General features: G+C 60.8%; 41 protein-coding genes and 10 pseudogenes (1 of these 51 only partly in view). 25 read left to right on the top strand and 26 right to left on the bottom strand.

Annotated elements, in window-relative coordinates; all coding sequences use genetic code 11:
- Window positions 1–56 precede the first annotated feature (56 nt).
- Together OKW40_RS08400 and OKW40_RS08395 are read left to right on the top strand one after the other, a co-directional pair.
- Window positions 57–1,187 (top strand): IS110 family transposase, encoded by a 1,131-nt coding sequence (locus tag OKW40_RS08400; protein WP_429489194.1) that lies wholly within the window; start codon window positions 57–59, stop codon window positions 1,185–1,187.
- A gap of 285 nt (window positions 1,188–1,472) precedes the next feature.
- Window positions 1,473–1,895: pseudogene (locus OKW40_RS08395) on the top strand (IS6 family transposase); the annotation flags it as partial.
- A 239-nt stretch (window positions 1,896–2,134) separates the two neighbouring features.
- Here OKW40_RS08395 and OKW40_RS08390 read toward each other — a convergent pair.
- Complete coding sequence (locus tag OKW40_RS08390) at window positions 2,135–3,778, bottom strand: acyl-CoA synthetase (protein WP_429489192.1); 1,644 nt, start codon at window positions 3,776–3,778, stop codon at window positions 2,135–2,137.
- A 132-nt stretch (window positions 3,779–3,910) separates the two neighbouring features.
- Here OKW40_RS08390 and OKW40_RS08385 point away from each other — a divergent pair, with 132 nt between their 5' ends.
- A complete protein-coding gene (locus OKW40_RS08385; protein WP_429489190.1) occupies window positions 3,911–4,465 on the top strand; it encodes a tautomerase family protein in 555 nt (184 codons plus the stop codon).
- 71 nt (window positions 4,466–4,536) lie between these two features.
- Here the strand turns inward: OKW40_RS08385 and OKW40_RS08380 are convergent, their stop codons facing one another.
- From OKW40_RS08380 to OKW40_RS08355, 6 genes are all read right to left on the bottom strand, one after another.
- On the bottom strand, window positions 4,537–5,454 hold the full coding sequence (locus OKW40_RS08380; RefSeq protein ID WP_429489189.1) for a LysR family transcriptional regulator: 918 nt from the start codon (window positions 5,452–5,454) through the stop codon (window positions 4,537–4,539).
- Between the two features lie 98 nt (window positions 5,455–5,552).
- Entirely contained in the window at window positions 5,553–6,215 is a 663-nt protein-coding gene (locus tag OKW40_RS08375; protein WP_429489187.1) for an OmpW/AlkL family protein, read from the bottom strand.
- Window positions 6,216–6,285: 70 nt separating this feature from the next.
- Window positions 6,286–7,614 (bottom strand): fumarylacetoacetase, encoded by a 1,329-nt coding sequence (gene fahA, locus OKW40_RS08370; RefSeq protein WP_429491933.1) that lies wholly within the window; start codon window positions 7,612–7,614, stop codon window positions 6,286–6,288.
- 31 nt (window positions 7,615–7,645) lie between these two features.
- Window positions 7,646–8,875 (bottom strand): CaiB/BaiF CoA transferase family protein, encoded by a 1,230-nt coding sequence (locus OKW40_RS08365; RefSeq protein WP_429489185.1) that lies wholly within the window; start codon window positions 8,873–8,875, stop codon window positions 7,646–7,648.
- A 2-nt stretch (window positions 8,876–8,877) separates the two neighbouring features.
- Entirely contained in the window at window positions 8,878–9,648 is a 771-nt protein-coding gene (locus OKW40_RS08360) for an enoyl-CoA hydratase/isomerase family protein (protein ID WP_429489184.1), read from the bottom strand.
- Between the two features lie 226 nt (window positions 9,649–9,874).
- Complete coding sequence (locus tag OKW40_RS08355) at window positions 9,875–10,678, bottom strand: SDR family NAD(P)-dependent oxidoreductase (protein WP_429489182.1); 804 nt, start codon at window positions 10,676–10,678, stop codon at window positions 9,875–9,877.
- 126 nt (window positions 10,679–10,804) lie between these two features.
- On the opposite strand from OKW40_RS08355, the gene OKW40_RS08350 reads away from it, so the two are divergent.
- Window positions 10,805–11,416: a TetR/AcrR family transcriptional regulator gene (locus OKW40_RS08350; RefSeq protein WP_429489180.1), complete on the top strand. Its 612-nt coding sequence runs from the start codon at window positions 10,805–10,807 to the stop codon at window positions 11,414–11,416.
- A 4-nt stretch (window positions 11,417–11,420) separates the two neighbouring features.
- Here OKW40_RS08350 and OKW40_RS08345 read toward each other — a convergent pair whose 3' ends face one another.
- Window positions 11,421–12,458 carry an AraC family transcriptional regulator gene (locus OKW40_RS08345; protein WP_429489178.1) on the bottom strand — a complete coding sequence of 346 codons (1,038 nt, stop codon included), beginning with the start codon at window positions 12,456–12,458 and terminating at the stop codon, window positions 11,421–11,423.
- 211 nt (window positions 12,459–12,669) lie between these two features.
- On the opposite strand from OKW40_RS08345, the gene OKW40_RS08340 reads away from it, so the two are divergent.
- Both OKW40_RS08340 and OKW40_RS08335 read left to right on the top strand, forming a co-directional pair.
- On the top strand, window positions 12,670–14,076 hold the full coding sequence (locus tag OKW40_RS08340) for an NAD-dependent succinate-semialdehyde dehydrogenase (RefSeq protein WP_429354519.1): 1,407 nt from the start codon (window positions 12,670–12,672) through the stop codon (window positions 14,074–14,076).
- Window positions 14,077–14,117: 41 nt separating this feature from the next.
- On the top strand, window positions 14,118–14,315 hold the full coding sequence (locus tag OKW40_RS08335; RefSeq protein WP_429489176.1) for a hypothetical protein: 198 nt from the start codon (window positions 14,118–14,120) through the stop codon (window positions 14,313–14,315).
- Between the two features lie 825 nt (window positions 14,316–15,140).
- Here OKW40_RS08335 and OKW40_RS08330 read toward each other — a convergent pair.
- The 7 genes and pseudogenes from OKW40_RS08330 to OKW40_RS08300 form a co-directional block, all read right to left on the bottom strand.
- Window positions 15,141–15,386, bottom strand: a pseudogene (locus OKW40_RS08330) (transposase); the annotation flags it as partial.
- Between the two features lie 297 nt (window positions 15,387–15,683).
- Window positions 15,684–16,814 carry an IS110 family transposase gene (locus OKW40_RS08325; protein WP_429489174.1) on the bottom strand — a complete coding sequence of 377 codons (1,131 nt, stop codon included), beginning with the start codon at window positions 16,812–16,814 and terminating at the stop codon, window positions 15,684–15,686.
- A 499-nt stretch (window positions 16,815–17,313) separates the two neighbouring features.
- Window positions 17,314–18,339 (bottom strand): annotated as a pseudogene (locus tag OKW40_RS08320) (IS110 family transposase).
- A 266-nt stretch (window positions 18,340–18,605) separates the two neighbouring features.
- Window positions 18,606–19,793, bottom strand: coding sequence for a thiolase family protein (locus OKW40_RS08315; protein ID WP_429489172.1), 1,188 nt, complete (start codon window positions 19,791–19,793; stop codon window positions 18,606–18,608).
- Window positions 19,794–19,894: 101 nt separating this feature from the next.
- Window positions 19,895–20,119: a ketopantoate reductase C-terminal domain-containing protein gene (locus OKW40_RS08310; RefSeq protein WP_429489170.1), complete on the bottom strand. Its 225-nt coding sequence runs from the start codon at window positions 20,117–20,119 to the stop codon at window positions 19,895–19,897.
- Window positions 20,079–20,822, bottom strand: coding sequence for a 2-dehydropantoate 2-reductase (locus OKW40_RS08305; RefSeq protein ID WP_429489168.1), 744 nt, complete (start codon window positions 20,820–20,822; stop codon window positions 20,079–20,081). Before OKW40_RS08305 ends, OKW40_RS08310 begins: the two co-directional genes overlap by 41 nt.
- Before the next feature lie 397 nt (window positions 20,823–21,219).
- On the bottom strand, window positions 21,220–21,555 hold the full coding sequence (locus OKW40_RS08300; protein WP_429489166.1) for a hypothetical protein: 336 nt from the start codon (window positions 21,553–21,555) through the stop codon (window positions 21,220–21,222).
- A gap of 280 nt (window positions 21,556–21,835) precedes the next feature.
- Here OKW40_RS08300 and OKW40_RS08295 point away from each other — a divergent pair, with 280 nt between their 5' ends.
- Entirely contained in the window at window positions 21,836–22,423 is a 588-nt protein-coding gene (locus OKW40_RS08295) for a TetR/AcrR family transcriptional regulator (RefSeq protein WP_429489164.1), read from the top strand.
- 264 nt (window positions 22,424–22,687) lie between these two features.
- Here OKW40_RS08295 and OKW40_RS08290 read toward each other — a convergent pair.
- Together OKW40_RS08290 and OKW40_RS08285 are read right to left on the bottom strand one after the other, a co-directional pair.
- Window positions 22,688–23,417, bottom strand: a pseudogene (locus tag OKW40_RS08290) (IS6 family transposase).
- 49 nt (window positions 23,418–23,466) lie between these two features.
- Complete coding sequence (locus OKW40_RS08285) at window positions 23,467–24,288, bottom strand: alpha/beta hydrolase (protein WP_429489162.1); 822 nt, start codon at window positions 24,286–24,288, stop codon at window positions 23,467–23,469.
- 186 nt (window positions 24,289–24,474) lie between these two features.
- Between OKW40_RS08285 and OKW40_RS08280 the strand changes: the two genes are divergently transcribed.
- Window positions 24,475–25,503 carry a LysR family transcriptional regulator gene (locus tag OKW40_RS08280; protein ID WP_429489161.1) on the top strand — a complete coding sequence of 343 codons (1,029 nt, stop codon included), beginning with the start codon at window positions 24,475–24,477 and terminating at the stop codon, window positions 25,501–25,503.
- A gap of 156 nt (window positions 25,504–25,659) precedes the next feature.
- Here OKW40_RS08280 and OKW40_RS08275 read toward each other — a convergent pair.
- Window positions 25,660–25,886: pseudogene (locus OKW40_RS08275) on the bottom strand (HU family DNA-binding protein); the annotation flags it as partial.
- 212 nt (window positions 25,887–26,098) lie between these two features.
- Between OKW40_RS08275 and OKW40_RS08270 the strand changes: the two are divergent.
- Window positions 26,099–26,828: pseudogene (locus OKW40_RS08270) on the top strand (IS6 family transposase).
- A 254-nt stretch (window positions 26,829–27,082) separates the two neighbouring features.
- Window positions 27,083–27,550, top strand: coding sequence for an Rrf2 family transcriptional regulator (locus OKW40_RS08265; protein ID WP_429489159.1), 468 nt, complete (start codon window positions 27,083–27,085; stop codon window positions 27,548–27,550).
- Between the two features lie 231 nt (window positions 27,551–27,781).
- Here the strand turns inward: OKW40_RS08265 and OKW40_RS08260 are convergent.
- Window positions 27,782–28,460 (bottom strand): annotated as a pseudogene (locus OKW40_RS08260) (UTP--glucose-1-phosphate uridylyltransferase); the annotation flags it as partial.
- Between the two features lie 583 nt (window positions 28,461–29,043).
- Between OKW40_RS08260 and OKW40_RS08255 the strand changes: the two are divergent.
- A pseudogene (locus OKW40_RS08255) lies at window positions 29,044–29,178 on the top strand (SDR family NAD(P)-dependent oxidoreductase); the annotation flags it as partial.
- A 683-nt stretch (window positions 29,179–29,861) separates the two neighbouring features.
- A complete protein-coding gene (locus OKW40_RS08250) occupies window positions 29,862–30,389 on the top strand; it encodes a DUF3331 domain-containing protein (protein WP_429491931.1) in 528 nt (175 codons plus the stop codon).
- A 258-nt stretch (window positions 30,390–30,647) separates the two neighbouring features.
- Here OKW40_RS08250 and OKW40_RS08245 read toward each other — a convergent pair.
- A protein-coding gene (locus OKW40_RS08245) for an IS5 family transposase (protein ID WP_429489157.1) occupies window positions 30,648–31,639 on the bottom strand; the annotation gives its coding sequence in 2 pieces (ribosomal slippage) (window positions 30,648–31,582 and window positions 31,582–31,639; 993 coding nt in all).
- A gap of 127 nt (window positions 31,640–31,766) precedes the next feature.
- On the opposite strand from OKW40_RS08245, the gene OKW40_RS08240 reads away from it, so the two are divergent.
- The gene (locus OKW40_RS08240) at window positions 31,767–32,651 is read left to right on the top strand and encodes a LysR substrate-binding domain-containing protein (protein ID WP_429354527.1); all 885 of its coding nucleotides are present in this window, start codon (window positions 31,767–31,769) and stop codon (window positions 32,649–32,651) included.
- A 184-nt stretch (window positions 32,652–32,835) separates the two neighbouring features.
- Here OKW40_RS08240 and OKW40_RS08235 read toward each other — a convergent pair.
- A pseudogene (locus OKW40_RS08235) lies at window positions 32,836–34,295 on the bottom strand (efflux transporter outer membrane subunit).
- Between the two features lie 77 nt (window positions 34,296–34,372).
- On the opposite strand from OKW40_RS08235, the gene OKW40_RS08230 reads away from it, so the two are divergent.
- Complete coding sequence (locus OKW40_RS08230) at window positions 34,373–34,990, top strand: TetR/AcrR family transcriptional regulator (protein WP_429489155.1); 618 nt, start codon at window positions 34,373–34,375, stop codon at window positions 34,988–34,990.
- 598 nt (window positions 34,991–35,588) lie between these two features.
- On the opposite strand, the pseudogene OKW40_RS08225 reads toward OKW40_RS08230, so the two are convergent.
- Window positions 35,589–36,362: pseudogene (locus OKW40_RS08225) on the bottom strand (HisA/HisF-related TIM barrel protein).
- Between the two features lie 117 nt (window positions 36,363–36,479).
- Here OKW40_RS08225 and OKW40_RS08220 point away from each other — a divergent pair.
- From OKW40_RS08220 to OKW40_RS08205, 4 genes are all read left to right on the top strand, one after another.
- The gene (locus tag OKW40_RS08220) at window positions 36,480–37,595 is read left to right on the top strand and encodes an efflux RND transporter periplasmic adaptor subunit (protein WP_429491929.1); all 1,116 of its coding nucleotides are present in this window, start codon (window positions 36,480–36,482) and stop codon (window positions 37,593–37,595) included.
- Window positions 37,592–40,732 (top strand): efflux RND transporter permease subunit, encoded by a 3,141-nt coding sequence (locus tag OKW40_RS08215; protein ID WP_429489153.1) that lies wholly within the window; start codon window positions 37,592–37,594, stop codon window positions 40,730–40,732. The genes OKW40_RS08220 and OKW40_RS08215 overlap by 4 nt, the downstream gene beginning before the upstream one ends.
- Before the next feature lie 36 nt (window positions 40,733–40,768).
- A complete protein-coding gene (locus OKW40_RS08210) occupies window positions 40,769–41,575 on the top strand; it encodes an oxidoreductase (protein WP_429489151.1) in 807 nt (268 codons plus the stop codon).
- A gap of 246 nt (window positions 41,576–41,821) precedes the next feature.
- Window positions 41,822–42,343 carry a MarR family winged helix-turn-helix transcriptional regulator gene (locus OKW40_RS08205; RefSeq protein ID WP_429489149.1) on the top strand — a complete coding sequence of 174 codons (522 nt, stop codon included), beginning with the start codon at window positions 41,822–41,824 and terminating at the stop codon, window positions 42,341–42,343.
- Between the two features lie 369 nt (window positions 42,344–42,712).
- Here the strand turns inward: OKW40_RS08205 and OKW40_RS08200 are convergent, their stop codons facing one another.
- Genes OKW40_RS08200 through OKW40_RS08190 form a run of 3 tightly spaced genes read right to left on the bottom strand, consistent with a single transcriptional unit; the run spans window position 42,713 to window position 47,699 of the window.
- Window positions 42,713–43,897 (bottom strand): porin, encoded by a 1,185-nt coding sequence (locus OKW40_RS08200; RefSeq protein ID WP_429489147.1) that lies wholly within the window; start codon window positions 43,895–43,897, stop codon window positions 42,713–42,715.
- Window positions 43,898–43,957: 60 nt separating this feature from the next.
- Entirely contained in the window at window positions 43,958–46,393 is a 2,436-nt protein-coding gene (locus OKW40_RS08195) for a TIM-barrel domain-containing protein (RefSeq protein WP_429489145.1), read from the bottom strand.
- Window positions 46,394–46,412: 19 nt separating this feature from the next.
- A complete protein-coding gene (locus OKW40_RS08190) occupies window positions 46,413–47,699 on the bottom strand; it encodes an MFS transporter (RefSeq protein WP_429489144.1) in 1,287 nt (428 codons plus the stop codon).
- A gap of 465 nt (window positions 47,700–48,164) precedes the next feature.
- Here OKW40_RS08190 and OKW40_RS08185 point away from each other — a divergent pair, with 465 nt between their 5' ends.
- The 6 genes from OKW40_RS08185 to OKW40_RS08160 all read left to right on the top strand — a co-directional run bounded on the left by OKW40_RS08185 (window position 48,165) and on the right by OKW40_RS08160 (window position 55,244).
- Complete coding sequence (locus OKW40_RS08185) at window positions 48,165–48,512, top strand: hypothetical protein (RefSeq protein WP_429489142.1); 348 nt, start codon at window positions 48,165–48,167, stop codon at window positions 48,510–48,512.
- A gap of 192 nt (window positions 48,513–48,704) precedes the next feature.
- Complete coding sequence (locus tag OKW40_RS08180; RefSeq protein ID WP_429489141.1) at window positions 48,705–50,621, top strand: extracellular solute-binding protein; 1,917 nt, start codon at window positions 48,705–48,707, stop codon at window positions 50,619–50,621.
- Between the two features lie 49 nt (window positions 50,622–50,670).
- Window positions 50,671–51,708 (top strand): microcin C ABC transporter permease YejB, encoded by a 1,038-nt coding sequence (locus OKW40_RS08175; protein ID WP_090800650.1) that lies wholly within the window; start codon window positions 50,671–50,673, stop codon window positions 51,706–51,708.
- Window positions 51,708–52,814, top strand: a complete 1,107-nt coding sequence (locus tag OKW40_RS08170; RefSeq protein WP_184056969.1) for an ABC transporter permease — start codon at window positions 51,708–51,710, stop codon at window positions 52,812–52,814. The genes OKW40_RS08175 and OKW40_RS08170 overlap by 1 nt, the downstream gene beginning before the upstream one ends.
- Entirely contained in the window at window positions 52,811–54,442 is a 1,632-nt protein-coding gene (locus OKW40_RS08165; protein ID WP_429489139.1) for an ABC transporter ATP-binding protein, read from the top strand. Before OKW40_RS08170 ends, OKW40_RS08165 begins: the two co-directional genes overlap by 4 nt.
- 136 nt (window positions 54,443–54,578) lie before the next feature.
- Window positions 54,579–55,244, top strand: coding sequence for a C40 family peptidase (locus OKW40_RS08160; protein WP_090800645.1), 666 nt, complete (start codon window positions 54,579–54,581; stop codon window positions 55,242–55,244).
- Window positions 55,245–55,357: 113 nt separating this feature from the next.
- Here the strand turns inward: OKW40_RS08160 and OKW40_RS08155 are convergent, their stop codons facing one another.
- Window positions 55,358–56,305, bottom strand: coding sequence for a patatin-like phospholipase family protein (locus OKW40_RS08155; protein ID WP_090805355.1), 948 nt, complete (start codon window positions 56,303–56,305; stop codon window positions 55,358–55,360).
- 488 nt (window positions 56,306–56,793) lie between these two features.
- Here OKW40_RS08155 and gltX point away from each other — a divergent pair, with 488 nt between their 5' ends.
- A protein-coding gene (gene gltX / locus OKW40_RS08150; RefSeq protein ID WP_429360764.1) for a glutamate--tRNA ligase crosses the window boundary here: on the top strand, window positions 56,794–57,671 show its 5' portion. It continues 532 nt past the right edge of the window; 878 of the gene's 1,410 nt are visible here — the first part of the coding sequence; the start codon lies at window positions 56,794–56,796; its stop codon lies beyond the right edge, outside the window.

Raw genomic sequence — 57,671 nt, 5'->3', positions numbered from 1 at the left:
AGAGCCGCACGGTGTGGACAGGGCCACACCCGGCGATTTCCGGCACGGAGGCCAGCATGGAACACAATAGCACGGTGTACGTTGGACTCGATGTTCACAAGGAATCGATCACGGTCGCCTATTCGATCGATGCCGGCGAAGTCGAGTTGCTCGGCAAGATAGGAACGACCCCGGCAGAGATTGATCGGCTGTGCAAGCGGCTGCAATCGAAGGCACGGCGCGTGTGCGTGGTGTATGAGGCAGGTCCCTGTGGCTATGGTCTGTACCGGCGACTGGTCGAGCAGGGTTTCGAGTGCATGGTCTGTGCGCCGTCACTGATTCCAAGGAAGCCGGGTGAGCGCGTGAAGACCGACCGGCGCGACGCAATCAAGCTGGTGCGCGCGCTACGTGCGGGTGACCTCTCGGCCGTGTACGTGCCTGGCGTTGAAGATGAAGCGTTTCGGGATCTGGCTCGCGCGTGGGCATGCGCGCGGGATGACCTCAGACAGGCACGGCATCGACTGAAGTCCTTCCTGCTCGCGCACGGCGTGCGCTATACCGGCAACGCCAACTGGGGCCCCGCCCATCGACGCTGGCTGAGTGAGCATACGTTTGACAGCGAGTGGCAACAACTGGCGTTTAACGAACACCGGCGCACGATCGAGGACCGGCTTGCGCAATGCGAGCGTCTCGAGACCGCCTTGCGCGAGGCGGTGATCAACTGGCGGTTCTATCCGGCCGTACTCGGGTTGCAGGCGATGCGCGGTGTGCAATTCGTCACGGCCGTCGGAATGCTCTCGGAACTTGGTGACCTATCACGATTTGAACATCCCCGTCAGTTGATGGCATGGCTAGGAGTGACACCGTCGGAATATTCCTCGGGCGGCAAGCGGCGTCAGGGCAGCATTACCAAGACCGGCAACAGCTACGCCAGAAAGCTGCTGGTCGAGGCGGCCTGGAGTTACCGGCATCCGGCGCGCGTGAGCCGCGACATCCAGTGCAGGCACGAGGGCATCCCAAAGGCCATCATTGATCGTGCCTGGGACGCACAGGTACGGTTGTGCCGACGGTATCGCAAGCTGGCCGCACGCGGCAAACACGTCAATATCGCGGTGGTTGCCATTGCCCGCGAACTGGCGGGTTTCATCTGGGACGTTGGCCGTCTGGCGATGTCGCTCGCCATACCGCACAATGCAAAGCCAGCGTAAGCGTAAGCTGGCCTGTCACGCAACCACCAACGATATTGCACGAGTTTCCTGAAGGCGGCGTAGCCCGGCACTCGAGTAACCCGCGGAGGTATTTCGCAACAGGCATCACCAATTTGCGGCGGAAGAAAGCGGCAGGCTCATGAGGCGGACCCCTGTAATGCGGTACCCAACCCGCGGATATCAGTGTGACCCACCGTCGAGACTTACTGCTACGCCGCCCTCAGGAAATTCACGCGCGTATGGAGTCAAACCGAAAAAACCTATCCCGATTGACACGGAAAGTCATATCAATATCTTTATCGGGCAGTGGACAAGGCGGGCGACACGGTCGACTTCCTGCTCAGGGCGAGGTGGGACAAGGTTGCCGCTCGGCGATTCTTTGAAAAAGCGATCGCCCGCAATGGTGCGCCAGAAACCGTGACCATCGACAAAAGCGGCTCCAATCTGGCCGGGTTGAATGCGGTGAATGCCGATCGCGAGACGCCGATCAAGGTGCGCCAGATCAAGTACCTGAACAACATCGTCGAACAGGACCATCGGGCTATCAAACGCCGGACCCGGCCGATGCTGGGGTTCAAGGATTTTCACTGTGCGAGGATCATTCTCGGCGGCATCGAGGTAATGCATATGATCAGCAAAGGATAGATGAAATGTACGGGCAAAGCCCCGTTGTCTGCTTCCCAGATGTTTTACTCCCTTGCCTCATAAGCAATACTGACCATATCGACATTTGTTGCCTCGTCACGCTTACTGCAACAGAGCCTGTTTGCCGACGTGCCACCATTACCATGAACGTCGCTGCCCAGATCCGGAACCCGCACCGGTGACGATAGCGATTCGGGTGGCCAGACTTCGAGTCATTGCAGTCGCCTCGATTCGGGAAATCAGTTGCGTGACTCATACGCCGTGTCCATATGGGACTCGCCGGTACAAGTTCGAGGTCGGAATCAATCCGGCTTGGAGTTCGAAGCCTGTGCAGGTTCGATTCTGGTGCGTAGTTCGAACTTCTGGACTTTCCCGGTCGAGGTTCTGGGAATGCGATCGAATTTCACGGCCTTGGGTACCTTGTAACCCGCGAGGAAACTGCGACAGTGCGCGATGATTTCCTCGGCGGTCAGAAACTTTCCTTCCTTCAACTCTACGAACGCGCATGGCACCTCGCCCCATTTCTCGTCTGGCATGGCGATCACGGCCACCGCGGCGATTGCGGGGTGGCGATAAAGGACATTCTCCACTTCGATACTGGAGATGTTTTCTCCGCCAGAGATGATGATGTCCTTGCTGCGATCGCTGATGCGGATATATCCGTCATCCATGATGACGCCGATGTCGCCGGTGCGGAGCCAGCCGTCAGACAGCGCTTGTGCCGTCGCGTCGGGGTCTTTCAGATAGCCTTTCATACACATGTTGCCGCGGAACATCAGTTCTCCGATCGTCTTGCCATCCCGGGGTACGGGTTCGAGTGTCTCGGGGTCTAGTACCGCCAGCGATGATTGCAGAAGATATCTGACGCCTTGGCGGGCGGTCAGGTCTGCTGTCTGCTCTTCGGTAAGCGACTTCCAGTCTTCTTGCGGAGGGCACACTGCAGCAGGGCCGTACGTTTCAGTCAGGCCATACGTATGGATGGCATCAAATCCCATCCCGTGGATCTTGGCGAGAACCACGGGAGGAGGCGCCGCGCCAGCAATCATGGTCGAGACACGGTGCCTGATGCCTTCACGCCACGTGGCGGGCGCGTCGGCCAACGCGCTATGAACCACCGGTGCTCCGCAATAATGCGTCACGCGCTCGTCCCGGATCAGGCGCCACACTGTCTCAATATCGAATCTGCGAAGGCAGATATTGACGCCGGCGCGCGCTGCGATTGCCCACGGAAAGCACCACCCATTGCAGTGAAACATCGGCAAGGTCCAGAGATATACCGGGTGTTTCGGCATGTCCCACTCGAGGATGTTCCCCAATGCCGCCAGGCAGGCGCCTCGGTGGTGATACACGACGCCCTTGGGTTTTCCTGTTGTCCCGGACGTGTAGTTAAGCGCGATGGGATCCCATTCGTCGCGAGGGCGTACCCAGTCGAACGCCGGATCGCCCTCGGTCAGGAATTGCTCGTAATCCACGCCATGCGGCGCATCGTGTTTCGCGGCGGCGAATTCGTCATGGACGACGATCACGAGCGGCCGCAGTGTTTCAAGCACATCGTCGCCGATCAGGTGCAGGAATTCCGAATCGACGATGATAGCTTTGGTTTCGCTATGGTTGAGCATGAAACCGATGGCGCTGGTTTCGAGTCGCGTATTTAGCGTACTGAGTACGGCCCCGGACATGGGAATGCCGAAATGCGCTTCGACCATGGCTGGCGTATTGGGCAGCAGAACCGAAATCATGTCGCCCGGCTGGATGCCGTGCATTGCCAGGGCGCTGGCCAATCGGCGCACACGTTCATAGGTTTCCGCCCAGGTGCGGCGAATCTCTCCGTAGACCACGGCAGTACGGCCGGCATAAACCTCGGCGGCTCTGACGATAAAGTCGATCGGCGTCAGGGATACGAAATTGGCGTCGCGTCGTTCAAGGCCATTCTCTAATGTGGTCACGTGCGTGTCTCCCGTTATAGATATTTGGTGCGAGACACGATCGTAGCGAATTGGAATATTTTTATGATAAAAGATATGGATATTGAATATAAATAGAATAGATTTGACGCGTATTTCCTCGAGGAAGAATATGTGGGTTACGTAGCCATTGGATTGAATAATGGTTATGAAATTAAATATTGTTTTTCCAATCAATGGAGAGAGGCGATGCCACTTTGGAATGTTTACCATCCGGTCGGCGCATTTTCGACCAAGGACAAGAAAGAATTGTCGGAGAAGATTACTGGTCTATATGCTCGTATTCCGATTCCAAAATTCTATGTACTCGTGCTTTTTCACGCAGTGGAAAGAGATTCGTTTTATGTGGGGGGAGAGTCGCACGGCAAATTTGTCCGACTTTCGATCGACCATATTGCCCGAACGCTTCCGGGGCCGATCCTGCGCGAATTCTGGGTGAGATTGGTCGACGAGACTATCGCGCCGTACGTCAAGGACCGGGGCTTCGACTGGGAAATCTCGATTGACGAGACGCCGGCCGATCTGTGGTCGCTGCAGGGTGAATTGGCGCCGCCGTTCGAATCAGTGGCCGAAAAACGCTGGGTCGAGGAAAATCGCGCGAGCCCTTACACGCTGGCGGAGAAAATCCCGGTGAACCTGGTGTTAGGGCCGGGATTGACCGACCGGTAGTCGTACATGCTGCGGTCAGTGCTGCTCAAGGGCTGACCGCTTCTGCATGCTGTGTGGCACTGGTGATTGGGTCACGCGGCAACGGATTCGACGCGTGTTTTTGGCGAATCAAATGCTGCCGAATTTCGCTCGGTCCAATCGTAATCCCTAGCCGCTCCGAGAAAGATTTCGAGATGCTCGTGGGATTGACTGGAGGTCCACTGTAGACCCACGGTCCGCGTGATGTCGAAATCCTGAAGCGCAATCATGGCGATGCCCGGTGCGCTGAATGTTTTCGGTGCGAGGGCGATTCCAACGCCCGCCGACACTAGATTCAAGGCACCTTCGACCTGATCGGTCGTATAGATGTAGCGTGGTTTGATGTCGCGATCCGCGAACGTTTTTAAAATCGCGGGGTACTTTTCGCAGGATCGACATAGGATCAGGGGTTGCTCACTGAGCGCGGAGACGGCAACCGCGCCTTGCGAGGAGAACGGATGACCTTGCGGCGTCGCGACAACGAAACGATCCTGAAACAGCGGATTGAAGGTCGACACGGTGACGCTACTGTCCTCGCCGAGGATCAGGCCATGAAGTGTTCCGGAGCGTAGCTGGGTAATCAGATCTTCGCGGTTGCCATCGGTGAGAGTGACGGCAATTTCAGGGTGCCGATCCTGGAACTGCTTCATCAGGCGCGCGATATAACGCGACGGAATGGTCCAGTGAATCCCGATGCGCAGAGCAATTGAGGTGGGACCGTGCTGTACGGAGTTCTTGAGCCCCGACAGGCGGTTCACGATTGTTTTTGCTTCCTGCAATAAACGTTGCCCCGCGGTCGTCAGCGAGACCCTGGTGCGGTTTCGAATGAACAGTTGCGCTTCGAGATCAGCCTCGAGCTTGGTGATGCTGGCCGACAGCGCCGGTTGAGAGAGGCAGACTCGTTCGGATGCCTTGGTGAAACTGCCCGTTTCCGCGATTGCTATGAAGTGCTTGAGCTGCCGGACTTCCATGACTGCTCCTTATTCGGTTTGCCTATGGGTGCGACGCCACGCTCGATGTCAGAGCGCTGTGCCGTCATTCCAGGTTAGCGTTTATCCAATGCCGCGTGTCAGAAACGCATGCCGACACCGACTCCGAAAAGCCATGGATTGACTTTCAGGGTGCCGAGTGATGCACCGCCCAGCGTCGCATCGGTGTGCGTATAGATTTTCTTCACGTCCAGATTGAAGAAGGTCCGCGCGGTGAGGCGAATGTCCACCCCGGCCTGGAACGCCGGGCCGAAGCTGTGACGGGTAATCTCGAGCTTTTGACCCCCGGCGCTCAGGTTGCTGTTATATAGCAGCGTGTAGTTGATGCCGGCGCCCACATACGGATTGATCAATCCGTTGGGATTGAAGTGCCATGCGGCCGTGAGGGTGGGGGGGAGCAAGCTGACGCGACCCAGCTCGCCGAGATTCGATGTCACTGAGACGCGCGGACTCCCCAGAATCAGTTCGATACCAATATGGTTGGTTGCCATATAGGTAAAGTCCACTTCGGGAGCGAGCGTGTTGTTGACGCCCGTGCCGATGGCGTTGAGTATGCCTGTGGATTGAGCGACCGGTTCGAGGCTGACCAGGCGGAAGCGCGCGAGGATATCGCCTTGGTCAGCATGGGCAGTCGTCGTCAAGCCGATTATGATGGCCGTCACGAAGGGCGTGACGACACGACTAGGTTTCGAATACGTGCAGCGATACGCCGGCGACTCCGCCAGTGCCGAGTAAGCGTTCATTCTTTGTCTCCAAGCTATTTATTTGAAAGTACAGCGAATGCGTGTCGTCAATGACACGCAGCACAGCTAATCAGACGAGCATACGAGCGGGCCTTACCTCGCCTCGGCTCTCGCCGAAGCCGATTCGCACGAAACCTGCGCGTTCGCAGTAACCCTTCAAGGTAATCGCATCGCCGTCCTGCACGAAGGCGCGATCCTCTCCCGAGGACAGGCGCACGGGTGCTGCGCCGTTACGCGCGAGCTCCATCATCGCGCCGGCTTCCTGAGCACCGGGTCCCGAGACAGTGCCCGAACCCAGCAGATCGCCGCGGCGGAGATTGCAGCCATTGATGGTGTGATGCGTGACCATTTGCGCGATGGTCCAGTACTGATGGCGGAAGCTGGTCGCGCAGAGCCGGGTCGCCGGAAGATTTTCCCGGCGGGCATGCGCGGTTTCCATCCAGACTTCGAGCTGGATGTCGAGCGCCCCCGATTCGCGATTGCGGGATGAGTCGAGATAGGCCAGTGAGGCAGGATCCTCGCCACGACGCGGCAGCGCGCTGCGGAATGGCGCGAGCGCTTCCATGCTGACGATCCATGGCGAAAGTGTGGTGGCGAAGTTCTTCGCAAGGAAGGGGCCGAGCGGATTCATCTCCCATGACTGGATGTCGCGTGCCGACCAGTCATTGAGCAGCCCGATACCGAACACGTGATCTTCCGCCTGATCGAGCGGAATCGCTTGGCCGCGCAGGTTCCCCTGTCCGATATAAACGGCCAGCTCCAACTCGTAGTCGAGCTTCGCGGTCGGACGGGCCTCGGGTGCGGTGCCGCCCGCAGGAAACACCTGCCCTATGGGCCGGCGGAAGGTATGTCCCGAGATATCGATGCTGGAGACTCGCCCGTGATACGCGAGCGGCAGCCAGCGGAAGTTCGCGCCGATCTCATCCGACCCGAACAGACGCATGATATTGGTCGCATGATCGATCGAAGTGTAGTAATCGGTGTAGTCACCGATCTGTACCGGCAGCTTGAATAGCGCCTGGTCGATCGGGACCAGGCAGCGGCGTACCTCTTCCGCGACAGCGGATCCTTCCTGATCGTGCAAGAGCGCGAACAGTGTGTGCCGCAGCGCGCGCCAGGCGTGAGGGCCCAGGGCCATCAGCTCGTTCAGTTGCGGCGCCGCGCCGGCGGCGATGGCCACGCGGCCAGCATCGTCTGCCAGGTTTGCCTGGGATAGCAAACTTAGATCGACGATCTGGTCGCCGATTGCCACGCCGCCGCGATAGGGCACGCTTTCGCCTTTCGGTCGGAACACGCAGATCGCGAGGTTCTGGATCGGGAAAGCGCATCCGGTCTGATTCGCCGAAGCGAGCCAGCTTCGTGCGGAGGCGTCGTGCGTGTGATTCAACACTTCATGCATAACGGTTTCCTTACCAACGGAAGGCTGATCATCATTCGAAAGCGCCCAAGGGGGTGCGTCGGCTGAGCAGGATGCCGCGCGCCTTGAGCTCGCCGATCCTGGCGTCATTGACGTGTTGCTCGCGCAACAGCGTTTCGTTGTGCTCGCCTTGAAACGCGGGGATGCCGGGGCCGGGCAGTGTCGATTGGCTGAAATGCCAAGGGGCGCCGGGCATGCGGATGGTGCTGCCCGAACGATCGTCGACGTTGACCAGCGCGCCCCATTCGGACACCCAGTCCATCTCCGCGAATTCGTTGACGCTGCGGATCACACCGATCGCGAGGCCGGCCTCGCTGACTTGTGTCTGCAGGAGTTCGAGATCCTCGAAGGTGACCAGCCAGGCCTTGATTTCGGCCAGGAGGGTCTGCAGATGCTGGCGGCGCAGCAGCGCGGTCTGGTAGCGCGGGTCCTTGCGGAGGTCGTTGCGTCGCATCATCGCGCTATAGCGGATGAACATCGGGGTATAGACAGGACTGCCTGCGATGGTGATACGGGTGCCGTCCGGCAAGGTATAAATATGCGAATCCGCTGCGGAGAGAATCGTCGGCTCGCCTTCGGTGTCGACGCCCGAGAGTTGCGCGCCCAGTCGCTCGTTGACCGCGAGCATGGTGGCAGCCATCGAAACATCGATGTGCTGGCCTTCGCCGGTCAGGTTGCGATGCTGCAGGGCCGCGAGGATGCCAATCACGCCTTGCATACCAGTGTAGACATCCGCATGACTACAGGCATCGTTGCGTGCCTCGTTGAGCGCGTCGCCGAAATGCTGTTCGATGATGTCAGTGAGACCCGATTCGGCCTGCACGGTCGGCGCGAACGCGGGCCGGTTCTTCCACGACGTCGTCTGGCCGTACCCGCTGAGGGACGCGTAAATCACGCGCGGATTGTACTGGCGCACCTGCTCGTAGCCGAGCTCGAAACGGTCGAGCGTGCCCGGCCGGAAATTCTCGACGATGATGTCGGCTTCCGCACAAAGCTGCGCGACGATCTCGCGAGCCTCGGCATAGTTGAGGTCGAGGCTGAGGTTGCGCTTGCCGGCGTTTTGTTGGATGTAGTAGACCGACATGTCGCCGATCAACGGCATCCCCATCCGGCCGACATCGCCGGACGGAGGTTCGATCTTGGTCACGTCCGCGCCCAGATCGAGCAGGGTCTTGGTGCAGAGCGGACCCGCCAATACGCGGGTGAAGTCGACCACCCGGAGTCCATGAAGCGGTGCCGACATGATCAATCTCCTTCGAATACGGCGGTGCCGGGGCCGGTCTTGAAGAACGCCTCGATGCCGCGGATACGGTCCTTGGCTTTCCATACGTCGAGATTGATTTCGATCTGCGCTGCGTCGGCGGCACCGATGCCGCCTTGGGCGCACAGATTCGCCTGGCGTTTGATGTTCCTGAGGATCGCAGTGGGTGCGGCCGCGAGCTGACGCGCGAGTGACAGCGATGCTTCCGGGAGTTCGGCTTCCGGCACCACGTGGTTGACGATGCCCCAGCGCTCGAACGCCTGCGGGGTGTAGCGCCGGCCGATCATCGCGATTTCCTTGGCGCGCGCCACGCCGGCGCGCTGCACTAGCCGCTGGGTACCGCCCAGCAGCGGCAGCAGACCCACGACGCTTTCGACCTGGCCGAGGTAGGCGGTATCGGCGGCGACAATTATGTCGCAGGTCAGGGCCAGCTCGAGTCCGCCGCCGAGTGCGCCGCCATGGACCGCGGCCACGGTCGGGATCGGTGTGTTCTCAAGTACGTCGAACAGTTCGAACAGACGCTCCCGATCGTGTTGTATCGTGACAGATCCATCGAGCAGCATCTGTAGTTCTGCACCTGCGCAGAAGTGACGCATGTCGCTGCGCAGAAGAATGGAACGGCAACCTTCTTCTACCGCTTGTCGATAAATGCTGATCAGATCGGCAATCAGCGCGTCGTCCAGCAGGTTTTGCGGGGGTTTTGCGAGCGAAACTACACCTACCGCACCGTCGCGTGCGTATTTGATGGACGCCATGTGGGGTCTCCGTGTTGGGATTCTGCGTCAGTTCGGCGCGTGGGAAGATCCCGCCGCGCCGAACTGATCGTCTGCAGACTATCCCGCATCACACCCGCATCGCACAATGTCCGATCGCGCCGATATTGCAGGTTCAAAACTGTCACGGTAGATGTTTCGGGCCGTGGTGATCGTCACGGCCATGGCTGCATGAAGAAAGAGGAGACCTTGGTGAGCGGACGAATCGTCAGGCAGTCGTCTTGTGATAACGCTGTGCGGGCTCGGCGCGCGACAATTTTCCCGCAAGCGCGATGCGCGCGGTTTCGAACGCATCCCATTCGGCAATGTCGGGCAACGAGGGCGAGGTCATGAACTCGCCGAGATCGAGGCCGACGAGTGCGGCCTCGACCATCGCATCCGTCGACATCACCATCTCCTTCGGCAGATTTTCCACCGGCAGTCCGGCGTTCGCCCAGATATCGGTCGCAGTGGCGCCCGGCAGGACCGCCTGCACGCGTACGCCCTTATCGGCGAGTTCATGTTTCAGCGATTGGCTGAAGGCCAGCACGAATGCCTTGGTGCCGCCATACACGCCATTCAGTTGCTCCGGTCCGATCGACACCGCTGACGCGATATTGATGATGGTGCCGTTGCCGCGCTTGACGAAGCTCGGGGCTACTGCATAGGTCAGACGCACCAGCGTGTCGATATTGAGCGTCACCATCTGGCTCATCTCGTCGACCTTCGAGTCGAGCAGCGGGGTGACTGCGGCGAGGCCGGCGCTGTTGACGAGCAGCGAGACGCGCGCGTCGATACGCAGCAGTTCCTCGACACGCTGTAGATCGGCGCGATTCGCGAGGTCGGCCGCGATGGTCTCCACCTTGCGGCCGGTATTTTTCGTAATGTCGGCAGCCAGACTGTTCAGGCGATCGGCGCGGCGCGCGATCAGGATCAGGTCATAGCCGCGCTGCGCCAGGTGCTCCGCGTAGGAAGCGCCAATGCCGGCCGAGGCGCCAGTGACGACGGCATAACCATTCACTTTGGTTTTCATCTAAAAGCTCCGGATCAAGAGTAAGCAGGAAACGTGGGAAACCCGTGGATACGGCTTTGTAAACCGATCTGTTTACATCGCGCTTTGAGGTATACTGATCGGTGTACACTGTCAACCGATATTGAAATGGCGGGCGTGGAAATGAACAGAGCGGCGGAAAATCTGGCGAGTGGTCTTGGCAAGCGCGACGAAATCGTGCGCAGCGCATACGGCGTCTTTTACGAACATGGCTTCCACGCGGCTGGCGTCGACAGTCTGCTCAAGGGCACCGGAATCTCGAAGCGGACGCTTTATCAATACTTTGCCTCGAAGGAAGACCTGATCCAGGCCACCATCGAGCATTACCGGCAAAACGCCGCGTTGGAGATTCGTGGGTTCGTCGATGCCGCGAAGGTGCGCAACCGCCTGGCGCGTCCACTGGCCGTGTTCGACTGGCTGGAAATGACGCTTCAAGCGGGACACAAGTTCGGCTGTTTCGTCATTAACGCAAAATCGGAATACGACGGCCGACATGCCGCTATCGAGCGCAGCTGCGAAGGCTATATCGACGATCTGGAGAGGGTGTTCACGGAGCTGTTAGTCGAGGCGGGTTGTCCGGAACCGAAGCGGGTTGCCCAGCAACTCCTGTTGCTGTTCCAGGGCGCGACCGTGAATACCCAGGGAGGCAAGCATCCCGGGCTGGTCCGCGTAGCGAAGATGGCCGCGAAGGTGCTGCTGGAAAACGCGAGTGCCGGGTGAGGCGTCACTCTTCGCGATAGTGGGTGGGCGGAACGCCGGTCCAGCGCCGGAAGGATTTGCGGAACGCGGTGGCGTCAGAGAATCCAATGCGGGCCGCGATGGACTCGATGGACAGACTGGTGTTTTTCAGAAATTCGATGGCCAGTGAGCGGCGCACATCGTCTAGTATCGACTGATACGACGAATCATCGGCGGCGAGCCTGCGATGCAGGGTTCTGACCGACATGCCGAGTCGGCCCGCCATTTCCTCGGCGGACGGAAATGCGCCTGTCGCGTTGAGGCACGCCGCACGAATCCGGTAGGTGAGATCCTGGGTTTCCGACTGCTCCGCCAGCACACGTTCGCAAAGCCGCTGGCAGATGCGCGCAGTAATGGGGTTGGCGTTCGGGCAGGGCAGGTCCAGCACCGCGGTGTCGAAATGCCATTCCATGCGGTCGGCCCCGAATTCGACCGGGCAGTTGAACATGCGTTCCCAGTTGCGCCAGTGAGCGGGGGCTGGGAACGATAGAACCATGCGCTTGGAGGGAAACGGCGCGCCGAGCACCGCGCTGAACAGCGCGGTGATCGAGCTGCGCCAGAATTCCGCCACGAACGGCAGCAGGTCGCCGAGCGACGTGTAGCCGTGGCTGCGCAGGATGCCGGTGTCGTCTTTCTCGGAGTAGCTCACACCGAATACGGCGCCAGCCATCGATACATGATCGAGGCTGAATTTGAGTGCATCGCCAAAGGTGGCGCTGCTCACCATCGCGTAGCCATAGATACCGAAATCGCTGATGCGTTGGCGGGCGCCCGCCAGCAAGCCCACGTCGGGCCGGCGCGCCAGGCGGCATGCATTCCGGTAAATCAACAGGCGCTGGCGGTGTGAAATCCGCGCCTGATCATCTTCCAGCTGGCGCGCATCCGCCCCGGTGCGAGCGAACAAATCATTCACCGATATCCCCTCGGCTGCCAACTCGGCTGCCAGTGCCGCCAGGCCAAGCAGATTTTGCGTAGGCGCATCGGGATCCGCATGCATGGCGGTGGTGAAGTTTGAGATTTGCATGGTTTCTTTCCTGGCAGCGATCCCGCTGATTATATTTCCTCTTCGGTTCGACTGTCAGTTTTGGACTCGGTAAATAGGCAGGAAACGACATTGTGCCGACCTCGGTTTGCTGCGATATTTCTCGTGAATCTAGGTATTTACGTAGCCGGGCGAGATGAGCATTCGTTTTGCCGGTGACACTATCAGGGCCTCGTGCCGAAGGAGTTTTCGTATGCAATATCAGACCGTCAATCCGGCGACCGGCAAGCTGACAAAAGAATTTGCGTTCGCAACCAGTCAGGAAATCGACGCTGTGCTGGAGACCGCCCACAAGACTTTCGAAACTGATTGGCGGCATCGGCCGGTGGGGGCGCGCGCGGAGATCATGAAGAAGGCGGCCGCGAATTTGCGGGAGCGGGCCGAGGAACACGCGCAGATCCTCACGCAGGAAATGGGCAAGCGCATTTTCGAAGCGCGAGCGGAAGTCGATCTGTCGGCGAGCATTCTCGAATACTACGCGGAGCGTGCGGAAGACTATCTGCAACCCAAACCGCTCGCCGATGTGCCGAATGCCGAAGTGCAGACCCATCCGATCGGCGTGCTGTTGGGCATCGAGCCGTGGAATTTCCCGTATTACCAGGTCGCGCGGGTGGCCGGGCCGCAGCTGATGGCCGGCAACGTCCTGATTCTCAAGCACGCGGAAAGCGTCCCGCAATCGGCACTGGCGTTTGCGCGTCTATTCGAGGAAGCGGGTGCGCCGGCCGGAGCATATACCAACGTGTTCGCGACCCTTGACGACGTGGGCCGTATGATCGACGATCCGCGCGTCAGGGGGGTCACGCTCACGGGCAGCGAGCGGGCCGGCGCGGCGGTTGGCGAACGCGCGGGACGTAACCTGAAGAAAGTGGTGCTCGAACTGGGCGGTAGCGATCCTTTGATCGTGCTTGAGGATGCTCCGCTGGATTGGGCTGTCAGCAGCGCGCTGATCGGGCGCATGTTCAATTGCGGGCAGTGCTGCGTTGGCACGAAACGCATCATCGTGGTGGGTCGCGCACGCGGCGAGGCGTTCCTACAGGAACTCAAGAAGGCCATGAGTGGTCTCGAGCCTGGTGATCCCTCGGACGAGAATACCGTGCTGGGGCCGATCGCGTCGGAGCGTACGCTCAACAATCTGCTCGACCAGATCGCGCGTGCCGAAGCGGGCGGGGCGTTAATCGCCCATGGAGGCAAGCGTATCGACAGGACGGGCTTTTATCTCGAACCGACCATCCTCACCAATATCACGGAGAGCAATCCGGCGTATCGCGAGGAATTTTTCGGGCCGGTCGTGTCGTTTTACGTGGTCGATGACGAAGCGCACGCAGTACGTCTGGCCAACGACAACCCGTATGGCTTGGGCGGCTCGGTACTTACCGCCGATTCGGCGCATGGTCGCGAGATCGCTTCCCGGATCGAGAGCGGGATGGTTTTCGTCAACCGGCCGTTCGGTACGGCGCCGCAACTGCCGTTTGGCGGGGTCAAGAACTCCGGCTTTGGACGCGAACTGTCAGCAGTGGGTTTCGACGAATTCGTGAACAAGAAACTAGTCCACGTCGATCCGGTGGGCACGCATCCGTTCGGGCCGGCGGCTGCCGCATAAGCGGATGGTGATGAAATGATGAGTAAATCTGAAATTGTTTTATGTCACCCGGTCCGTACCGCGATCGGGGCATCAATGGCGCGTTGAAAAGCATCCCCGCGACCGACCTGGGTGCGGTGGTGGTGCGTGAGACGCTGTCGCGCGCCAAGCTCGATCCGGCGCGCGTGGGTTCGGTGGTACTCGGCAATGTGGTTCAGGCCAGCAACAAGATGAATCTGTCAGCGAGGCTTGCAGGTTGACCAGGTAGTTCGCGGGCTGGGCGGGAGCGGCAAGCGCGGTCGATACGCTCGTGCCGGAGTTTAGCTGAATCGCCGTATTGGGATTGGCAAGGCTCGTGATCTGCAACCCGGAACCCGAGGCCGACGGCGTGACTGCGACGCAACTGGTTGCTGATATGACTCCGTGTGTCAATCGGGATTGTTTTTTCAGTTTCCAAATGGCAGGTTATGCGGAATTTGCTGAGGGCGACGTAGCAGTACGTCTCGACGGTGGATCACGCTTCTATGAGCGAAGCTCTGTCAAGATCGCCTATGCCAGAATTTTCATAACCTGTCTCCGTTTGTTTGGTCTGAAGTCGCTGTTGCGCTCGTGAGAAGAACCAGCATCTCACCACCTTCTTCTATGAAGGGTAAGTAATTGTCAAGGCCCGGTTTGCACAGATCCCTCCTGAGACGTCATCAAGTTTACGAGGTCGCTTGTCAGGAAAGCGCGTAGCAAGCGTCAAGGGCAGGCGAAGCCTGGCGTCAGCGGCCCCCTTGACGCTGCGAAGCGCGATACGCTGGTACGGGGTGGCGGGCGCGTGGGTTATTGCGCCTGCCACCATGCAGGCGGCATTCGTGTAGCCGTGCTTGCCATGACACGTCCGATTCTGCGCACCTCCCTGGCACTGCCTGGGCAAACGTGAAGCCGGTTGTCGCGCGCGTGGGACATGGCGTCCCGACCTTCTTCTATCCGCCGGCGTGGAGCCAGCCTGATGCAGTATGCGCAGTGCGCCGGAAAGCGTTCCGGGGAGGTACCCCATCTATCAGCATCGGTTGCATGAACAACCACGGTGGTGAACGGGTAGCCTCGAAACAGCCGGCCTGAATCCAGCGTTGCGTCTGCTGGTAGACCAGTTCCCAGGGCGGAAAGTCATTTGGCAACAAACGCCATGGTGCACCCGCGCGTACGATCCAGCGCAGCGCGTTGAACATCTCGCGCAGTTCGTAACGGCGTTGCGGTGCGTCCCTGTTCATCAAGGTCAGGTACGGAGCGGCGAAGTACCATTCTTCGTCCGAAACATCCGTTGGGTATGGCCTGCGTTTTTTCATCCTGCCAGGATGATATGACTTCTCGTGTCAATATGATCGGTTCTGTGTTTTCGATGTTTGAATTTCCTGAGGGCGACGTAGCAGTAAATCTCGACGGTGGATCAAGCTGATATCCGCGGATTGGCTACCGCATTACAGATGTCCGCCCAATGAGCCTTCCGCTACCTACCACCGCAATTCGGATGAGATCCGTTGCCTACCCTGGTCGCGGGTTACTCGTGTGCCGGGCTACGCCGCCTTCAGGAAACTCCTGCACGTGTCGTTACGGTGGATGCAGACGCAGGGCATTGCTGTACATCATGGCATCTGTGTCTCGCGCGGTATGGCCAGCGACAAGGAGAGCCGGCAGATGTCCCAGATGAATCCGCTGAGTTCACGGGCAACTGCGACTACGGCGATATTCTTCTGCTTGCCGCGCGCGACGAGTTTGCGATAGCGTCGGCACAAGCGCACCTGTGCGTCCCAGGCTCGATCTACAATCGGTTTAGGCAGACCTTCGTGACGACGCTGAATATCGGGGCTCACACGCGCAGGGTGGCGATAGCTCCATGCAGCTTCAACTAGCAGCTTTCTTGCATAACTGTTGCCGCTTTTAGTGATGCTGCCCTGACGACGCTTGCCGCCCGATGAGTGCTCGGACGGCGTCACCCCGAGCCACGCCATCAACTGGCGTGGGTGCACGAAGCGTGAGAGATCGCCCAGCTCGGCGAGCATGCCCACTGCCGTGGTGAACTGGACACCGCGCATTGCCTGCAGGCCCAGGACGGCGGGATAGAAGCGCCAGTTGACGACTGCCTCACGCAGCGCGGACTCCAGCCGGTCACATTGGGCGAGCCGGTCTTCGATCGCGCGACGTAGCTCTTCAAACGCAAACTGCTGCCACGCACTGTCGAAGCTGTATGCGCTCAGCCAGCGTCGGTGCGCCGGCCCCCAGTCGGCAGAGCCGGTGTAGCGCAAGCCGTGCGACAGCAGAAAGGCTTTTACCCGTTGCCGTGCACGCTTGAGGTCGTCCTTGGCAATCACCCATGCGCGGGCCAGATCCCGGAATGCTTCATCGTCGATGCTGGGGACGTATACGGCCGACAGGTCGCCGGCACGCAGCGATCGGACGAGCTTGACGGCATCACGTCTGTCAGTCTTGATGTGCTCACCTGGCTTGCGGGGAATCAGCGAGGGCGCGCAGACCATGCACTGGAATTCTTTCTGGACAAGCTGCCGGTAAAGCCCATATCCGCACGGACCGGCTTCGTAGACGATGCTGACGCATCGCGCTTTAGATTGCAGTCTCTTGCACAACCGTTCCACGTCGGCCTGCGTAGTACCGATCTTGCCGAGCAGTTCAACCTCGCCCGAACCAATGGCATAGGCGACCGTGATCGAATCCTTATGAACATCAAGACCCACGTAAAGAGTGCTTTCGTGCTCCATGCTGGCCTCCGCGTCGGAAATCGCCGGGTGCGGCACGTCCGCACCGTGCGGCTCTGACAGCAATGCTAACCCGCGTTTGATTCCGTTGCGGCAGGCCAGCCTCTGTCCCGCAGGAAGTCATACTGCCTACCAGGTCCGACAAAAAGTGCCTAACACCCTATAAGGGCTTCTACAAGGGCTTCCCCGTTGAGCACAAGCTCAATCGAGGTCCGCTGTTGATACATGCTGCAATGCCGCGCTAGTGCATGTGAGAAGGTGAAGGACTGCGGTTCTACAACCGGTCATGTTGGGCCGATGGCCCGGACCCTGATGAAAGACGCGCGCAGGGGCCTCATTCTCTAGCCGGGAATGGATATCCCCGCCGTGCTAGCCAGGTACGCCCCGCGCGGGTCCAACCCGCTTCACATCACCGCTGGCAGTGCAAAGTGATCGTTTCTATGTGCTCATGATGTCCGTGCTCAAGTCCAGGCGTGGGTAGATCGACAGGCTCGAATCGAATTCAGTCTGCCGCAGGTTCGAGCTCGAAGTCCTCGCCATATTTCAGCGAGGCCCACGCCAATCTCGCGTTCTTTGCGGCAATCGCGATGGCGGCCCGCCAATAGCCCCGGCGCTCGACCAGGGTTCGGATCCACCGGCTGAAGCGATCCTGTTTCTCGCCGAGACTGGCAATAACGGCACGGGCGCCGTTGACCAGCAGGCCGCGCAGATACGGGTCGCCTGCCTTCGTGATGCCGCCCAGCCGCGCCTTGCCTCCACTGCTGTATTGACCCGGCGTGAGTCCGATCTAGGCTGCTACCTGCCGGCCATTTCTGAAGTCGTGCCCGGCACCGATACTCGCGAGCAACGCGCTTGCCGTAGTTGGGCCGATGCCGCGCAATTGCATTAACCTCCTGCTGCGCGCATCTGCACGCGCGATCTCGGCGATTGCACGGTCGTATTCGAGCAGGCGATTCTCAATATGGCCAGCATGCTCAAGCAGATCGCTGATGCTGCGCTTCGCCCACCCTGGCAACGAGTCCAGATGTTCCGTGATGTACCTGCGCAGTTTCTCCGGGCTCTGTGGCAGCACCACGCCGAATTCCGAGAGCAGGCCTCGCAACCGGTTGTAGGTCGCGGTCCTCTCTTCTACAAAGCCTTGTCGCGTCCGGTGCAGGCAAAGCGTCGCCTGCTGATGTTCATCCTTCAACGGCACGAAACGCATGCTTGGACGCGTCACGGCTTCGCAGATCGCAGCAGCGTCCGCCGCGTCATTCTTGCCGCGCTTGCCGGACATGCGATATGGCGCGACAAGGTTGGGCGCCATGAGCTTGACCGTATGGCCGTGCTGCTGGAACAGTCGGGCCCAGTGGTGTGCGCCCGAGCACGCTTCCATGCCAATCAGGCACGCTGGCAACTGTGCGATCAACGTAGCCAACTGATCGCGCGGAACACGCGGCTTGATCAGCATCGCTTTGCCGGCCTCGTCTACGCCGTGAACGGCGAAAACGTTCTTGGCAAGATCGATTCCGATAGTGACAATAGGCATGGACTTCCCCTTTCGCTGGTGTCGATGAACGTTCGCAACTTCATCTTGGCACATTGATGCCGAATCGCGGCTTTTGCCGCAGCCTCGGGACGGGGAAGTCCCTTTCATTCTCTAAGAGGCACAAGGAAGCGGAAAATCAACATCGCCGAAGGCCTCATGCAATGATCCGGACGGGGCCTTCACGGCTGCCATGTCCTAGATCGACGCCGAACATTGACGCTGGTCTAGTTGACGAGTCAGTGACCCTTCGCTGCTCATGAAGGGGGTCAAAGGAGTTCGACCGCAAGCGCAATACCCTGCCCGCCGCCGATGCACAGCGTGACGATGCCGCGCTTCAGGCCATCGCGCACCAATGAGTGAAGCAGGCGGGTTGTGAGTACAGCGCCTGTTGCACCGATCGCGTGGCCGTGCGCGATCGCGCCACCCTCCACGTTGACTATCTCGTCCGGCAGCCCAATTTGTTTCATGACTGCTAGCGGGACAGCGGCGAAAGCCTCATTAATTTCAACCCGATCAACATCGGTCAGGCGCCATCCCGCGCGCTCAAGAACCAGCTTGACTGCGGGCGCAGGCGCGATACCAAAGATGCCCGGCTCAACCGCAGATACTGCAAACGCAACCAGCTTCGCAACAGGCTGAATGTTGTTCCGATCGGCGAAAGCCCTTGTAGAAACGAGCATGCCAGATGCTCCTGAGTTCAAGCCTGGCGCGTTGCCTGCCGTAATGGTGCCGTCCGGCCTGAAGGCTGGGCGCAATTTGGACAGGGTTTCGAACGTCGAGTCAGGGCGCGGCTGCTCATCAACGGAAAACTCGACAAGTCGTTTGCCAAGAGAGATCTCAAGAGGGATGATTTCTTCCTTGAATTTTCCCTTTGCCTGGGCGTTCGAGAAGCGGCTCTGTGACCGCTCTGCCCAACGGTCCTGCGCCTCCCGGCTGATATAGTATTCCTTGACTAGATCTTCCGTGTGCCAGCCGGAGTGCTCGCTTGAGAATGCATCGTTCAGGCCATCGTGCAGCATGCTATCGATAATGTGCGCATGCCCCATGCGGCTGCCCCATCGACCTTCCAGAAGGAGATAAGGCGCGCGGTCCATGTTTTCCATCCCGCCGGCAATGACAGCCGCGGCCGCGCCAAGTGCTACCTCCTGAGCGGCTGTTACGATAGCCTGTGCTCCGGAGCCACATACGCGATTCACGGTCAGGGCAGGGGAAGACACAGGAAGGCCGCCCTTGATTGATGCCTGGCGCGCCGGATTCATGCCATTACCAGCCTGAATCACGTTGCCGAAGACGGCAGATTCAACCTTCGAAGCAGGCAACCCCGTTCTACGAAGGACCTCCTTTACGACGGAGGCGCCCAGGTCGGTGGCCGGGACACCCTTGAGAGAGCCGTTGAACGCGCCAATCGCGGTACGGACCGGTGCGGTCAATACAATTTCCGTGTCTTTGAACATATCATTTCTCCGTGTGCTGCACGTGTTTGCTGACAGCGACGCACACCCATGCGTGCGTCAATCCTGCTGGAGGTTTTGGAACAAAACATCGTCGCGCTGGGTTACGATGCAGCGCGCTGAAGTCCGTATGCCTGAAGGTGTGAATAAGCGACGTCAAGATAAGGCGTTTCGATCGCGTGCTGCCTTGCACGTTGGATCATGTCGCCAACGATGGCGTCCGATTCGATCTGTTGAGCGCCAGCCTCGATATCACGCATCATCGAAGCCGCCCACTTTGAACTCGGATCAAAGCAGAGAACCTTCCATGCTGCGGACAGCAGCATCATCAAGACCAAATCCCGATTTCTGGGCTACCTGCAGGCATTCGTCAATCAATGCGCGAATCAGTTGCTCACCATTGGTCGTATGCATAATTTGGCCGATTGTCGAGCGCATTAGACAAGTGGCTCCAGCGCCTGCACAAATCATGACCCATTTCTCCCAGAGCTGAGCTTCGATCCGCTCCGAAATGTTTCGATCCCCTCCAGTGCGAGAGAACAGTTCGAAAATTTTTCGGGCAGCATCAGCCTGAATTGGATCGCGCTTCCCGACGATCAGCTTATCGAACGGACTCAGATGTGCGATGTCACCGTTCGGCAACAGTTTTGTGGCGATATAGGCGATACCACCAACCACGCGGTGACGGCCGAAGCGGCGGTCGAGAGCGTCGTAAGTCGAAAGCCCGTTAAGCAAGGGGAGGATGACAGAGTTGTCTGCAATGGCGGGGGCAATCGAAGCAATAGCGGCATCGAGGTCGTAAGCCTTGCAGGTGAGAAGCACCATGTCATACAGTGGGTCTACGTCCTCGGCCAATACCGTCTTGACCTTTGACTGGATGTCGCCGGAGGCACTCTTTACGACAATCCCGTTTGCCTGCAGGGTATCCTGACGCTTTGGCCTAACGAGGAAGGTCACATCGACCCCCGCCTGTAAAAGTCGGGCACCGTAATATCCACCGAGGGCGCCTGCTCCCAGCACTAGAATTTTCATTTAATCACCATTGTCAAGACATCTGTCGCTCGCGCAAGCTCCCGCCAGATAATGGCGTGCTCGCCGGGCAAAACACCTGCCGTTGCAAGTTCCGAACGGCAGGTAGAGTTACTTCCACGCCCCCTTTACTGAAGCACCGCGTTGCAATTGCCTTCTTGTCGGTGCAGTCATTCGGCCCCACGCCCGTTGCAGACGATCGAGCGCCTTTCCTTTCCAAGAGCGGCTTTTGCCGTTGGCGCGACAGGAATGGCTGTCGTGGAGCACGACAAATTTTCGGGTCCTCGACTTTGATAGCTTGTACCGGCAACCCGTAGGTCCTCCAAATTCGCTGGATTCGCAGGTTCGCGACTTGCGCGACATGCGTTTACCTCCTGAGAACAGGGCAATCTTGCGGGGGCTATCGGCGGCGAACGCTGCAGTCGCCCGAGGTTCCAATCGACGTGGCGCCGCGTCCGCTATCGCCCGCCATCTGCATGGGTTCGTCAGGGACGACCGACGTCAAAACCGTCGAAGGCAGATGCCGCATGTCGTTCGGGCTGACTTTGCCGGCGAACTTCCATCCGCCCGGCAGCTTGACAAAGGTGAAGCCGGTCGGCTTGTCGACAAAGACGTCGAAGTTTTCCGCGGGTGCCACGACAGCCCCCTGGCTGGTTCCTGCAGCCACCTGTGCAAAGACGGTGGACGAGGCCGCTACGATCGTGGCAGCAATCAAGTTGCGAAGTACCGGTTTCATTTTGAGCTCCATTTCAATTGAGGAAAGGTGCATGCCGACGACGGCACGGCCTGGTTGCCACATTAATTCGCCAAATATGTGTCGATCGATACAAAATATTAGACCTCAAAAATTGACCTCAGTCCATGTTTTTGTTATGATCGTTACAAAAAAGAGCAATGGGCTCATGATCCAATCAGGGACGCGGAGAAACATGATGGACGGTCGAGTTGATGCAGCGGCTTCGAAAAGGCGGGGCAGGCCCCGAACCTTCGACCGCCATGCCGCGTTGACATGCGCGATGGAGATGTTCTGGCTGAAGGGTTTCGACGGCTGCGCGATTAGCGACCTGACTGCCGCCATGAACATCAATTCGCCAAGTCTCTACGCCGCGTTCGGTAGCAAGGAAGACCTGTTTCGCGAGGCAGTCGACCTCTACGGGACGCTTGAGGGAGAGGCGACTCGGTGTGCGTTGGGGGGGGCACGCAGCATCCGAGATGCGCTTGGCGCGATGCTCAAGCGTAGTGTCGACACGTTCACGCGCGGTCCGCAGCCACGCGGTTGCATGGTGATGCTTGGCACGCTGAACATCAGTGCCGACCAGAGGGAGCTTCGTGCGCTGCTGCGCAAACGGCAGAGGCAGATCCTCGACGTGATCTGCAAGCGCATCGCGCTGGCAGTCGACGACGGCGAAATCGCGCAGTCGGTGGACATCGATGGTTTGTCAATGATGTGCGCGGTGCTGTTTACCGGCCTGGCGGTCCACGCCCATGACGGAGCCGGCCGGGCGAAGCTGAATTCGGCAATCGATGCCTTCATTGCCACTTTACCGGTAACGGGCCAGTCCAAGGCCGCGCCGCGCGTCGCGGCTGGAAAAAAGGCACCGTGACACCGCAAGGCTTGTCATGAGCAACTGGAAAACCGCAACCAGCATCATGTAAAGTGGGCCGCTATACCATCGTTATGGCCGATGTACCTCGGAAGCCGCCATTGGAACTGCTCGGGGCCGAACGGCAGCTCAGGGTCGAACCGAGCCTTTCGGCAAACATTGAGCGCGAGGAATGAACGACTTCGGGTGCTACGCCGTGTCCGGCTGGCGGGCTTTGTCAACTTGCCGGTAGCGAGACGAAATGGTGCCAGAGGTCACCATTGCTCAGCACGCACTCGACGGATTCTGGGTGAGGTCGGTGAATTCGTGCCACGCAGCGAATCGAGCCGCGAGGTGTTTGCGATAGAGCGCAGCACGCAGCAGATGCCGCTTGAGCGCGAAATGCTGCCGTATCGGACCGAAACACGAGAGGAATGCCTGCGTGCGTTTCCAGTCGCGAAATCCCCGCATGCGACGCTCGCGTTCGCGGTAGGTTGGTAGCTGTTCTCCGCCCGATTGTTCACGCGCGCGGCGGCTCTAACGAACACGTGTTTGACGTTCGCCAATTCAGGAATGTCGCCTTTGCGGCCGGGTAGCTGCGCAACTGGTGGGTCACGATCTTGCGCGGCACAGGGCATGAGCGAAGTGGGCGGTTGAAGAAACGTTTGGCTGCAGCCTTGTCGCGCCGATTCCGCAAAGGATCCCGAGTTCGGCACCGTGCTCGTCGGCGGCCGGCCACAGCAGGTATGGCTCACCGCGCAGCGTCACGAACATCTCATCGAGATACGGTGCTGCCCGGTTTGCGGCGTGCAACCTTGACGCGATGCGCGAAGCCCACGCCGAACTTGTCGCACCATCGGCGGATCGTCTCGTAGCTCACCACCACGCCGCGTTCGAACAGCAATTCCTCGATATCGCGGAGGCTTAGCTGGAAGCGGAAATACCAACGCACCGCGCAACTGATGACTGCGGCGGGAAAGCGGTGACCGTGATAGAGCCAGTTCGTCTTTTTCATCGCGACATCTTACGCGACCCCCTCGGTAACGTGACAACGCCTGGCCCGGCTATGCAAAGTCATTTCCGGGACGGAACACTAGGCGTTTTGCGAAAAAGGCCGAAACATCGGCTAAAACTGTTGGGTTGGTCGCAAGGGCCTGGCGAGATGCGTTGTTGTGTCGCGTCACCTCAGTGGGAACGCCTGCAGCTATGAGTTCACCGGCGTACTTCTCCGCTTCCACGTGCAACAGGTCATTCTGAGCACTGGCAATCAGCGCTGGTGGCAGCCCCTTAAGCCTTCTGGACTCAATTGGTGCCGCATACGGATGCATCCGATTCGAAGCAAGTGGCAAGTACGCCCAATACCCACGAGCGCACTCACTAGCACCGAGATCTGCCGACGGAACCTCGCGTTCGTCGGCCATCCTTGTCATGCTCGGATCCAGCAACGGCGCCAGGAGAGCCTGTGCGGCAAAGGAAAATTCTCCGCGGTCGCGGGCCATTGCGGCCAGACATGTAGCCAGATTGCCTCCGGCGTCGTGTCCTGCAACACCGATACGCCTTGCGTCAGCACCGTGCTGGCGCGCGTTGGTGACTGCCCAATGAGTTGCGCAATATCCATCTTCCAGCGCTGCAGGAAAGGGAAACCTGGGTGCCAACGAGTAGCCTACTGAGACGACCCACGCCGGCGTGCCCATCGCGATAGCGGTGGCGGTGTAGTCGGCATCGTCAAGCAGACCGCCTACAAACCCACCCCCGTGGAAGTAGACCACTATTGGCAGAACTGACGCCTTGGGGTAGGGACGATAAGTTCGCAACGCTATCTCCTGCGCGTGCCCAGCGACAAAAAAATGCTTGGTCAGTACTGTCGTGTCATCCGTTGGTTGCATTTTCCAGCTGACGCTCGTACGCCAGATATCAAGTTGCGATGGGACACATTGTGGGCCAAGACGGCAATCAGATAAATTGTTATAATCCGGAACACAATTCGTTCCGACGGAACAATCCGGAACCTTACCCTTCGAATTCTTCGCAGCGCCGTCGCTGGATTGATGGCACGCTGAAAGTGAGACTATATGGACCGGTTTCAGGCAATGCAGGTGTTCACCAAGGTCGTCGAGATGAAAAGCTTTTCGCGCGCGGCAGACGCTCTCGATCTTCCACGTGCCTCACCGACGACCATCATCAAGAAGCTTGAGGCCCATCTTCAGGTTCGTCTCATGCAACGGACGACGCGACGCCTGAACCTTACGCCCGAGGGCGCCGAGTACTACGAGCGCTGCGTGCGAATCCTTGCGGAAATTGACGAAACAGAAGATCTCCTTGTCAACACGGGTAAAGGGCCGCGTGGGCGGCTGCGGGTCGACATGCCCGCATCTATCGGCAGACTTATCGTCATGCCAAGGATTGAGGACTTTCGCGAGCGATTCCCGAACGTCAACCTGATGATTGGCTTCGGTGACAAACGGGTGGATTTGATACAGGAAGGTGTTGACTGCGCAATTCGAGTCGGAGAACTTGAGGATTCAAGCCTCGTCCCGCGCAGGCTTGGCAACCTTCTCACACTCACTGCTGCAAGTCCTGAATACATTCGCCGCTTTGGCGAACCGCGACGAATTGAGGATCTTGAGCAACATCTTGCCGTGCACTATTTTTCAAGCCGTACTGGAAGAATCACGAATTTCAGCTTTGAGAAAGGCGATGGCAGCACTGACGTCAAGATGACCGGAGCGCTCTCGGTGAATGATGCTGACGCATACGTCATGTGTGGCGTCAGCGGCGCAGGACTCATCCAGGCGCCTAGGTTTATGCTCGCACCGTATCTGCAATCTGGAGAGCTTGTCGAGATACTGGCTGACTGGAAGCCAAGAACAATGCCGATTGCGGCCGTCTATCCGCATAACCGCCACCTCGCTCCGAAGGTTCGCGTCTTCGTGGAGTGGATCGCAGAACTTTTCGACAAGTGCCCTCTGATGTCTGATGAAGTTGATTCGGATGGTCGTTGTCCAATCAGCCACTCCATCAGATCGATGTTTCAAATGGACCCGCGAGTGGTCCCGCATCATTCGGCAATCCATCCAGCTGCGCTTGAAACTCACGCGTGAGCGCTAAACACGGGCGCGTACTCGATCCGCACACTTTACTCTTTCGTGTTGCGCAACCCTACCCTGAGATCGACACGCGGAGACAGGTAACCGAGCCGACGGTCGAGCTTCAGTGCACATTGCGGCAACAGAATCCACGTGACAGGAATGCTCATCAACTGTCTTCGCGGCCGGAATCTGGACCCCGGCACCGGTCGCCGGGTTGCGACCGACGCGCGCGGCCCGCGCCCCCGTCGAACAGGCACCGAACCGTATAATCTGGACTTGTCGCCTTTCGTCACGGTCGTCCTAATCAGCGCGTCGAGCATTTCAGAAGCCGCCGCCTTGCTGGTGCCTGTCTTGGCGGCGACGGCATCTACAAGGTCCTTTTGTGGCTTTGTCACAGTAAGGGTCAAAGAGCGAGCGAGATCGATATGCGAAGTACTGCTTCTATTGCGAGCTCGTAGAATTGATCAGCGGCGGACGGATGGGCTCCGCGAGCACATTCCAGTCAGCTTTATATTCGGGCTTATTGCAGCCTGATACGCTGCGGCCCACTATGAAATCCGCTGGCCGGCGTTGTCACGTTACCGTGGCGGTCGCGTAAGATGTCGCGATGAAAAAGACGAACTGGCTCTATCACGGTCACCGCTTTCCCGCCGCAGTCATCAGTTGCGCGGTGCGTTGGTATTTCCGCTTCCAGCTAAGCCTGCGCGATATCGAGGAATTGCTGTTCGAACGCGGCGTGGTGGTGAGCTACGAGACGATCCGCCGATGGTGCGACAAGTTCGGCGTGGGCTTCGCGCATCGCGTCAAGGTTGCACGCCGCAAACCGGGCAGCACCGTATCTCGATGAGATGTTCGTGACGCTGCGCGGTGAGCCATACCTGCTGTGGCCGGCCGCCGACGAGCACGGTGCCGAACTCGGGATCCTTTGCGGAATCGGCGCGACAAGGCTGCAGCCAAACGTTTCTTCAACCGCCCACTTCGCTCATGCCCTGTGCCGCGCAAGATCGTGACCCACCAGTTGCGCAGCTACCCGGCCGCAAAGGCGACATTCCTGAATTGGCGAACGTCAAACACGTGTTCGTTAGAGCCGCCGCGCGCGTGAACAATCGGGCGGAGAACAGCTACCAACCTACCGCGAACGCGAGCGTCGCATGCGGGGATTTCGCGACTGGAAACGCACGCAGGCATTCCTCTCGTGTTTCGGTCCGATACGGCAGCATTTCGCGCTCAAGCGGCATCTGCTGCGTGCTGCGCTCTATCGCAAACACCTCGCGGCTCGATTCGCTGCGTGGCACGAATTCACCGACCTCACCCAGAATCCGTCGAGTGCGTGCTGAGCAATGGTGACCTCTGGCACCATTTCGTCTCGCTACCGGCAAGTTGACAAAGCCGTGCGAACCAGTAATTGTCTGGTTTTTCTCCAATGTCCGGCGGTGCAGTTGGTCTCGCCGCCGGACATTGATAAGGCTATGACGCCCGTGAGATGCCGCAGACAGACGCGGTAGGACCTCCAGTCTGCTGACACAGGGGTACTTGTGCGCGGAAGCCTGTCATGGTTGACATTTCGTATTGTGATAAATAGCATATCAAAATGGCACTCACGAATGTCCAGTTTTCTGTCGCCGCACACATTCTCGCCGTTCTGGGCTACCACTACGGTCGGGAAGTCACGTCCGCAGTGTTGGCGGAGAGCGTGAACGCGGAACCGACGTTTATCCGACGAGCTCTGTCGAAACTGTCGAAGGCTGGTCTCGTTACAGCCACCCGTGGCCGCAACGGGGCATGCGTGCTGGCTCGAGCGCCCGGCAAAATTTCGCTTCTTGACATCTACCTTGCCAGCGAAGCTCCTCCCACGTTCGCAGTACACGGATATCCAGTCGAAAAAGCGTGTCCGATCAGCTCCAACATCAAGGGCTCAATGACCGACGTATTTGAGAAGGCACAGGCGGGGTTCGAAAAGAGCCTTTCACAGCAGACTCTCGCCGACGTGATCGCGAACATCAGGAAAGGGGAGGTCAAAACAACTGCAAAGACCCAGAGACGCGCTGTCACCAAGTAAGCGGCCGGCGCCACGTTGACAATCGCCGATGCCAAGCCGCGTACACTCCGGGCTATGTTCGGCAATCCACCGAGCGCATCGTCTGCGTATTTCCAAGCTAGTAGTCCGCAGCGGCGAAGGCGGGTATTGGCGCTCTATTCGTTTCGGCTCCCCTCAATCACTTCGCCGAAAACGTCCGAGAATATTTGTCTACGAACGCGTAGACGGTGACAAAAATATTGCCGTGCCACTGCCGCCGCTGCCGGGCTTCAGTGCGCGCAAATACGTGAAGATTCGTGGCTTGAGAATATACCGGCCCACCACGCCCTAGTTAGATGGTGCCTCGGCGGGGTCCGGTTTTTCGACCGGACCCGACAGTTTGAAGGTATTGTCTTCCCACTGCTTGCCATCGATCAGGCCATACGACTTCCAGTCTTCCGGCGCGATCTTTTCCACGCTTAGAATGGACGTGTGGTAATGATCGAACACGTCGATCATCTGCCGCAAAACGGGCGGCGTGCCATACAAAATGTCGTCGGCCAATACGACAGCAAACGGGCTGTCTCCCACGAGCTTTTCCGCGCACAGCACCGCATGGCCGAGACCGAGTGCTTCTGCTTGCCGTACATAGAAACAGTCGACCTGACTGGATTTGATATTGCGTACGAGTGAGAGCAGCTTTTCCTTTCCGCGTGCTTCCAGTTCGGCTTCAATCTCGTACGACTTGTCGAAATGATCTTCGATCGCGCGCTTCCTGCGCCCGGTCACGAGATCATTTCGGTGAGCCGACCACAATTGCTTCTTCAACGGCGTACTGGATCAGCGGTTTATCGACGATAGGAAGCATCTCCCTCTGACTTGCTTTGGTTGCAGGCAAAAATCGTGTGCCGAGACCGGCAACGGGGAAGATTGCTTTGGTCACTTTAAGCATGAGCTTCGAATCTCGATTGTGAAGTGATCATGTGCTCGCGCCGTACATTTTCGCAATAGGCGCCAAAAAGAACCTGCCCGTTCAGCGGATGGACGGGCAGGTTAAGCCGAGGTATTGAAGGTTCGCCAATGGGGACGAACCCGCAGCCAGTATGTCCGCCCATGCGTTCATTCAATGGGCGCACGTCGGATCGCGCTTAGCAATTGACCGAACGTTCCAGTAAAGCTGCTTTCCGTGTTGGACCCGGTGCACACTGATGTGTTGCGCTGCTGTCGGCGGGCTGGCATTCAAAGAGTATGCGTTCCTGCTGGATGGCGGATTGGCGAAAAGGTTTTGTCAGCGACAAGTCTTTCAGAATGGATAGACCTTACACGTCTATTATCGCCAGCAAATCTGCCAAGGCGGCTGCATTAATTTTCGCGAATAGGACATGAATCGCCACGCTGGAAAGATGATGGAAGAAGAATCCGATATTTCTGATGCGATTGCGAAGTTCAATCTGTCGTATTTACAGCTTGCGCAGCAGATGGGCGTTGTTGCGTTAATCACGGGTAGCCCAAGCGCAGTTTCATACGAAACCATCATGAGCAAGTTATCCGGAAACGTAGCCATTGTCACAGGTGCGTCAAGAGGAATCGGCGCGGCAATTGCGAAGTCGCTCGCAGCAGAGGGCGCATCCGTCGTCGTAAATTTCGCGTTCAGTAAAAGAAATACCGACGATCGGCGCCCACAAGGCAACGGCACTCCAGATTTATGGTCAGGTTGCGGACAACGCTCAGTGCATCGTCAGCTCGTGTGGCGTTTCGGACAAGTCCAATCCGTACATCGCCGTGAGCGTAACCACTGTGCCACCTCGCTCGCGACAAATTGTCAATCGCGCTCAGCTCTCCGTTCCTTTTTTTGGTGAAGATTGTTCATTTTGGAGAAAGTGTGATTTCCATTTACACAATTTAAAAAATGATTGCGACGATATAGACTGCGTTTGTAACTGTTGTCCGTCGAGAGCCGCAATCTCGCGATGCGCGGTCAACTAGCCATCAATACTAGTCGTGGAGCTATCATGAAGCCCGGATTTCTGAATGTCGTTTTCCTGACAATGCTCGCAACACTTTCAGCCTCGACGTTCGCGAGCGGGTTTGGCCCTGCACCACACTACGACCCAATCATTGGCGCTCCGGCTTCCCAGCGTGGCCTTAGCGTACAAACGCTCGCAGCTGAACGTGAGACAGCCTACAGCGACCGGACATCATACGGTTCATCTACGAATGCTACCGCGCAGGCGGGCACAAGCAAATCTGTGGGTGCCCATCTGAGCTCGCAGATTGGACAGTGAGCAACTGGACATTCGACGTGGGACGATACGACGTCGATGATTCGACGCACGCACGGTCATACAGTTCAATGTCGTCTTTGAGTAAAGGCAGCGCCCATGTGAGTCTATCGCCTGCGGCTTCTGCCGGATCTGCGCATGCAGAGGCAAATGATGGCTCTGCATGGCTAGTAGTGGTCAAGCATTTGGAAGAGGCGAGCAGTGGCGCGCTTCGAGATATTGCCAAGGGGGTCTCTCGGAATGCCGGTCCTTCTGTTCGGGCCACTGCGAGTGGTTCTCCCGGCGGTGGCTCATTTCAAAACCCCCTTTGCGTTCGCGTTTCTGAACCGCATTCGCGTGTGTTCACGGTTGTCGAAGAGCTTGACGAAAAAACCGTCATGCTTTCGTGGCATGACGCCACCTCTGGTCGGTTTACCGACCAGAGGTGGAAGCTGTCACGCGCTAGAACTAAGACTCGGTGCGTCATGAGCGGAGCGCCCGTCGAGCCAGGAGACACGGTGTATCGCCCAACACGCCAGACGTACCCGACTCTCACAGACGAAGATGTAGTTCTCGCTTCCGCGTTAGGCGCAGTCAAGTCGGCCACGGCTGACACATGAGGAATTGACCCGCGCGGTTCCACGATTGCGTTGATATTTAGGCACATGCTGCGACTGGCCGACGGCGGCATTGCCTATTCGCTTGTCCTCTTACACGAAGGTTACCGGGAGGGATTCACGTAGCTTAGGGAAATGCCGATTAATGAGCTGCCGGGTCGGCTTGCAGATGAAGGGGCGTCGAATTTTCCGGATAACGAATCGAATCGGCGCTCATTTCGGTGAATTTGGCTCGTAAACGAGCCTCCCTGGTTGCATGTTTCACACGCAGGACGGATTGCTCCCATGAACCGATCGCAGCAGATTTCGCGCAATCACCAGATTCGCCAGAGCGAACAGGCTGAAGAGTTGCGCCGTGTTCCTGGCCAAGCCCTTGTATCGGGTCTTGCGATGGTGAAAGAGGTTTTTGACGATATGGAACGGATGCTCGACCCGCGCCCGGATCTGCGCCTTGGTCCGCTCGGTCGCAATCACCAGGTCCTTCAGTGGGCCTTCCGACATCGCCCTGATCTTTCCGCGCTTGGCCGCGACTTGCCACTTCACCGTCTTGCCCTTCATTTCCTCGCGCTTGTCTACGCCAATGTAGCCCGCGTCGGCGAACGCCTCCTCTTCATGCCCGTGCAGCAGGGCATGCGCCTGCGACACATCCGACACGTTGGCCGCCGTGCCAACCACACTATGGATCAGGCCCGAAGCGGCGTCCACGCCAATGTGGGCTTTCATTCCAAAGTGCCATTCGTTTCCCTTCTTCGTTTGATGCATGTCCGGGTCACGGCTCTTCCCAGCGTTTTTGGTCGACGGTGGCGCTTCGATGATCGTCGCATCGACCAGCGTGCCTTCCTTCATCAGCAGTCCACGCTCACACAGCGAAATACCGATCTCGTCGAGCAGCTTCCGTGTCAGTTCGCGTTCGATCAGCAGGCGCCGGAACTTCAACAGCGTAGTCGCATCCGGCACGTTCTCGACCGCCAGATCGATGCCTGCGAAGGCGCGCACCGCGATGCTGCCATACAGCGCGTCTTCCAGCCCTTCGTCCGACAGACCGTACCACTGTTGCAGGAAGTAGATCCGCAACATTCGCTCCAGGCCAATCGGCGGACGGCCTCGCGTGCCCTTCGGGTAGTGCGGTTCGATTGCCGACTGCAAGCGTTGCCACGGCACAATCTTCTCCATCTCCGCCAGGAAGCGTTGGCGCTCGTCACGCGCTTCTTGCCTGCAATTTCCGCTTCCGCGAAGCCGATCTGCCTCTTCATCGTCGTGGGCCCGTTCCGTGAGCTGCCTTCTATAACGTCCTCGGCTACGTCACCGATGACCGCCGAGCTTTATTAATCAGTGTTTCCTTAGCCAAATGGTTCAGGACACATAGCAAGAACGAAGACCATGGACCACCTTGAATCGATCCGCACATTCGTGAGAGTAGCCGAGATCGGCAGTTTCGTTGGAGCGGCTAGCACACGTGGTGTTTCCAGCGCTGTGACAACAAGATTGGTGGGCTCCCTTGAGAGCCGATTGGGCGTGCAACTGTTCCTTCGGACGACCCGCCGCGTCTCGCTCACTGAGACAGGACAAATTTTTCTGGAGAGGGCAAGGCAAATCGTCGCCGATATTGACGAAATCGAATCTCTCGTTGCCAATCAACAGGCCGCACCAGCAGGTCCGTTGCGAATTGCGGCCCCTCATTCATTTGGTCATAACAGGCTCGGCCCGCTACTGAAGGCCTATGTGTCACGTTATCCCGAGATAAAACCTCACGTAACGCTGACGGACAAGCTTATCGACCTCGTTGAACTTCGCATCGACGTTGCGATCGTTCCGGAAGGTTGGGACCTTGGCAACACAGTTGTCACGCGCAAATTGTCGATGTGCGAACTAGCAGTGGTAGCCTCTCCGGAATATATAGAACGGCACGGGCTACCACTGGAACCGTCCGATCTCCGCACTCAACTGCTGCTCCACGAAGGCGCCCACATCAGCGTGACGCGTTGGGCAATTGCACAGTCTGAGGGGCTGCAGATGCGCCCTGCAAACTCAATTGGAGCAAACAGCGTCGAGATGCTGGGGCAGCTTGCTCTTGAAGGAATTGGCGTGGCGGTAATGCCGACATATCTTGTGGAAGCCGATATTGCGCAGGGAAAGCTCGTGAGAATCCTTCCAGAGCATCAGTTACCACATATAGGCCTGAACCTGGCCTTCGCCAGTCGAAAACATCTTCCTGCCAATATCCGTACGTTCGTGGATTTCATGATCGAGCAGCATCGCCCCTGATTTCATGATGAAGTAAGAGGCCTCCACTTCCGATTTTGATGATGAAACGCCTCCGGACAACTTTTGCGCAGTGCAATCGCTTCGCGGCGTGGGCGAAATGAAGTTCTTCGGCGACAGCGACAGCCATGAAATAACGAAGATGACGAGGTTCCATGCTCATCCCCTGCTATCAGATCTGCGGTTTCTACCGGCTTGCCTCGGCCTCAGGATCGCTGGGCTGCCAACCACCACCGAGTGCCTTGAAGGCAGCAACCGCTGCGCGTGCCGATTCCGTTTGCGCCTGCACCCGCTCATCGGAGGCGCGCAGCAGGTTGTCGTCGGCCTGCAGGACTTCAATCAGGCTGACGACACCTTTTTGATAGGCTGCGAACGAGGCCGCTCGCGCCCGGCCAAGGGAATCCACTCCCTGGGTGAGCACCGCGGCCTGCTCCTCGCGCTTGACCAGCGCCGAGAAAGAATTCTCGACATCCTCGGTCGCGTGCAGTGCTGCCAGCCGATACGCGGCGAGCATCTCGGCCTCCTGGCCCCTGGCCTGCCCGATCTGCGCATTGATGCGGCCGAAATCAAACAGACGCCAGCGCAGCCCCAGCACGCCAGCGGCCTGACTGGCGCCGCTACTGAACAGGTTGCCGCTGGCCACCGAGGTGGCGCTGCCGAGCAGTCCACTGAGCGACACCTTGGGGTAATACTCGGCGATGGCCACGCCGATGCGCGCGTTCGATGCGGCGAGGCGACGCTCGGCCACGATCAGGTCGGGCCGGCGCCTGAGCAACTCTCCCGGCGATCCTGTGTCCGCGATCCGCGGGGCGACCGGGATGTCACCAGCTTCGACCAGTTCGGCTCGATGCGTGCCGGGCTGTGAACCCAGCATTACATCCAGCGCGTTCATCGCTGCATCCAGACCCGCCTCGAGGACCGGGACGGATGCCTGAACCTGGGACAGCGCACCTTCGGCCTGGCTCACCTGAAGGTCGGCCGCCAATCCTTTGCTATACAGGAGGTTGATGGTCGAAAGCAGATCCTGCTGCGTCTGCACCTGCCGCCGGGCAACCTTCAGACGGGCCTGCAATCCACGAATCGTGATGTAAATATCGCCAGTCTGCGCCGCCACTGCCAGGCGCGTGGCCACCGCACCGGCTTCCGAAGCCTGGTATTCGGCAAGTGCCGCTTCCCGCCCGCGACGCAGGCCTCCGAACACGTCCAGTTCCCAACTCGCGTTGAAATTGGCCTCATAGTCGTTGCCGTAGCGATCGAAACCGGGCGTCGAATTCAGAACTCGCCCCAGGGGGTTTCAACCGACTGGTAGACTCGCGCCGCCTGCCCGCTGACAGTGCCGGACGGCAGCAGCGCGGCATTCGCCGCGCCAAGTCCCGCGCGCGCCTGCGAGACGCGAGCGGCGGCCTGCGCGAGGTCCAGGTTCTGATCCAGTGCGAGCGTGACGAATCGTGTGAGTTGCGGATCACCGAAACCCGTCCACCACGTGACAAGGTCGGCGCTGGCCGCCGCGTGCCGGTGATCCACCGCGGCCTGGCCCTGGAACTGCTCGGGCATGGCTACATTGGGCCGGACATAATCGGGGCCTACAGCGCAGCCTGCCGAAAGGCTGGCGACAATGACCGCGGCAAGGATGGGTTTGGGTAGCATGAGCGTCTTCGCAAGGGTTCCGGTTGTGACTATAATACAAAATAGTCACTGGTTGTCCATTCCTGTATGCTCTACCCATGAAAAAAGCCACCACTTCCCCCATCCCGGCGCGCGGCCCCGCTGACCACGAGGTACGCGATCAGATCGTTGTCGCCGCCACCGAGCACTTCAGCCGGTATGGCTACGAGAAAACGACGGTCTCAGACCTCGCCAAGGCGATCGGGTTTTCCAAGGCCTACATCTACAAGTTCTTCGAGTCCAAGCAGGCCATTGGCGAGATGATTTGCGCGAACTGCCTGCACGAGATCGAAACCGAGGTCAGGGCGGCCGTCGCACAGACCGATCTGCCACCGGAGAAGCTGCGGCGGATGTTCAACGTCTTCACGGAAGCGAGCCTCCGTCTGTTTTTCCAGGACCGCAAGCTCTACGAAATTGCCGCATCGGCGGCCACGGAGAACTGGCAGGCGGTGCTTGCGTATGAAGAGCGCGTCCAGAAGTTGCTTCGGGACGTCCTCCAGGAGGGTCGGCAAAGCGGGGACTTCGAGCGCAAAACCCCCCTCGATGAGACTGCGATGGCGATCTATCTGGTGTTGCGCCCCTACCTCAACCCAATGCTCCTGCAGTACAGCTTCGATTACACCAGGGTCGCGCCAGCACAACTGTCCAGTCTCGTGCTTCGCAGTCTGTCGCCTTGATGGAAACCTCGAGAGTGACTATTGACTAAATGGGTCACTAGAACCATAATGAAAGCCCCGATCACCATCGATTGTCGGTTTGCACGAGGCGTCGGCGGCGCCGTAGAGGGTTGAGCGCTGCGGCAAGCCGCGGGCAGTCGGTGGCGGGCGCGCTCTGGCTCTCATCGGCGTGTAGGGTCGCCGCGATGTCATCGCAGTGCAGCGGGCAGAAAGGGCAGGTCCAGTCGGGCGTGACGAATACCGAGGTCCCCGCTTGACTGGCGCTCGACGAAAGAGTGGACGAACTGTGCATGACCGCGATTCAGCAAGGACCATGCCGGTTTGGCGACGCGTCGGATCTTTCGGCGTTGCGCGACCGGCGCACCTGGGCGCGGCGATGCGAATAGCGGGGCATCGCAGGGAGCTTGTAACGGGCCGCAGTGCTTCACGGAAAGCGCACAGGCCTCGGCGCGAGCCACGGACACCGCGCGCAGCACAGTTTGTGCGTCAAGCTGAAACACTGTGTCACTTGCTGGTCACGCGCTGCAATACCTCACCTTGCCATTGCATTATGCCCCTCTCGCGCCCCATCTACTGGCACGGATATTGTGTGGAGCGGCTACGTGCGAACAGCGGCTGGGACGTCGAGCCGTCGGTCGTGAAGCGCCGAAGCAACCAGCCACGCGGCCGCGCCGCTCTTCATGGCGGCCGCAAGGTCGGCGTGGCCGCGGATGCCGCCCGCGCCGATCAGCATGCGCTCGCCGGCTTTGGGGCGGATCGCGGAGAAGGTCGTGAGATCGGGACCTTCGTAGGCGCCCACCTGATCGAGCGTCATCGCGATGATGCGTGACCGCCACTAGGCGGTCGACTGGCGAAGCGCAGCCTGATCGGCAGCCGGGTCGGCGAGCAGCTGGCCGGCGCGATGATCGAGCGACAGGATCGGCTCGAGACCTGCTGCTTCGGCGTCGTGCAATGCAGCAGGGTCGCGTAGCGATTCAGTGCCGAAAACCGGCACGAGGGTGGCGGTGCAACAGCACGGTGGCGCGACGGAGGCAGGCCGGATGGATTCGATGTTCGCGTGGATGCGATCGAACAGGGCACGCACCGAAGCGAAGTCGGCAAAGCCGGCGTCGAGCCAGATTTCGACGCCGAAGTGGGTTTCAGACAGACCGTTGCAGAGGACGGCCAGGGTTTCAGCGTGGTCGCCCTGCTGAAGGATCGCGTTGAGATCGGCGACGTACAGCGTACGGGTGCCGGTTGCGCAAAGGAGAGCACGGGCGACGGTGAGCGGATCGCTGCCGTCGCACAGCATCGACTGGACTGGCCGGTAGCGCGCTCGCTCGCCACGCACGGCGTGGCCGTCGAGCAGATCGAGAACCGGTATCACCTGCATGGATGACTTCCCTTGATCAAGCTATTTGTCTACGAGTATCTCACCGGCGGCGGCATCGACCCGGACCTGGCTGGCGAGGGTAGCCTCGCCGATCTTAGCGCACTCATCGGGTCTTTCATGCTCCGGCGTCGCCTTGCTGCCTCTACAGTCATCTGTGCACTGCCGTTTGCGCTAGCCGCCTGCGGCGCAAAAACACCGTCCGATCCGCGCACCGAAGCGCCCCTGGTGCGCACCGCCATCGCTCAGGCGGCGATCCCCGCCTCCCGTTCGTTTACCGGAACGGTCGCCGCGCGCGTGCAGAGCGACCTGGGCTTTCGTGTCTCCGGCAAGGTGCTCGAGCGGCTGGTGGATGCCGGTCAGACCGTCAAACGCGGCCAGCCGCTGATGCGCCTGGATCCGATCGATCTGAGGCTTGCCGCGCAGGCCCGGCAGGACGCGGTCACCGCCGCGCGGGCACGGGCGCAGCAGACCGCGCAGGATGAGGAGCGCTATCGCGACCTGCGCGGCACCGGCGCGATATCGGCATCGGCCTATGACCAGGTCAAGGCGACGGCCGATGCTGCCAAAGCGCAACTCAGTGCGGCCGAGGCTGACGCCGACGTTGCGCGCAACGCGACGGGTTATGCCGGGCTGGTGGCGGACGGCGATGGCGTCGTGATGGAAACGCTGGCCGAACCGGGCCAGGTCGTCAGCGCCGGACAGCCCGTGGTGCGCCTCGCCCACGCCGGGCGTCGCGAGGCTGTCATCCAGCTACCCGAAACCCTGCGTCCCGCCATCGGTTCGGTCGCCCAGGCCACGCTGTTCGGCAGCAGCGGCAATACCGTGCCGGCGACGCTGCGCCAGCTTTCGGATACGGCGGATCTCCGCACCCGGACCTTTGAAGCGCGGTATGTCCTGCAGGGCGCGTTGGCCGACGCCCCACTGGGCGCCACGGTGACGGTCCAGATTCCCGACGCGCGTTCCCCGGTGCAAGGCGGTTTGCAGGTGCCGATCGGCGCGCTGCTGGACGCGGGCAAGGGACCAGGGGTGTGGGTCATCAACGGCGAGCCGGCGAAGGTTGCCTGGCGGCCGGTTACCGTCGAACGGCTGGACGACGATAGTGCCCGCGTCGCCGGTGAGATCAGGCAAGGCGACCGGATCGTCGCGCTCGGCGCGCAGCTGCTGCGCGAAGGCGAGCAGGTCCGGGTGACAAGTCAAGCCGTCGCCATGACGGCCGAGGGAGCCCGTCCGTGAGCGAAGGCCGTTTCAACCTGTCGGCGCTCGCCGTGCGTGAGCGCTCCATCACCCTGTTCCTGATCTGCCTGATTTCACTGGCCGGGCTTGTTTCGTTCTTCAAGCTGGGCCGGGCGGAAGACCCCGCGTTCACGGTCAAGGTGATGACCATCATCACTGCGTGGCCCGGGGCGACCGAGCAGGAAATGCACGATCAGGTCGCCGAGAAGCTCGAAAAGCGCATGCAGGAGCTGCGCTGGTACGACCGGACCGAGACCTATACGCGGCCAGGCCTCGCCTTCACGACCTTGACCCTGCTCGACAGCACGCCGCCCTCGGAAGTACAGGAACAGTTCTACCAGGCCCGGAAGAAGATCAGCGACGAGACAGCCAACCTGCCGGCTGGCGTAATCGGGCCGATGGTCAACGACGAATACTCGGATGTCACGTTTGCCCTCTTCGCCCTGAAGGCCAGGGGCGAACCGCAGCGCCTGCTGGTGCGCGATGCCGAGACGCTGCGCCAGCGGTTGCTGCACGTGCCGGGCGTGAAGAAGGTCAACATCATCGGCGAGCAGTCGGAGAGAATCTATGTCGAGCTCTCACATGACCGGCTGGCAACGCTGGGCGTGAGCCCCCAGGACGTGTTCGCCGCGCTCAACGGCCAGAACGCCCTGACGCCGGCGGGCTCCGTGGAGACCAAAGGTCCGGAGGTGTTCATTCGCCTGGACGGTGCCTTTGACAACCTGCAGAAGATCCGCGACACGCCGGTCGTCGCGCAGGGCCGCACGCTGAAGCTATCGGACATTGCCACCGTCACACGTGGTTATGAAGATCCGGCGACGTTCATGATCCGCAACAACGGCGAACCTGCACTGCTGCTGGGTATCGTGATGCGCGACGGCTGGAACGGGCTTGATCTCGGCAAGGCGCTGGACAGCGAGGTCGGCGCAATCAACGCCGGGCTGCCGCTGGGCATGAGCCTGACCAAAGTCACCGATCAGGCCGTCAACATTCATTCGGCGGTCGACGAGTTCATGGTGAAGTTCTTCGTTGCGCTGCTGGTGGTCATGCTGGTGAGTTTTGTCAGTATGGGCTGGCGGGTGGGCCTGGTCGTTGCCGCGGCCGTACCGCTGACACTCGCGGTGGTGTTCGTCGTGATGGCCGCGACCGGCAAGAACTTCGATCGCATCACGCTCGGCTCGCTGATCCTCGCGCTCGGCCTGCTCGTGGACGACGCGATCATCGCGATCGAAATGATGGTGGTAAAGATGGAGGAAGGCTACGGCCGCATCGCCGCCTCCGCCTACGCGTGGAGTCATACGGCCGCGCCGATGCTGGCGGGCACGCTGGTGACCGCCGTCGGCTTCATGCCCAATGGCTTCGCGCGCTCCACGGCCGGCGAATACACCAGCAACATGTTCTGGATCGTGGGGATCGCGCTGATCGCATCGTGGGTCGTCGCCGTGGTCTTCACGCCCTACCTGGGTGTGAAGATGCTGCCCGATTTCAAAAAGGTCGAAGGCGGTCACGACGCGATCTACGACACGCCGCGCTACAACCGCTTCCGTCAACTGCTCACGCGCGTCATCGCGCGCAAATGGCTGGTCGCCGGCTCGGTCGTGGGCCTCTTCGTGCTGGCCATCCTCGGCATGGGCGTGGTCAAAAAACAGTTTTTCCCGATCTCCGACCGTCCCGAAGTGCTGGTCGAGGTGCAGATGCCCTATGGCACGTCGATCTCGCAAACCAGCGCCGCCACGACGAAGGTCGAAGCGTGGCTCGCGAAGCAGAAGGAAGCCAGGATCGTCACCGCGTACGTCGGGCAAGGCGCGCCACGCTTTTACCTGGCGATGGGGCCGGAACTGCCCGATCCGTCGTTTGCCAAGATCGTGGTGCGCACGGACAGCCAGGATGAGCGCGACGCATTGAAGCAGCGACTGCGTCAGGCAGTCTCCAACGGTCTCGCCCCCGAGGCGCGTGTGCGGGTCACGCAACTCGTGTTCGGTCCGTATTCACCGTACCCGGTCGCCTACCGTATCTCTGGTCCGGACCCGGACAGGCTGCGCGGTATTGCGGGAGAAGTTGAGCAGGGGATGGAGGCCAGTCCGATGATGCGCACGGTCAACGGTGACTGGGGTACGCGCACGCCCACGCTGCACTTCACGTTGCAGCAGGATCGCCTGCAGGCGGTGGGGCTGACATCCAGCGCCGTGGCGCAACAACTGCAATTCCTCCTGACCGGCGTACCGGTCACCGCCGTGCGTGAGGATATCCGGACCGTGCAGGTCATCGCGCGTTCGGCCGGCGACGTGCGGCTCGATCCGGCGCGGATCGGCGATTTCACGCTGGCTGGCGCGAACGGACAGCGCATTCCGCTGTCGCAGGTGGGCAAGGTCGACGTGCGCATGGAGGAGCCGGTCATGCGCTGGCGGGACCGCGTGCCGACGATCACGGTACGGGGCGACATTGCCGACAACCTTCAGCCGCCGGACGTATCGACGGCGATCACCAGGCAGCTTCAGCCCATCATGGCCCGGCTGCCGACCGGCTACCGTATCGAAGAGGCGGGCTCCATCGAGGAATCGGCCAAAGCGACGACCGCCATGTTGCCGCTCTTCCCGATCATGCTGGCGGTTACGCTCATCATCATCATCTTCCAGGTGCGTTCGATCTCCGCCATGGTGATGGTGTTCCTGACCAGCCCGCTGGGCCTGATCGGGGTGGTGCCGACGTTGATCCTGTTCAGGCAGCCGTTCGGCATCAATGCGCTGGTCGGTCTCATCGCGCTATCGGGCATCCTGATGCGCAACACGCTGATCCTGATCGGACAGATCCACCAGAACGGGCAGGCGGGGCTGGATCCGTTCCATGCGGTCGTCGAGGCCACCGTGCAGCGTGCCAGACCGGTGATCCTGACGGCCATGGCGGCGATCCTCGCGTTCATCCCGCTGACCCATTCGGTGTTCTGGGGAACCCTCGCGTACACGCTGATCGGCGGCACGTTCGCCGGGACGATCCTGACCCTGGTGTTCCTGCCGGCGATGTATTCGATCTGGTTCAGGATTCGACCCGGGAGTATCGCTGGCTTGCGCAAGGATCGGCATGAGCAGGTGCAGCCTTCCGGGCAAACGCTGGAGGACGCGCTCGACGCGGGCAGTTAAAAACACCATCAATTCACCGTATCGAAGGAAACCGCCATGTCGAATTCCACTGTTGTCGTTGTTACCGGCGTGTCATCGGGTATCGGACGCGCTGCCGCCGAGAAGTTTGCCAGGCGGGGGTGCCGCGTATTCGGCACCGTGCGCAGCATCGCAAAAGCGGCGCCTATCCCGGGCGTCGAGCTTGTCGAGATGGATATTCGCGACGATGCTTCGGTCCAGGCTGGAATCCAGTCCGTCATCGATCGCGCCGGTCGCATCGACGTGCTCGTCAACAATGCAGGAACGAGCATGATTGGCGCGGTCGAGGAAACGTCGACTGCCGAGGCCTCGTCTCTGTTCGATACCAATGTATTCAGCATTCTGCGCGCGACACAGGCTGTACTCCCCCACATGCGGGCACAACGCGGTGGAAGGATCGTCAATGTCAGTTCGGTGCTCGGGTTTCTCCCGGCGCCCTACATGGGACTCTATTCGGCGTCCAAGCACGCTGTGGAAGGGCTGACCGAAACCCTGGATCACGAGGTGCGCCAGTTCGGCATACGCGCAACGCTGGTCGAACCGACTTTTACCAGGACCAATCTCGACATCAATGCGCCCCAGGCGGGTTCGAAAATCGCCGACTATGACCGCGAGCGTGCCCTTGCCACGAGCGCAGTCGTGAACAGTGTCAAAGGTGCCCCCGAGCCCGAGGGCGTGGCGAAGACAATTGTCGAAGCGGCGCTTGGCAGCTGGCGAATGCGTCGTACGCCCGCGGGCGAGGCATCTCTGCTGAGCAAATTGCGGCGCTTTATGCCCTCCCGCCCGGTCGATTCAAGTTTGAGGAAAACATTCGGGCTCGCATGAATACCTTGCCGGGACGTGATGACGTTGGCATTCAGATCGCGACCAGCATACGGGCGGCCTTTGTGAATGCCCGCCTGACACGGCCTTGAGGGGCCGCATCTCGGAATGGATGACCACGATGTCGCAATGACGAATGTTGCACTTCAGGCGCCTATTGCCATTGACTACTTCGGCGCATTGGAACCGACCTCTCCGAATCACCGACACGGTTGTTACGTGAGCTAATAAGGACCGGGAGCCACCGATATGGAAAGTCATGATGCTGATCTGTCGATCACAGCCATTGGAGAAATCTCCGCGCTAACTCTGAACCATTTTTTTGCGCAGCGCGCGATGCGAGCTTTCGGGGATCACTTCAACGAAGCGCTGCGACATACCGACGTAACCGCATCGCAGTTTTGTATGCTCGCGTTGCTGCATCAACGGGAACCGCTGGTCTTCGGCGACATGGCAGCAGAACTGGCAATGGACCGCTCTAATCTGTCGTCCAATCTGGCCCCACTGTTCCGCCGCAGGCTCGTTTCGATAATCGCTCACGATGTAGATCGACGGAAACGCCAGCTCGTCCTCACGACCGAGGGACGCGAAGTTATTGCTTCCTCGATCGTCCCTTGGTCGCAGGCCTATCGGAACATGTCTGCATTCGTGAGGCAGATCGATCTCGATTCAATGCGTGATCTTTTTTTCGCCATCCGAAAGCGTGATCAGGCAAGTAACGTACCGCATGGACGCAAGGCCCCGGACAGCGGAAAAACGAGGCTTTTTTGAATATGGGTAGAAGTATGGGTAGCGGAAAGGTGTTTTTTCAGAGCCTTTCTGGCAAAGGCTTTCCGGCCGGTTTGGCATCCCTCCGTCTCCGCCAGCAATGGTGGCGAAACCCCGCAGAGTCTAGGCTCTGCGGGGTTTTTGTTTTTGCGCGGCTTGATTTTGATCTCGCTCGCTACTTCAGCGATGTCAGCGGCATTCCCAGCCCTCCAGCGTGTGACCACGTCCTACGTGAATAGGCAGGTCTGCTGATCAATGCATGGCGCCGTTAGCCCGCCACGCTGGTCCGCAGAAAACCGCGCCAGATCCGGCGCGGCAGGCAAGGAGTCCGCATGACTGATCCCGTCGTGCCGCTGACCGAGACCGCCTCGCTTAGAACGCGTGCCGCAACCCCACCATGCCGACGAACTGAGACGGACCCGATGACGGCGTCGTGTTCTGCGAGTCGCCGACCACCGCGACCGCGTCGGCGATGGTCACACCGCTGCCCGACGAGATCAGCGACTTGCCGCCTGCATGCTGATAGGCCTCGAGCGCGTACAGCGTGGTGCGCGTCGACAGGTTGTAGGTCTGTTCGAGCGAGATCTGATGATAGTGCGCCGGATCGCTGATGCCGTTCGCCTTGCTTGCCTGGGTGAAGCTATAGCCGCCGCCGACCGTCACGCTCGGCGTGATCCGGTACGTCGCGATCGCACCGTACGTGTTGAACACGGCCTTGTCGAAGAACAGCGAGCCGTGGCCCGGCGCGTACTGCACATTCGAGTAGTTGAGGCCGACCATCAGATCGTGCCACGTATAGCGACCCGCCGCGGCGAACAGTTGCGCGCTGCGCGCGCTCGCGTAACCGTTGTTGACCGGCGAGTTGATCGCGAAGCTGCCGAGCGCCGCGCTCGTCGAAATGTCCTTCAGCTTCAGGTAGCCGGCTGCGAGCGACACGGGCTGGAAGTCATAACGCAGCGCCGCGCTGAACAGGCTGCCGTTCGCGACTCTGCCGGGCACGCCGCCGAGACCATACTGCGCGCTTGCCTGCAGGCCCCCGATCGTCGGCGATAGGTAGGTTACCGAATTATTGAAGCGCAGCGTCGTGTCGAGGGCGTCGAGATCGCCGGGGTGCGCGCCGGTCGCGCCGGTCAGCACGCCGGTCGGTCCGAGCGCGCCGACCATCTGGAAGTAGGGTGTGTATTGGCGGCCGAGCGTCACCGTGCCGTAGCGGTCGTTCGCGAGGCCGACATAGGCCTGGCGATTGAACAGGTAGCCCGTGGTGCTTTGCGCGCCAGTCAGCGAATTGAAGCCGCTCTCGAGCCGGAAGATCGCCTTCGTGCCGCCGCCGAGATCTTCCGAGCCGAGGAAGCCGAACTTGCTCGCCTGCAGGTTGCCCTGGCTCATATAGAAATTCGAATGCCCCTTCTGGTTGCTGGCATAGGCGAGCGCATTGTCGACGACGCCATACAGCGTGACGCTGCTTTGCGCCGATGCGCTGGTGGACAACGCGGTGCCCGCAAACGGCAGGCAGCAGAGGACGAACGCGCGGGTGCGCGCGCGCTGGTTTATTTTCATGTTGGGATGTCTCCAGACTGATGGGTCGGCCTGATCCCTCAGGCCGGTGCGGTGTGTTGTTCAGTGCGGCACCGAAATCGTCAGGCAGCGCCAGCCGTGCGCGGTGTGATCGGTCACGAGCGTGCCGTTAGCGCAGACGACCGCGCGTGTTTCGCGCATCGGCACGAACACGCGCACTTGCGGCTGCACGCGCGGCATCCATTGCGAACGCTCGAGCGTCACCCGCAAAGTGTTTGCGTCGCCCGTCAGCGTGACGTTCCAGCGGCCTTGCTCGCCGTTGCGCCAGGCTTCGGTCTCGCCGTCGTCCTCGATCGAGCCGCCTTGCGCGGTGCCCGCGTCGGCAGACGGCACCGCGAGGAATGCGCGTTCGTCGGCAGGGCGGCCAAAATGCTGCTCGGCGATGTTGAGCGGAATCACGCTGCCTTCACGCAGCAGGAACACCGGCCGCTCGAACGGCGCGGGCAACGTGACGGTCTGGCCGCCGTCGAACGTTTCGCCGCTCCAGTACGACACCCAGCGCGAACCGGCCGGTAGATACACGGCGCGCGTGCTCTGGCCCGGATCGACCACTGGCGCGACCAGCATCGACGAGCCGAGCATCATGTCGTCGCCATCGACGAGGCAGCGCGGATCGTGCGGAAACTCCGCGAACAGCGGCCGCAGCACCGGCTCGTACGCGCTATGCGATTGCCACAGCAGCTCGTAGAGATAAGGGATCAGGCGATAGCGCAGCTTGATCAGGTCTGCCACGTGCCGCGTGACTTCGGGATGCATCCACGGCTCGTTGACGGTGCCGTCGTCGTTCCACGAGTGAATCGAAAAGCGCGGCAGGAAGATGCCGAACCCGACCCAGCGCGCAAACAGCTCCGGCTCCGGCGCCGGACCCGAGAAGCCGCCGACGTCGTGACCGCTATTCGACACGCCCGACATCGCGAGCCCGAGACCCATCTTCAGATTGAAGCGCAGCGTTTCCCACGACGTGTAGTTGTCGCCCGACCACGTCTGCACGTAGCGATGCATGCCGACGCCGCCCGAGCGCGACACGAGGAACGGGCGCCTGTCAGGCGCGTGCTCGCGCTGCGCGTCGTGCGACGCGCGCATCATCAGCTGCGTCTGCAGCACCTTCGCCTGGTATGCCGGATACGGCTTGCCGAAGCCGCGCGCGATCGCATGCGGCGACCAGATCTCGAACTCGTTGTTGTCGTTCCAGGTGGCCGCGATGCCGTATTTGAGCAGTGCGTCCTTCACGCGAGCTTTCCACCAGTCGATCGTCGCGGGATTCGTGAAGTCGAGGTACGCGCCGACTTCGTCCCAGAACTGCACCCATGCGGGCTCGCCATCGGGCGCTTCGATCAACAGGCCGGCGTGGGCGACGTCGTCGAACGCTGGGTGGTCTTGCAGCAGACACGGCTTGATGTTCGCGCACAGACGCACGCCGTGATCGAGATAGCTCCGCACGAAGCCGTCGATGTCCGGAAACCTGTCGTGATTCCAGTTGAACACGTAGCGCTTCGGCCCGATCGACGTATAGCCCGACGACAGATGGAACGAATCGCACAGCACGTCGTGTTCGCGGCAACGCTCGATGAATTTGCCCATCTGCTGTTGCGCGTCCGGCGCGTCGGTATAGCTCATCGTCGAGCCCGAGTAGCCGAGGCCCCACTTCGGCATCCACGCGGGACGTCCGGTGAGCCACGTGAAGCGGCGCACCGCGTCGAGCGGCGAGCCGGGCGATGCGATGAAGTAGTAGTCGAGATCGCCATGCTCGGCGATGAAGTGCCGATAGTGGCCGTGATAGTTGTCGAGCTCGCGGCCCATGTCGAAGCGACAATCGGCGAGCGTGTCGTAGAACAGGCCGAAGCCCGTCGACGTCTGCGGCTGCCACGTCACGTAGAACGGGATGTGCTTGTACAGCGGGTCCGTGGTGCGCGCGCTGTAGCCCATCGCGTCGATGTTGCGCATCTCGTAGGTTTGCCGCGCGCGATCGAGCGAGCCGGCACGCTCGCCGAGGCCCACGTACATTTCGTCGCGGCGCCGCTCGACGTAGTGATAGACGCGCGAGTCCCACCAGCCGAAGTTGTACGCCTGGGTCTTGCGATCGCTCATCACGCGATGCCATGTGCCTTCGTGCAGGATGTCCCAGGCGCAGGCGCCGCCTTCGAGCGCCACGCTCACGCGCACGCGCGCCGTTTCGATCACGATGTGACCGGCTGCTTCGTTCACCGTGAACGGCGGCGGCGTGAAGCCGCTCAGGTCGCGGCGCTCGCGGCCTTGGAGCGGCACGTCGTCCATCCCGGGCGCGATCGCCCATGTGCGCGGGCCGCGCGTTTCGCCGTCCGGCAGCACGAGCACGCGGATGATGTCCTCGGCGAGCACGAACAGCTCGATGCGGCAATTCGGCTGCGCGCTTAGCACGACCGGGTTGGCCGCCGGGTCGCCAGCGTGGGGGACGAGCGCAAAGCGCGGCGGATGTTTGAGATTGATCTGTGAACGCATGATGAGTCTTCCAGGAAGGTCAGGCAGCAGTGTTGACGCTCAGTTCGGCGCGGCGCGCGCGGCCGTGGCGCGGCACACCGCGCATCAGGATGATCAGCAGCGTCGCGCCGATGATGTCGAATGCGCCGAGCGCACCGAACAGCGGCGTGTAGCCGATCGAATCGGCGAGCGCGCCGACCATCAGCGAGAAGCCGAGGCCGCCGATCCACGCGGCCATGCCCGCGAAGCCGGCGACGGTGCCGACTTCGCCCGGATCGAATACGTCGGCGGCGAGCGTGTTGACGAGCGCCGAGATCATCTGGTGCGCGAAGCCGCCGACGCAGAAGAGGGCGATGGCCTGGTAGGGCGACGCGACGAGACCGATCGATGCCGGCCCGATCATCATCAGCGCGCCGAGCACGACGCCCGAGATGCGCGACCAGATCAGCGGCACGCGAAAATGCTTCATCAGGAATGGCGACAGATAGCCGCCGAACAGACCGCCCAGGTCCGCGGCGAGAAACGGCAGCCACGCGAACATCGCGATCTGCTTCAGATCCATATGACGCTGCGTGGCGAGATACAGCGGAATCCAGAAGCTGAACGTCTGCCACGCGGGCTCGGCGAAAAAGCGCGCTTGCGCGATCGCCCAGAAGCGGCGCGTGCGCAGCACTTCACGCACGCTCGCGCGGCGCGCGGCGGGCGGTGCCTGGCCTTCGACGATCGCGGCGCGCTCGGCATCGCTCACGCGCTTGTGCTCGGCGGGCGAGCGGTACAGCACGAACCATGCGGCGGCCCACACGAAGCCGAGCGCGCCGGTCACCGCGAACGCGCTCTGCCAGCCGTAGCGCAGCGACAGGAAAACGACGAGCGGCGGCGCGAGCAGCGAGCCGAGCGAGGTGCCCGCATTGAAGTAGCCGACCGCGACGGATTTCTCGCGATCGGGAAACCATTCGGCGACGACCTTCATGCCGGCCGGAATCGCGACCGCTTCGGACAGGCCCATGAAGCCGCGCAGCACCGCGAGCGAAAACCAGCTGCCCGCGAAACCGTGGAACACGCCGGTCAGCGACCACAGGCACGCGAACAGCGCGAAGCCGAGGCGCAGGCCGATCAGATCGATGATCAGGCCGCAGACGGGCTGCATCACCGTATAGCCGACCTGGAACGCGCCGACCACGTACGAGTACTGCCGCGTGTTCATGTGCAGCAGTTTCATCAGCTCGGGCGCCATCACGCCGAGCGCGTTGCGCGACAGATAGTTGACGATCGTCCCAACGCACACGAGGGCGATGATCCACCAGCGCAATCCCTTGATCGTTTTCAAAATCAGTCTCCGTGGCGCATTGAGCGGTTGCTTCCGACGCAGTGCTCGGGCATGCGCGAATTCGAACATTTATTGGTTTTCAATGGCAGTCATCCTACCACTTGGAAACGACCTGGATATCGGGGGAAACCATAGGATTTGCCACGTGTTTCCTTGATTTGTCTCGATAATTTAATATTTTTTTTGCCTCGTCTCCGAGCGGTGATCGGATGACTGTGGTGAGAAATATAGAACAGATATGTTCTTTCGAACTTTAAAATGTTCGTTTTCGGGATGTCAGCCAGGCCGCGAGCCGGCGCCCGCGCGGAGGGTGCTTTTTCACCGCCGTCTGGCGTGTGTAACCAGACATTACGCCGCCGCCGGCGAGGCGATTTTCAGCATCAGTTATTACAAAGTTGAAATACGCGTGTTGCTGCCTTTGCGTTATATTTCCGCCAACAAAACATGTTCCTACAAAGGTGATCAATGAAGTCCGCTCGTCTTGTTCCGCTTGTGTTCGGCGTGTTGACGTTGGCTGCATCGGGTGCCGCGATGGCCGGGGGGCTCAACGTCGGGGTCAATATCGGCATTCCCGCGCCGGTCTACGTCGCACCGGCGCCGGTCTACGCACCGCCGCCGCCTCCGCCGCCGCCCGTCGTCTATCAGCCGGCTCCCGTGTACTACGGCGGTCCGCAAATCGTGATCGGCTGGCATGGCGACCGTTACTGGGACGGCCATCGCTACTGGGCGCGCAACGACTGGTATCGCCACCATCCGCCGGGCCGCGGCGACTATGCGCGGGGTCACTACGACCAACATCGCGGCTGGCACTGAGTCGCCACTGCGTCAGCGCTGAAGCGCGCCAACCGGCCGCAGCGATGACAGAACCGCCCTTGGAGGGCGGTTTTGTTTTTTGTGCTGAAACATCCGTCGCTGACGCATTTCGTCGCAGTCGCCCGCCAGATCGCGCAAGCTAATTGGGTAGAATCCCCCACATCGCCACTGCCCATTTACCAGCACGACTCCATGACAACTGGCTCGCGACGGGTTCAAACGCCTGAGGGACTTCGACACAGCGTGATCCACGGACCCTTGCGCGCCGCGCTCGCCGTCGCGTTGCTGTGCGCGAGTCTGCTCGTCGCGCCGCACGCGCATGCCGCGCATGCGATCGCGCAATACGGCGAGCCCAAATATCCGGCCGGCTTCAAGCACTTCGACTACGTCAATCCCGATGCGCCGAAAGGCGGCACGCTCGTGCTCGCAAACCCGAGCCGTCTAACGAGCTTCGACAAGTTCAATCCGTTCACTCTGCGTGGCAATGCGGCGCCCGGCCTCGAATTGATGTTCGAGAGCCTGACGATCGGCAGCAGCGACGAAGTCGCGTCCGCCTACGGGCTGCTCGCCGACGACATCGTCGTCGCGCCCGACGGCCTGTCGGTCACGTTCCACATCAATCCGCGCGCCCGCTTTTCGAACGGCGACCCTGTGACCGCCGACGACGTCAAGTTCTCTCTCGACACGCTGAAGAGCCCGCAGGCCGCGCCGCAGTTCGCATCGCTTTTCAGCGAGATCAAGCGTGCGGTCGTCGTCGATCCGGCCACGGTGCGCTTCGAGTTTCGCGATCGCGATCGCGAGTTGCCGCTGCTCGCGGGCAGCATGCCGGTGTTCTCGCGCAAGTGGGGGATGAAGCCCGACGGCAGCCGCGTTCCGTTCGACCAGCTCGCATTCGAAAAGCCAATCGGCAGCGGGCCGTATCTGATCGACAGCTACGACAACGGCCGCACGATCGCGTTCAAACGCGACCCGCACTATTGGGGCGCCGATCTGCCGGTGCGCGTCGGCATGAACAACTTCGATCGCATCGTCTACAAGCTGTATGCCGATAGCACCGCGCGGCTCGAGGCGTTCAAGGCTGGCGAGTACGACGCGCTGGTCGAATATATCGCGCGCAACTGGGTGCGGCGCGACGTCGGCAAGAAGTTCGACCGTGGCGAGTTGATCAAGCGCGAGTTTGCGCAGCACAACGGCACCGGCATGCAGGGCTTTTTCCTGAACACGCGCCGGCCGCTGTTCCAGGATGTGCGGGTGCGCAAGGCGCTCGATCTCGCGCTCGACTTTCAGTGGCTGAACCGCCAGCTGTTTTTCAACCAGTACACGCGCATCGACAGCTATTTCGCCAACACCGAATGGCAGGCGAAGGGGCTGCCTTCGCCTGGCGAACTCGCGCTGCTGGAGCCGTTTCGCGCCCAACTCGACCCGGCGGTATTCGGGCCGCCGCCGAAGCAGCCCGATACCGATCCGCCCGGCTCGCTGCGCGCGAATCTGCTGCAGGCGCGCGATCTGCTGCAGCAGGCCGGCTGGACCTATCGTGACGGCGCGCTGCGCAACGCGAAGGGCGAGCCGTTCCAGTTCGAGATACTCGACGACTCGGGTTCGGCCTCGTCGATGGAGCCGATCATCGCGACCTTCACGCGCAATCTGCAAAAGCTCGGCATTACCGCGAACTTCCGCACCACCGACTTCGCGGTCTATCAGAAGCGGCTCGACGCATTCGACTTCGACGTGACGACGATTCGCATGCCCGACGTGCAGGTGCCGGGCTCCGAGCAGATCACCCGCTTCGGCAGCAAGGCCGCCGATACCCCCGGCTCGGACAACGCGATCGGCCTGAAGTCGCCGGCCGTCGACGCGGTGTTGAACGCGCTCGTGCATGCGCAAACGCGCGAGCAACTGACCGATGCCGCGCACGCGCTCGACCGTCTGCTGATGCATGGCTACTATGTGGTGCCGCACTGGTACAGCGGCACCCATCGCGTCGCGTTCAAGCGCGGGCTCGCGTGGCCGAAGACTTTGCCGCTGTACTATGGCGCGGAGGGCTGGATCACGACGATGTGGTGGTACGAGGATCCGCGGGCGCGCACGCCCACGGGCAGCGCCGACTGATCCGCAGATCCATCGCCCCCACCAACGCGTTCGCACTGGAACACCGCCTATGTGGAGCTACATCCTCAAACGCCTGCTGCTGATGATCCCGACGCTGCTCGGCGTGCTGACGCTGACCTTCGTCGTGATCCAGTTCGTGCCGGGCGGCCCCGTCGAGCAGATGCAGCACGAACTGCGCAAGGGCGCGGAGGGCGCCTCGCCGTTCGGGCTGCGCTCGCATAGCGGCGTCGATGCGCAACAGATCGCGCAACTGAAGCAGCTGTACGGCTTCGACAAACCGCCGCTCGAACGCTACGTGCTGATGCTCAAGCGCTTCGCGACCTTCGATCTCGGCCAGAGCTATTTCCGTCATCAGAGCGTATTGTCGCTGATCGTGTCGAAGCTGCCGGTGTCGATCAGCATCGGCCTGTGGACGTTCTTTCTCACCTATCTGATATCGGTGCCGCTCGGCATCGCGAAGGCGGTGCGCAACGGCTCGCACTTCGATATCGCGACGAGCCTCGTCGTGCTGGTCGGCTACGCGATTCCGGGCTTCGTGCTCGGCGTGCTGCTGCTCGTGCTGTTCGGCGGCGGCACGTTCCTGCAGCTGTTTCCGCTGCGCAACCTCACTTCCGACAACTGGGACCAGTTGAGCCTCGTCGGCAAGATCCTCGACTATCTATGGCATATCACGCTGCCGATCACGGCGTCGGTGGTGGGCAGCTTCGCGGTCGTCACGATGCTGACGAAAAACGCGTTCCTCGACGAAATCCGCAAGCAGTACGTGCTGACCGCGCGTGCCAAAGGTTTGTCCGAGCGGCGCGTGTTGTGGAAGCACGTGTTTCGCAATGCGCTGCTGCCGCTGATCGTCAATTTTCCGGGCGCGTTCATCGGCGCGTTCTTCACCGGCAGCCTGCTGATCGAAACGCTGTTCTCGCTCGACGGGCTCGGGTTGCTGTCGTATGAATCGGTGATGCGGCGGGACTATCCGGTCGTGCTCGGCACGTTGTATCTGTTCACGCTGATCGGCCTCGTCACGCGGCTGATCTCCGACCTTTGCTATGTGTGGGTCGATCCCCGCATCCAATTCGAACAACTGGAGCGCTGATGAATCGAGCCCGCCTTTCCGCCGACGCGGCGGCGCGCACCGAACCCGCGCGGGCACTGATGTCGCCGTCGCCGGCGCGTCGCGTGTGGCAGCGTTTTCGCCAGCAGCGTCTCGGCTACTGGAGCCTGATCATCTTCGTCGTCGCGTTCGCGGCGAGCCTCGTGGGGCCGCTGTGGTCGAACGACAAGCCGGTCGTCGTGCGCTACGACGGCCATCTGTATTTCCCGCTCGTCAAGACCTACGCCGAGACCACCTTCGGTGGCGACTTCCCCACGCCGGCCGATTATCTCGATCCGTACATCCGTCACCGCTTCGATGCGCCGGGCAACTTCGCGCTGTATCCGCCGAATCACTACTACTACGACACGCTCAATTACTTTTCGAAGACGCCCAACCCGGCGCCACCGTCGCGCGAGAACTGGCTCGGCACCGACGACCGCGGCCGCGATCTGTTCGCGCGTCTGCTGTACGGCTTCGGCGTGTCGGTCGTGTTCGGCCTCGTGCTGACCGTGATCAGCACGATCGTCGGCATCGCCGCGGGGGCGGTGCAAGGTTACTTCGGAGGGCGAACGGACATCGTCGGGCAGCGTCTGATCGAGATCTGGAACGCGATGCCGCAGCTCTATCTGCTGATCATCTTTTCATCGATCTTCGAGCGCAGCTTCGCTCTTTTGATCGTGCTGCTGTCGCTGTTCAACTGGATCGGCCTGTCCGACTATGTGCGCGCCGAGTTCCTGCGCAATCGCCAGCAGGACTACGTGCGCGCCGCGCGCGCGATGGGCCTGTCGCATTGGCAGATCATGTGGCGTCACGTGTTGCCGAACAGTCTGACGTCGGTCATCACGTTCCTGCCGTTCAGCATGAGCAGCGCGATTCTCGCGCTCACGAGTCTCGACTTCCTCGGCCTCGGCGTGCCGCCGCCGACGCCGAGCCTGGGCGAACTGCTCGCTCAGGGCAAGGCGAATCTCGACGCGTGGTGGATCTCGGTGTCGACCTTCGGCGTGCTGGTGGCGATGCTGCTGTTATTGACCTTCATGGGCGACGCGCTGCGCAACGCGCTCGACACGCGTATCTCCGATGCGATACACGCCGGAGGTGGTCAATGAGCGCGCTGCCGCAAATCGATCCGCGATCGACGGACACGCCGCTGCTCGAACTCGACCATCTGCGTGTCGCGTTCGGCGACACGGTGGCCGTCGACGACGTCACGCTCGCGATCGCGCGCGGTGAACGCGTCGCGCTCGTCGGCGAGTCGGGCTCGGGCAAGAGCGTGACCGCGCTGTCGGTGCTGCGCCTGCTGAACGACGCGCAGGTGAGCGGGGCGATCCGCTTCGATGGCAAAGATCTGCTCGCGAAGAGCGAGCGTGCGATGCGTGGCCTGCGCGGCTCGGACATCGCGATGATCTTCCAGGAACCGATGACCGCGCTCAATCCGCTGTATACGATCGGCGACCAGATTGCGGAAACGATCGTCGTGCATGACGGCGTCAGCGCGACCGAAGCGTGCAGGCGGGCGGTCGCGCTGCTCGCGCGCACCGGCATCACCGAGCCGGAGAGGCGCATCAACAGCTACCCGCATCAGCTCTCGGGCGGGCAGCGGCAGCGCGCGATGATCGCGATGGCGCTCGCCTGCCGGCCGCGCCTGTTGCTCGCCGACGAACCGACCACCGCGCTCGACGTGACGATTCGCGCGCAAATCGTCGAGCTTCTGCTGGAACTGCAGCGCGACGAAGCAAAAAAGCGCGGCATGGCCGTGCTGCTGATCACGCACGACCTGAACCTCGTGCGTCACTTCGCGCAGCGCGTCGCGGTGATGGAGCGAGGCGTGCTGGTCGAAACCGGCACGGTCGAGCAGGTGTTCGAGGCGCCGCGCCATCCGTATACCCAGCGGCTGCTCGCGAGCCGGCCGCAGCGCGAGGTCGTGCCGGTGCTGCCGATCTCGCCGGTGCTGCTCGAAGCGCGTGATGTGGCGGTCGACTTCAGAACGAAACTGACCGGCCTGCGTGGCTGGTTCGGCGCGGGGCGGTTTCGCGCGGTCGACGCGGCGAACGTGTCGGTGCGCCAGGGCGAGACGCTCGGGATCGTCGGTGAATCGGGATCGGGCAAGTCGACGCTCGCGATGGCACTGCTCGGTCTGCAGCGCACCGCGCATGGCGAGATCCAGTTTCAGGGCAGGGCGCTCGCGAGCTATCGCGGCGCCGAAAAGACCGCGCTGCGCTCGAATATGCAGGTCGTCTTTCAAGACCCTTTTAGTTCGCTTTCGCCGCGGCAGACGATCGAGCGGATCGTCGGTGAGGGGCTCGCGCTGCATCGGCCGCAGATGACTCCGCAGACGCGGCGCGACAAGGTCGTCGCGGTGCTGCGCGAAGTCGGCATCGACCGGACCGCGCTGTATCGCTATCCGCACGAATTTTCGGGCGGGCAGCGGCAGCGCATCGCGATCGCGCGCGCGCTGGTACTGGAGCCGCGCGTGCTGATCCTCGACGAACCGACCAGCGCGCTCGACGTATCGATCCAGCAGCAGGTGCTCAAGCTGCTCACCGGTTTGCAGCACAAATACAACCTCGGCTTCGTATTCATCAGTCACGACCTGGAAGTGATCGGGGCGATGGCGCACCGAGTCGTGGTGATGCAAAACGGATCGATCGTCGAGACCGGCGAAGTCGAGAAAATTTTTGCTGCACCCGCGCATCCTTACACGCGAAAGCTGCTGAAAGCGGCGCTTGATCGTTGATTTTTCACCCTTTCCCCAATTGAGTGCGTCTGTCGATTGATTTTTCCTATTCCTTTTGACAGGCAAATACTTACTGGCTAGTATCGAGCAAACTTTTTTTCTAGACACCTGATTTTTTGGCAAAAACTACCGACCAATGCAGCACAGAAACTTCACCCAGGCTTGCACGCGCGTCGTCGCCGGGATGTTCATTGGCGTCTTGATGGCAGCAGCTCCCGGCGCGTTCGCCGACGAAGTAAGCGGTTTTAATCAGAATGCCTCATATCCGCCCACCAACGGCTCGGATCCTCTCTCCCTTCTCACTCCCCAAACCAAGGCCGCCGGCAGCGAAAGCGGCAGCGCCAAATCGTTCCTTTCGGGCATGGCCGGCAAAGCGGGCGACGTGGTGGTCGGCGCGTTGAACATGATCGGCGTTCGCTACCGTTGGGGCGGCAATACGCCTGATTCGGGGCTCGATTGCAGCGGTTTCGTGCGCTACGTGTTCCAGGACACGCTCGGTCTCGCGCTGCCGCGCCGCGCCGAGGAAATGAGTCGCCTGGGCGAGAAGGTGCGGGTAAGCGACCTGAAGCCGGGCGATCTGGTGTTCTTCAATACGATGCGCCGCACGTTCTCGCACGTCGGCATCTATATCGGCGACAACAAGTTCGTGCACTCGCCGTCCACCGGCAGCACGATCCGCGTCGACGACATGGATGACGGCTACTGGGAAAAGCGCTTTACGGGTGCGCGTCGGATCGAGACCTCGTATCAGGCCGACGATCTGCGCAAGCGCGTGACCGCGACGATCGGCGGGAATAACTGATTCGGCGCCAGGCCTGGCGATAAAAAAGCCTGCTTCGTTCGAAGCAGGCTTTTTGCGTTTGATGCGCGCGTTTTTGCCATGGCGACGCACAGCGACCGTGCGTCGCCGGGCTTTCAGGCTCCCATGCGCCGCGCGGCGAGCTTGCGCTGCAACTCCGGCATCATCTTCGCGACCGCTTCCTCGCCGGCGAGGATCGCGGCGTTGCGCTGTGAGAAATCGCTGCCGCTCATCGCCGCGAGATTCGGCCGGATCACCACGTCGGCATACTTGTCGAGCTCGTAGGCCTTGATCGTCTGGCCCATGATCGTGAAGGTCTGCATCAACACGTCGAACGAGCTTGCCGTGACGCCGTTTTCCGGTCGCTGGGAGATATCGACGGCGATCACGAAATCCGCGCCCATCTTGCGCGCGAACGACGCCGGTACCGGACTCACGAGACCCCCATCCACGTACTCGTGACCGCCGATCTTCACCGGCTCGAAAATCGACGGTACGCTGCACGACGCGCGCACCGCGATGCCGGTGTTGCCACGCTGGAACAGGATCGGCTGGCCGGTTTGCAGATCGGTCGCGACCACGCCGAGCGGCCTAGCCATCTTCTCGATCGGGCGGTTGTTCAGCGTCGTGTTCAGGTAGTTCTGCAGCGCGACGCCCTGCAGGAAGCCGCGCGTACGAAACGGCATCGCCCAGTCGCTGATCGACGCTTCGTCCATCGACAGCGCGAGCTTGTTCAGCGCGAAGCCGTTCATGCCCGACGCGTACAGCGCACCGACGACGGAGCCGGCGCTCGTGCCGGCAATCAGGTCGATCTGGATATTGCGCGCCTCGAGAGCCTTGATGACGCCGATGTGCGCAAAGCCGCGCGCGGCGCCGCCGCCGAGAGCGAGCGCGACGCGAACCGGCTTCTGTTGCGCTTTTTCAGGCGGCGGGGGAACGGCGGGCGTCGCGGTGATCGGCGCGCCATCGAGTTTGCCGGCGGTCGTGGTGCAGGCGGCAAGCACCGCGGATGCGGCCGCCAGCGAAAAGCTGCGGCGGCTCAAGTTCGGGGATGAGGGTTTCAACGAGTTCTCCAGCAACGGCGCGCGCGACGCGAGCGGCGTCGCGCGTACCGCGATCAGGCTGAGGTCAGACCGGGCGGATCGCCGACGGCGATTGCGCGCGCTTGCAGCGGTGTTCGCTCCGGATCGGATCGAGGTGCGGTAAGCCCGCATCGCAGCGCGCGCACATCTTAATGCAAACGATCGGCTCGCGCGGTCCGCTGTAATGAAACGTTGCAGAGGAAGTATTCGGAACTGACGCGGCGCTTTTTCAAGATGAGTTGGGCGAGCGCTGGGAAGGTGCGTACGCAGATGTCCGGACGCCGTTCGCCCATGCGCCATAGGCCGTTCGGACGAGGGCGGCAACCCGCGTGCGGAAGGTATAATTCGGCTCTTGCACTTATTCCCTCGTGGCCGTGCGCGACGTCGCGCGCAGCATGGGCACGCTTCGCTGCCGCGCTTCGCAGTCATGTTCGCCTGAGCGCCGGCGCCTGTTTTCCGAGTAACCGCCAATGACCACCTCCGTTCGTACCCGTTTCGCACCGAGTCCCACCGGCTTCATCCACCTGGGCAACATCCGCTCCGCGCTGTATCCGTGGGCGTTCGCGCGCAAGATGAAAGGGACCTTCGTGCTGCGGGTCGAGGACACCGACCTCGAGCGCTCCACGACCGAATCCGTCGACGCGATTCTCGAAGGCATGGCGTGGCTCGGCCTCGATTTCGACGAAGGCCCGTTCTACCAGATGCAGCGCATGGACCGGTACGGCGAAGTGCTGAAGCAGATGCAGGAGGCGGGGCTCGTCTATCCGTGCTACATGTCGACCGAAGAGCTCGACGCGCTGCGCGAGCGCCAGCGCGAAGCAGGCGAAAAGCCGCGCTACGACGGCACGTGGCGCCCGGAGCCGGGCAAGGTGCTGCCGGAGCCGCCCGTGGGCGTGAAGCCGGTGCTAAGGTTTCGCAATCCGCTGACCGGCGTGGTCGCGTGGGACGACGCGGTGAAAGGCCGCATCGAAATCTCGAACGAAGAACTCGACGACCTCGTGATCGCGCGTCCGGACGGCACGCCGACGTATAACTTCTGCGTCGTCGTCGACGATCTCGACATGCGCATCACTCACGTGATTCGTGGCGACGACCACGTCAACAACACGCCGCGCCAGATCAACATACTGCGCGCGCTCGGTGGCGAGCCGCCGGTGTATGCACACCTGCCGACCGTGCTGAACGAGCAGGGCGAGAAGATGAGCAAGCGCCACGGCGCAATGAGCGTGATGGGTTATCGCGATGCGGGGTATCTGCCGGAAGCGGTCGTCAACTATCTGGCGCGCCTCGGTTGGTCGCATGGTGACGCGGAGATTTTCACGCGCGAGCAGTTCGTCGAGTGGTTCGA

The sequence above is a fragment of the Paraburkholderia sp. RAU6.4a genome, from assembly GCF_050435625.1.
Taxonomy (GTDB): Bacteria; Pseudomonadota; Gammaproteobacteria; order Burkholderiales; family Burkholderiaceae; genus Paraburkholderia; species Paraburkholderia tuberum.
Note: the sequence above shows the minus strand (reverse complement) of the source record. Positions and strands in the feature narration are given on the sequence as shown.

What these genes read in the sequence shown, in the direction of transcription:
- OKW40_RS08380 (WP_429489189.1), bottom strand. Translation starts at nt 5,454, where the DNA reads ATGGAAGTCCGGCAGCTCAAGCACTTCATAGCAATCGCGGAAACGGGC.
- OKW40_RS08295 (WP_429489164.1), top strand. Translation starts at nt 21,836, where the DNA reads ATGGAGATGTTCTGGCTGAAGGGTTTCGACGGCTGCGCGATTAGCGAC.
- OKW40_RS08340 (WP_429354519.1), top strand. Translation starts at nt 12,670, where the DNA reads ATGCAATATCAGACCGTCAATCCGGCGACCGGCAAGCTGACAAAAGAA.
- OKW40_RS08325 (WP_429489174.1), bottom strand. Translation starts at nt 16,814, where the DNA reads ATGGAGCACGAAAGCACTCTTTACGTGGGTCTTGATGTTCATAAGGAT.
- fahA (WP_429491933.1), bottom strand. Translation starts at nt 7,614, where the DNA reads ATGCATGAAGTGTTGAATCACACGCACGACGCCTCCGCACGAAGCTGG.
- OKW40_RS08300 (WP_429489166.1), bottom strand. Translation starts at nt 21,555, where the DNA reads ATGAAACCGGTACTTCGCAACTTGATTGCTGCCACGATCGTAGCGGCC.
- OKW40_RS08160 (WP_090800645.1), top strand. Translation starts at nt 54,579, where the DNA reads ATGCAGCACAGAAACTTCACCCAGGCTTGCACGCGCGTCGTCGCCGGG.
- OKW40_RS08250 (WP_429491931.1), top strand. Translation starts at nt 29,862, where the DNA reads ATGTCGTCTTTGAGTAAAGGCAGCGCCCATGTGAGTCTATCGCCTGCG.
- OKW40_RS08360 (WP_429489184.1), bottom strand. Translation starts at nt 9,648, where the DNA reads ATGGCGTCCATCAAATACGCACGCGACGGTGCGGTAGGTGTAGTTTCG.
- OKW40_RS08375 (WP_429489187.1), bottom strand. Translation starts at nt 6,215, where the DNA reads ATGAACGCTTACTCGGCACTGGCGGAGTCGCCGGCGTATCGCTGCACG.
- OKW40_RS08355 (WP_429489182.1), bottom strand. Translation starts at nt 10,678, where the DNA reads ATGAAAACCAAAGTGAATGGTTATGCCGTCGTCACTGGCGCCTCGGCC.
- OKW40_RS08350 (WP_429489180.1), top strand. Translation starts at nt 10,805, where the DNA reads ATGGCGGGCGTGGAAATGAACAGAGCGGCGGAAAATCTGGCGAGTGGT.
- OKW40_RS08400 (WP_429489194.1), top strand. Translation starts at nt 57, where the DNA reads ATGGAACACAATAGCACGGTGTACGTTGGACTCGATGTTCACAAGGAA.
- OKW40_RS08305 (WP_429489168.1), bottom strand. Translation starts at nt 20,822, where the DNA reads ATGAAAATTCTAGTGCTGGGAGCAGGCGCCCTCGGTGGATATTACGGT.
- OKW40_RS08310 (WP_429489170.1), bottom strand. Translation starts at nt 20,119, where the DNA reads ATGATGCTGCTGTCCGCAGCATGGAAGGTTCTCTGCTTTGATCCGAGT.
- OKW40_RS08280 (WP_429489161.1), top strand. Translation starts at nt 24,475, where the DNA reads ATGGACCGGTTTCAGGCAATGCAGGTGTTCACCAAGGTCGTCGAGATG.
- OKW40_RS08265 (WP_429489159.1), top strand. Translation starts at nt 27,083, where the DNA reads ATGGCACTCACGAATGTCCAGTTTTCTGTCGCCGCACACATTCTCGCC.
- OKW40_RS08200 (WP_429489147.1), bottom strand. Translation starts at nt 43,897, where the DNA reads ATGAAAATAAACCAGCGCGCGCGCACCCGCGCGTTCGTCCTCTGCTGC.
- OKW40_RS08175 (WP_090800650.1), top strand. Translation starts at nt 50,671, where the DNA reads ATGTGGAGCTACATCCTCAAACGCCTGCTGCTGATGATCCCGACGCTG.
- OKW40_RS08315 (WP_429489172.1), bottom strand. Translation starts at nt 19,793, where the DNA reads ATGTTCAAAGACACGGAAATTGTATTGACCGCACCGGTCCGTACCGCG.
- OKW40_RS08205 (WP_429489149.1), top strand. Translation starts at nt 41,822, where the DNA reads ATGGAAAGTCATGATGCTGATCTGTCGATCACAGCCATTGGAGAAATC.
- OKW40_RS08170 (WP_184056969.1), top strand. Translation starts at nt 51,708, where the DNA reads ATGAATCGAGCCCGCCTTTCCGCCGACGCGGCGGCGCGCACCGAACCC.
- OKW40_RS08285 (WP_429489162.1), bottom strand. Translation starts at nt 24,288, where the DNA reads ATGCAACCAACGGATGACACGACAGTACTGACCAAGCATTTTTTTGTC.
- OKW40_RS08365 (WP_429489185.1), bottom strand. Translation starts at nt 8,875, where the DNA reads ATGTCGGCACCGCTTCATGGACTCCGGGTGGTCGACTTCACCCGCGTA.
- OKW40_RS08240 (WP_429354527.1), top strand. Translation starts at nt 31,767, where the DNA reads ATGGACCACCTTGAATCGATCCGCACATTCGTGAGAGTAGCCGAGATC.
- OKW40_RS08335 (WP_429489176.1), top strand. Translation starts at nt 14,118, where the DNA reads ATGTCACCCGGTCCGTACCGCGATCGGGGCATCAATGGCGCGTTGAAA.
- OKW40_RS08210 (WP_429489151.1), top strand. Translation starts at nt 40,769, where the DNA reads ATGTCGAATTCCACTGTTGTCGTTGTTACCGGCGTGTCATCGGGTATC.
- OKW40_RS08230 (WP_429489155.1), top strand. Translation starts at nt 34,373, where the DNA reads ATGAAAAAAGCCACCACTTCCCCCATCCCGGCGCGCGGCCCCGCTGAC.
- OKW40_RS08195 (WP_429489145.1), bottom strand. Translation starts at nt 46,393, where the DNA reads ATGCGTTCACAGATCAATCTCAAACATCCGCCGCGCTTTGCGCTCGTC.
- OKW40_RS08345 (WP_429489178.1), bottom strand. Translation starts at nt 12,458, where the DNA reads ATGCAAATCTCAAACTTCACCACCGCCATGCATGCGGATCCCGATGCG.
- OKW40_RS08220 (WP_429491929.1), top strand. Translation starts at nt 36,480, where the DNA reads ATGCTCCGGCGTCGCCTTGCTGCCTCTACAGTCATCTGTGCACTGCCG.
- OKW40_RS08185 (WP_429489142.1), top strand. Translation starts at nt 48,165, where the DNA reads ATGAAGTCCGCTCGTCTTGTTCCGCTTGTGTTCGGCGTGTTGACGTTG.
- OKW40_RS08165 (WP_429489139.1), top strand. Translation starts at nt 52,811, where the DNA reads ATGAGCGCGCTGCCGCAAATCGATCCGCGATCGACGGACACGCCGCTG.
- OKW40_RS08180 (WP_429489141.1), top strand. Translation starts at nt 48,705, where the DNA reads ATGACAACTGGCTCGCGACGGGTTCAAACGCCTGAGGGACTTCGACAC.